The organism is Planktothrix tepida PCC 9214, from assembly GCF_900009145.1.
Classification (GTDB): domain Bacteria; phylum Cyanobacteriota; class Cyanobacteriia; order Cyanobacteriales; family Microcoleaceae; genus Planktothrix; species Planktothrix tepida.
In genome coordinates, this window is record NZ_LN889782.1 from 14,770 (window position 1) to 72,440 (window position 57,671).

Genomic DNA, 57,671 nt, shown 5'->3' on the forward strand with positions numbered 1-57,671 from the left:
CAGTAGTGATAGCAAATATACAACTTTACCTCCCGATACCTTAGATTTCATTAACCAAGATAACGATAGTATTGGGATTAACCTTACCACCTCTGATACCCTAACATCAGAAGCCGGAGACACCGGAAATTTCAGCATCGCCTTAACCTCCCAACCCACATCAGACGTTCTGATTACTCTCAGCAACAGTAACCCCCAAGAAGCCAGTTTATCAACCCCTAGCGTGACCTTTAATTCCCAAAATTGGAGTACCCCTCAAGTTGTTACAGTTACCGGAGTTGATGATAATATTCGAGATGGAGATATTGGCTATTCTATTATTAGCAGTGTTGACCCCAGTAGTGATAGCAAATATACAACTTTACCTCCCGATACCTTAGATTTCATTAACCAAGATAACGATAGTATTGGGATTAATCTCACCACATCAGATACCCTAACATCAGAAGCCGGAGACACCGGAAATTTCAGCATCGTCTTAAATTCCCAACCCACATCAGACGTTCTGATTACTCTCAGCAACAGTAACCCCCAAGAAGGAAGTTTATTAACCCCCAGCGTGACCTTTAATTCCCAAAATTGGAGTACCCCTCAAGTTGTTACAGTTACCGGAGTCGATGATAATATTCAAGATGGAGATATTGGCTATTCTATTATTAGCAGTGTTGACCCCAGTAGTGATAGCAAATATACAACTTTACCTCCCGATACCTTNATTTATGACCCCCCTACAACAAAACCTAAACCCCACATTCATCGAACGTCCCCAAACCGAAACTGAACAATTTCAATGGACAAAACAATGGTATCCCGTCGCTGCGGTGGAATTCATTGACCCCACTCGTCCCCATCCCGTGCAATTGTTAGGAAAAGATGTTGTTTTATGGCGGGATGCTTCGGGTCAATGGCGCTGTTTTGCGGATGCTTGTCCCCATCGCCTGGTTCCCTTGTCTGAAGGTCGGGTAGAGTCCGATGGCACACTTCTGTGCGCTTATCATGCTTGGCGGTTCGATGGCGAGGGAAATTGTGTTAGCATTCCCCAATCTCAAGATAGCGAAACGGAAGCGAAACATTGTTCTAACCCGAAATCCTGCGCTGTGGTTTATCCCACCCAAGAACGTCAGGGTTTATTATGGGTTTGGGGAGAATCCGGTTCCGAAGCCCAACAAGAAAGCTTGTTAAAATCCCCTCGTCTGATTCCTGAATTAGAAGAAAATTCAGATCAAATTGTTAAGTTACCTTGGAGTTTTCGGGATATTCCCTACGGTTGGGATTTCTTTATGGAGAATATTTCTGACCCCGCCCATGTTCCGGTTTCCCATCATGGAATTATCGGCAATCGCTACAAAGATGCTAAATATTATGACATGATTTCCTTGCGAAAAATATCGACTCAAGAGGGATTTGCCTTTAAAATTATACCGACTCAACCCCACGTTGTAGAAGCGGTTCATGATTTTCAACCCCCCTGTCATCAGAAAATTTACGCGACTAATGTAGATGGGGGAAAAATGATTTTAGCGTTGTATGCAACTCCCACTCGTCCGGGGTGGTGTCGGACTTTTGGCCGTCAGATTTTAATTAAAAGTAAGCAAGGTAAAACACCGGGCGGGATAGGCTTTTTTGCCCTACCAATGCCCATTTGGTTAAATCATGTTTTAGCTCCCTTATTTATGCACCAAGATTTAGTGTTTTTACACTATCAAGAAAAAATATTAGCCAAACGGAAAAATAAACGCTGGTTAGAGGAAGTTTTTACACCGAATCCCCAGGATAAAATGGTTATTACCTTCCGTCAATGGATTGAAAAACGGGCAGGCGGTGGTATTCCTTGGTCTGAAGAATGTGACCCCCATCTTCCCCTTCCTGAGTTAAATAAACAACAATTATTTGATGTTTGGTCAACCCACACCCAACATTGTCAAGTCTGTCAAAATGCCCTAAAAAATATTAACCGATTAACGGTATTTTCCTATATTATGGCTATCGTTTGTTTTGGGTTGGGTGTTATGGTTGATGCCCGAACCGTTGGGCAATTAACTGCATTTCCGCCGATAGGTTTTTGGGTTTTATTGGGATGTGCGATCGCCTTTGCAACGGCTGGATATTACTTAAAAAAATTCAGTCGTTTATTCTATATTTATGAGTTTGAACATACTCATAATGATTAATTGAATCCGCGATTATAATTTCAAAAACCCTTTAAAATTGTCATCCTGAACGTAGCGAGATTTTTCGCAAACTCAGAATGACAATAAGAAACTGTCATCCTGAATGTAGCGCAGCGAAATGAAGGATCTTTGATAATTTAGCTAGAAAATAGTAAGATTCTTCCCAAGCTCAGAATGACAATAAAAAACTGTCATCGTTCCCTGTTAAGCTGTTCCCTGTTCCCTTTCGATTAATAATAAAGTTTGTAACAATACATTTGCCCCTTGGCTGCATTGTTCAGGGGAAGTATATTCCGCTTCGGAATGACTTACTCCCGCTTGGGAAGGAACAAAAATCATCCCCATATTGGTAATTCTTCCCATTTCTAACGCATCATGTCCCGCACGACTAGGAAGGGATAAATAACTTAATTCTAACTGTTGACAAACGGATTCAATGGTGTTTTGAATTTCCTGTGCTGCTAAAGTTGGTTTAACACTCAATAACGGCGTGATGGAAATTTGGGTATTTGTTGAATTAGCGATCGCTATAATTTTATTTTGCAATTGTGTTAACATTTCTTGTAAACAATTCTGGGATAAATCCCGCATATCAACGGATAATTCAACTTGTCCGGGTATAATATTAACAGCATTCGGGAATACATTAAGATATCCCACCGTTGCAACAGGTTCAGAAGGCATTTTTAACGCAATTTCTTGCACCGCTAAAATTAATTCTGCCGCCGCGACTAACGCATCCTGTCGCATTTCCATCGGTGTTGTTCCAGCGTGATTCGCTTGTCCAAGAATGGTGATTTTTTGGCGTTCCATTCCCACCACTCCCTGAACAATTCCAATCGAAACCTTATTCCGTTCTAAAATTGCTCCTTGTTCAACGTGAAGTTCTAAAAATGCTGCCATATCCTGCCGTGAACGTCTTGCGCTGGCTAACTGTTCCCAATTTCCCCCCACCCGTTTTAAACAGGATTGAATCGACTCTCCGGTTTGAGAACAATAACGCTCTGGGTTATCCAGTAACACCGTTCCCGCCATCGCCTGAGCGCCAATCATGGTACTTTCTTCATCGGTAAACACAATGACTTCTAAAGGATGATGCAGTTTTAGATGATTTTCCTTCAAGGTTTGTGCGACTTCAATACCTGCTAATACCCCTAAAACGCCATCATAGCGTCCTCCTGTTGGCACAGTATCGAGGTGAGAACCCGTTGCTAAAGCGGGAGCCATCTGATTTTGACCCGGATAACGACCGATGAGATTTCCCGCCGCATCGGTTCTCACACTCATTCCCGCTTCTAGCATCCATTGTTTGACAACTTCACGAGCCTGCAAATCTTCCGGGGTAAACGCCAAACGGCGAATACTTCCTGACGGTTGTTGACCCATCTTAGCTAAATCATAAATTCGATGGTGTAGGCGCTCATGATTAATTCTCAGTTCTGTGATCACAGCCATAATTTTTAATTACGAATTACGAATTACGAATTACGAATTGCGAATTGGGAGAAAAAAGTTCATAACTCTTGATTTTTTCAATAGTCTATATTAATAATCGAAATACTGACGGTCAGATAGAAGCTAAAGTTATTGGCCTATTCCCTGTTCCCTGTTCCCTCCTATTATTTATGACTAACAACACGAAACGCCTATTTATTTGTGGTTCTGCTCTCCGGGGCCAACCGGATCATGGTAATTTAGGAAATGCAACATTTGTTAAACCTGCGAAAACCCGTCCTTTGTATCGGTTACACGCGGCGGGAAACGGTTGGCATCCGGCGATTTATGAAGTAGTAGAAGGCGGAATTTCTATTCCGGGGGAAGTGTATGAGATCTCCTTAGAACAATATGAACATCTCCTCTCAACTGAACCCCCAAATCTCTATCCTGGGGATGTGATCTTAGAAGATGGGGAAGTCTTAACAGCAATGCTCTATTCCCGTGAATTAGTCGAACAATATCAATGGCCTGATATTTCTGAGTTGGGCGGTTGGGCGGCTTATAAAAATCTATAGCATTAAGGAACAGTAAGCTGTGAAAGACTTATATTCCATCCTTTAATGTTTGCTACAGATAGTTGATCAGATCAGTAATCACTTTTGTCTATTTCCTTTTCCCTTCTGTTCCCTGTTCCCTGTTCCCTATATGTTGAATTCTTAACCGTAATAGTCGGCTAGTTTAGCGACTTTATGGATTAACGTCATCGGTTCAACGGGTTTCGGGATATGATCGGAAAACCCAGCCCGTAGTGCTTGGTTTCGATTCATTTCCCCCGCATAACTGGTTAATGCCAGCGCTGGAATATTCCCCCCTCGTTCTGGAGGAAGGGTGCGAATTTGACGCAGAAGACTATAACCATCCATTTCCGGCATCCCAATATCACTAATAATCATATCTAGGGGTAAATGCAGGAACACTTGTAATGCTTCATGGGCCGAGGAAACCGTCGTCACCCTCATTCCTTGCTGTTCGAGAATAAACGAAACCATCTCCAAAGAATCCGATTCATCATCAATCACCAAAACCCGTAACCCATGTAAACAAATCGATTCATCACTACCCGAAGGAGAAACTTTAAGTTCAGGATTTACCATCAAAGGCAACCGAACGGTAAAGGTTGCTCCCAGTCCCTCCCCAGCACTTTCTACTGTAATTGTTCCGCCATGGGCTTCAATTAATTGTCGCGCGATCGCTAATCCTAATCCTAACCCCCCAAATTGTCGAGTTGTAGATGTATCTTGCTGACTAAATAACTCAAATAGATAAGGTAAAAAGATCGGGCTAATTCCTTTTCCGGTGTCTTTCACTTGCAGAGTAGCCCAACCTTCCACTTGTTGTAATGTTAGGGTGACTTGTCCTCCTTCCGGGGTAAATTTAATGGCATTAGAGAGCAAATTCCAAATCACTTGTTGTAACCGACTGCTATCTCCTAAAATGGGAGGGATGTCAGTTTCTAAGTGGGTTTCTATCTGAATTAACTTAACTGTTGCGGCTAACTGAACCGTTTCCAACGCCGCCCGAATCGGTTCAATTAAAAAAACAGGCTCTAATTCCAGACTCAACTTTCCTCGCATAATTCGAGAAATATCTAACAAATCATCAATCAATTGCACCTGAAGTTTGGCATTACGTTCAATCGCGGTTAATGCTTTTTGAGTTTGTTCAGGACTATGGGAACGACTTTGTAACAGTTTAGCCCAACCTAAAATTGGATTTAAAGGAGTTCTCAGTTCGTGGGATAAAATAGCCAAGAATTCATCTTTAACTCGATTCGCCGCTTCAGCTTGTTCACGGGCGATTCGTTGACGTTCCAAGGCTTGATCCCGTTCTTCTAAAGCTTGTTTTTGATCATGAATATCTGTTGACGAACCAAACCATTTAATAATCTGTCCTTGGGAGTCTCGCAAAGGGAAAGCTCGTCCTAAATGCCAACGATATTCTCCATCCGCTGCCCGTTTAAAACGATACTCAATCTCATATTTCCCCCCGGTTTGCACCGCTTGCTTCCAAAGTTCTACACAAGGCTGTTGATCATCAGGATGCAGAATCGATTTCCACCCCCAAGCCTGAGACTGTTCAAAGGTCATCCCTGTATAATCGTACCAACGTTGATTATAGTAATCTACAGATCCATCGGGTTGGGCTGTCCAAAAGATTTGAGGCATCGAGTCCGCCAACGTCCGAAAGTTTAACTCACTTTGTTGTAACGCTTCTTCCGCTTGTTTACGCTCTGTGATATCTGTTGAAATACCAATTAAACCAATAATTTCTCCGTTTTCATCTCGATAGGGGGATTTGGTGGAGAGGTGGATGCGCCGACCTTCAGGAAAATCAGCGACTTCTTCAAAACTCTCCACGACTCCAGTTTCAATCACGAGACGATCATTGGCCATAATCCTTTGCGCTTCTGCCAGATTCAGCAGCACCTCAGCATCGGTTTTTCCCACCACCTCCGATTCGGATTTTCTTAACAGCCGTAGGACAGCAGAATTTGCCATCAGAAATTTTCCCTGACGATCTTTCACAAAAATCAACGTTGGGGTCGATTCGTTAATCGCATTGAGAATGGCGGTACTCTCGCGTAATGCGGCGGCAGCTTGCTCCCGTTCGGTGACATCAGCCGTCATCCCCAATAACCTAAGTAGATTTCCCTGATCATCAAAAAAGGCACGACCACTTTCTTCTAAAATCACATTCATACCATCGGGTCGCAAAATCCGATATTGGGTTTTATAAGTGTGATTTTCCGGTGTTAAGGATTTAAGCAAACTTAGAAAAACCCCTCTATCTTCGAGAAAAAGTCTCTGAAAAAACTGTTGTCCGGTGTCTTGTTTGGCTTCCGATACAGGCAGTCCTAATAAGGGTGCACAATGGATAGAACGCTGCACTTGATCGGTTACGGCATCCCATTCAAAAGCAAACATCCGGGCAACTTCCATCCCCAATTGATTCCGTTCCTCGCTTTCCCGTAGGGCTTGCTCCGTCAAATGACGTTCCGTTACATCGGTAATCATCCCCAACGCCCCGATCACGTTTCCTTGGCTATCAATCAAAGGATTTGTGGAGATAATCACCCAGAGAATAGAGCCATCTCGACGGCGAAAGGCAAAATCGTGTTGTTCACTAAGTCCCTTCATCCGTCGGCTAAAGTTCCGCTTCGCTTGCAACGCGGCCGTTTCATCCATGAAGTCATACATACTAGAACCCAGCATTTCGGCTTCGGTATAACCGAGCATATGAGCCATTTTCTGATTCACAAAGGTGGTTTTGGCATCGGTATTGAGAATCCAAATCCCTTCATTAGCTGTTTCTACAATCAGCCGATATAGAGCTTCCCGCTCTGCTAAATCGCTGTAGGCTTTTTCCAGTTGAGCCGTTCGTTCTGCGACTCGTTGTTCCAACTGTTGATTTGCCCGTTGTAAAAAATCTTCGAGTTGTTTCCGTTCAGTAATATCCTTATGGGAACCCGCCATCCGAATCACAGTTCCCGTTTCATCTCGACGGGCTTTTCCCCGATCCAAAATCCATTTATAGGAGCCATCTTTGCACAGAACTCGATGTTCACTGATATAAAATGGAGTTTTTCCTTGAAAATGATCTTGCAAAAGTTGAGTTACCGAGGGCAAATCTTCTGGATGGACTCGATTTGCCCATTCATTAATATGATTGCTAATCTCATCTTCGGCATAACCTAACATCGTTTTCCATCGGGTTGAGAAAAACACTTCATTGGTGAGTACATCCCAATCCCACACCCCATCATTTGTGCCTTCTAAAGCTAACTTTAACCGCTCTTCACTTTGTCGTAAAGCAGCTTCTAACCCTCGATGTTCCTGTTCTATGCGTTTGTGTTCACTAATATCTCGTCCCACACCATAAATTAACTGGGTTTCCACAATGGGAAATGCTGTCCAAGCCAGCCATTTATAAGACCCATCTTGACAACGGTAGCGATTTTCAAAATAAGTCGTTGCTGTTCCTTGCCGAAGTTTCTCAACCTGAAGTTGAGTTGAAGGGTGGTCATCGGGGTGGATAAATTCGATGAAAGGACGAGTAAGTAACTCCTCAGTATATCCTAGGGTGGTTTTGAATGCCGGGTTGATCCGTTTAAAATAACCATCTAATCCGAGAATACAGAGTAAATCGAGGGAGAGATTAAAAAAATCCGTTGCTTCATCTGGTGTAATAAACTCTGAATAGGCCGGGGATACGGGGGTGTCTGGAGCCTCAGATGTTTCTGAAACGTTCATAGGATCAGTTTGTTTGGACACTTAGGATCAAGTCAGGAATCGTTATCGGATTGAGATTGTTATTTGATTTTAACTCCGGTTTCGAGAGTTGGTTGTGAGTTTTCAACGGTTAGCACCTCTGACAACCCTTGAAATCATCAGGGCTAAGGCCAACGGATCAACGGGTTTCGGAAGATGCTGCTCAAAACCAACAGCCAGAGCTTGTTTGCGATCTTCGGCACTCGCATAGGCGGTTAAAGCGATCGCCCGAATCTGTCCCCCAGCCTCTGGCGGTAGGGTTCTCACCGTTTCAATTAAGGCATAACCATTGATTTCCGGCATTCCCAAATCACTCACTAACACATCAAAGGAAAATTTCTGGAGGCATTCTAAAGCCTCTAAAGCCGTTTCCACCACCGTTACCGTTGCCCCATATTCTTGTAAGGTGACTTGAATTAACTTTCTTGTGTCTGCTTCATCTTCCACCACTAACACTCGCAAACCTGATAACAAAACTTGAGATGTTGTTAATTCAACCTGAGAAACCTGATCTCCAGACGTCGGAACTTTCAAGGATTCGGGTTCTAGTAACGGTAACTTCACCGTAAAAGTTGCCCCTTGTCCTAAACCCGGACTTTCAGCTTGTACCTGACCTCCGTGCATTTCCACCAAATGACGAACAATGGCTAATCCTAATCCTAATCCCCCATGAAGTCGGGTGGTGGAACCATCGGCTTGCCGAAAACGCTCAAACACAAAAGGTAGAAACTCAGGACTAATGCCACACCCGTTATCAATGACTTGAATCTGAACCCAGGACATCGAAGTTGTGTCTTCTAAATTCTCCTCAACTCTCGACACCTTCACGGTGATCTGTCCTTCCGACGGGGTAAATTTAACCGCGTTGGAGAGTAAATTCCAGACAATTTGCTGCAAACGATTGATATCTCCAAAAACCGATGCTGTGGTTGCCGTTTCCCAAACCGTGATAATCTCAACCCCTTTAGCAATGGCAGTGGAACGCACCATTTCAAGGGCTTCTTCAACCATCGGCATGATTTTAATGGAATAACAATTCAGGCAAAGTTTACCCTGAATAATCCGCGACACATCTAAAATATCTTCAATCAGTTGATTGAGTAATTTTGTATTCCGTTCAATGGTTTCTAAGGCACGGGTGATCACAGCCGAGTCTAACCGACGGGTGCGGAGTAAATTGGCCCATCCTATAATGGCATTCATCGGTGTCCGCAATTCATGGGAGAGGGTCGCTAAAAAATCATCCTTAATTTGATTGGCGGTTTCAGCTTCGGCCCTAGCTGCCTGTTCCCGCGCTAAGAGTTTTTCTCGTTCGGCGGTGGCTAACTTCTGTTCATGAATATCCGTTGCGGTTCCATACCATTTAACAATATTTCCCTGTTGATCTCGTACCGGGACACCTCGACTTAAATACCAGCGAAATTCTCCATCAAACCGCATCAGGCGGTGTTCACATTCATAGATTTGTCCAGTTTGCACCGATTGTTGCCAAACGTCTACGGTGCGTTGCTGATCTTCTGGATGAAGAACCGGTTGCCATCCCCATCCTTGACCGTCAGTTTGAGTGATGCCACTAAATTCTGCCCATCGTTGATTATAGTAATCGACGGAACCATCAGCATTCGCACTCCAGACAATTTGGGGCATAGATTCTGCTAAATTTCGGAAGCGTTCTTCACTTTCGCGTAAGGCGGCTTCTGTTTGTTTACGTTCGGTAATATCCAGGAAATAAACAGATAATCCCTGAGTTGAAGGATATAAACGCACTGCAAACCAGCGACCAAATAAGGAATAAAACTCTTCATATTCGATGGGAATTTGTTCGGTTAAAGCTTGATGGAAATAAGTATAAGTGGGAGATACAATTAACTCAGGAAATACCTCCCAGAGGTTGTGACCAATTAGCTCCGCCGCCGATTTGCCTAAAAGTTCCTCTGCCTTAGCGTTAACAAAGGTATAACACCAACGATGATCAAGACTGACAAAACCATCGGTAATACTTTTAAAAATATTAGTAATTTGACGATTTTTGGCTTCTAAAAATTCTTCAAACCGTTTGCGATCGGTAATATCGTAAGTAATCCCCAAAACTTGATCCACTTCCCCTTCAGCATTGAGAACGGGAACATAATTAACAATTGTGGTGTAGCTTCCTAAGTCAGAAGCAGTTTTAGTCACCTCTAACTTTTGAATCCTGCGAGTTGCGATCGCTTTTTTGAGAGTAGGTACATAGGTTTGAGTGAGTTCTACCGGAAATACATCCTCATCTTGATAACCGATCAGTTCTTCCCAGGACTTCCCACTGCGACGAATTCCTTCTGCATTCACAAACTGAAATCGTCGTTGAGCATCATAAATCACTAAGGTATTGGGAATACTATCGAGTGCCATCCGAAATTGTTCTTCATGATCCCGAAGGGTTTGTAACGCCGGATTTTGCTTATTGGTTTCTTGGGGGTGTACCCGTTCGGTAAAGGTTGTAACCACCGCCGATGGAGACCTTTCCCCCCCTTGAAACAAAGGTTGAGTGTTGAGCAACAACTCAATCAACTCGCCATCGGGTTTACGACAATAGACAATCACATTCAAACAAGGTCGTCCGGTTGCCAATGTGAGGTAAACTGGGCAAGACTCTACTGGAATCGGAGATCCAGCTTGATCTAGGAATATCCAGGGAGATTCAATCGGGTTGATCATCCTTTGAATGGGATATCCGAGAATCTTTTCCGCCGTTAGATTACAGCTTTGAATCTGACCCTGAGCATTTTGAAGGATCATCCCCATGTCACCCTCAGTTCGGGAATGAGGTTCGGGTTTTAAATAGGGTTCTTGTTGTAACGGTGTATAGCTCAATCGGGATTCAGACTGTTTGGAATTCTGCATTATAACAATCCGATTGGAAGTTTTAAGTAATCATTCCTTTCGTCGAAATGAAATTTCTGACGAGAGCAAATTTCCTGTCTTAGGGGGGATGTCATTCAAAAATTATAATATGAGCAATGGCTTTTTGGGATTCACCGTACTGTATTCTTGATAGGTTAAGATTCCTCACAGGCTGACTCTGGTTTTATAGGATTAATTTAGAGCCCCCATGATAAAAACATCCCCTTTGCCTTTATTCTTTGTATGTTTAGGGACTCCCTTAATTCTTTTAATGGAATCTTCTACTGTTGGGGCACAATCAGTGATTTCGGCTGCTGATGGTACAGGAACTCTGGTGACACCAATAACCCATCCCGGCGGTTCCCCCATGCAAATGAATATTACAGGCGGAAAAGTTTCTGGGGATGGAGTTAATTTATTTCATAGTTTTCAACAATTTAATATCCCTCAAAATCAAGTTGTTAATTTTATTACCACTCCCAACATTCACAATATTTTAGGACGAATTAACGGGGGAAGTCCTTCTTTTATTGATGGGTTAATTCAAGTTAGCGGAGGAAATGCTAATTTATTCTTAATGAATCCGTCGGGAATGATTTTTGGTTCCCAGGCGCGTTTAGATGTTCCTGCTGCTTTTTTAGCAACAACCGCCGATGGAATTGGTTTTAATTCAGGAAGTTGGTTTAATGCGATTGGAGATGCAGATTGGAGTCAATTAGTCGGAAATCCTAACGCTTTTCAATTTAACGCTTCTCAACCCGGAAGTATCATTAATTTAGGTCAATTAGAAGTTAAGCCTGGGCAAGATTTAACCTTACTTGCGGGAACAATTGTCAATACAGGTTCCCTGGAAGGCGGCACAATTTTACTACAAACTGTACCTGGAGAACATTTAGTTCGTTTGAGTCAAACGGGTTATTTACTGAGTTTAGAAATTAGTCCCAACAGTGATATTAACTCATTAGCGATCGCTCCTTTATCTCTTCCCCAACTATTAACAGGTTCAGGTATAAAAGAAGCAACAAACTTAAGTATTAATCAAGCTGGAGATATTGTTTTAACACAAGGGAAACAGGTACAACCGGGTGATATTGTCCTATTAAATACAATAGCAACCGCAGAAAATACCATCCTCAACGCTCATCAAAATTTAACCTTAATTGAAAGCCAACTGTTCACAACAGCCGACTTAAATCTATTAGCTGGAAATATAGTCACCATTCGGGATGGTCAAACCCCCTTTCAAGCCTTATCTGGGGGAAATCTAACGATTCAAGGAAATCAAACTATTGATATATTAGCTTTAAATTTTCCTCAAATTCCCCTACAAGCGGGAGGAAATTTAACCTTAATCAGTGATGGCATCATTTCAGGAGATGCTCATTTTGCAGCCGGAGGGAACTTTCAAATCTTGAATTTATCGGGAACGGTCGGAACCTTTTTTAGTCTTTATGACCCGATTATTTATGCGGATGGAAACGTCATTTTTGGAGATTATAGCGGAGCGTCCTTAAAGATAGAAGCTCAAGGTTCAATTCAGGGCGGAGATATTAATATTACCCAAGGGGATACTGAGGTCAATACCAGTGATGTTGATGCCGAAATTTTAAGGAGTAGTCCCAGTTTAATCTTACGTTCAGGACAAACCTTAACAACTTCCCCCACTCTCCAGGAAAATACCACCATTAACGATACCTTTTTTATTAATTCTACTCAAAACTTAGGCAATAATATCTCAGTCGGAAATATTACCACCGCCGGAGGGCCTGTTATTCTAAAATCCCCTGGACAAATTGCTGTTGATTCCATTTTTACGTCCGGTGGAGATATTACCTTAGAAAGTATTGGAAATATTGCCTCATCGGGAACATTATTTTCTAGTGGCGGTAATATTTTGATCAGCACAGATAATTTATTTCGAGTGCAAGAAACGGTTACGGACTCCACCGGAACAAACGTGAGTATTTCCTCTGCGGGAGAGAATCGGGATGGTAATATTACGATTCAACATGGAGGGGGTATAGAGACACCTTTTATTATTGGAGATGCGAGTCAAAATGGAACGGCTGGAGCGATTAAAACCGGTTCAGAAACTTTACTATTAACCTTTCCATTGGTTTTGAGTTTTCAGAATAATGTCTATATTAGTAGTTAAGTTATTTCGGTTCAATCATTAAAAAATTTATGACCNTTATAATATCGATAATCCTGGGGATATTGTAACAGAATTAGCAGGTGAAGGAATCGACTTAGTTCAATCTTCTATTAGCTATACTTTACCTACGGAAGTAGAAAATCTCACCTTAACCGGAACAGCAACCCTTAACGGTACAGGTAATAGTTTAGATAATAGTATTATCGGGAATATTGCTAATAATATTCTCGATGGAAGTAGCGGAGCCGACCTACTCCAAGGTCAGGCAGGAAACGATACTTATAATGTCGATAATCCTGGGGATATTGTCACAGAATTAGCAGGTGAAGGGACAGATGTAGTTCAATCTTCGATTACCTATACGTTACCTACAGAAGTAGAAAACCTCACCTTAACAGGAACAGCCACCATTGATGGTACAGGAAATAGTTTAGCTAATAGTATTATCGGAAATACCGCTAATAATCTTCTCGATGGTAGTAGCGGAGCCGACCTACTGCAAGGGCAGCTAGGAAACGATACATACATTGTTGATAATTCTGGGGATATTGTCACAGAATTAGCGGGAGAAGGAACGGATTTAGTTCAATCTTCTGTTACCTCTACTTTACCCGCCAATGTAGAGAATCTCACCTTGACAGGAACAGCAGCTATTAATGGTATAGGAAATAATTTACCTAATATTATTACAGGCAATATTGCTAATAATATTCTCGATGGGAAAGCAGGAAATGACACTTATGTTGTGGATACTTCTGATGATATTGTTATAGAATCAGCAGGAGAAGGAACGGATTTAGTTCAATCTTCTGTGACTTATACCTTACCTGATCATGTAGAAAACCTCACCTTAACAGGAACAGCAGAGCTTAATGGTACAGGAAATAGTTTAGCGAATAGTATTATCGGAAATAGTGCTAATAATATTCTCGATGGGAGTAGCGGAGTCGATCAACTCCAAGGCAAGGCAGGAAACGATACATACATTGTCGATAATTCTGATGATATTATTACAGAATCAGCTTCAGAAGGAACAGATTTAGTTCAATCTTCTGTGACTTATACCTTATCCGATAACGTGGAAAACCTGACCTTAACAGGAAGTGGTACAATTAACGGTACAGGAAATAGTTTAGCGAATAGTATTATCGGAAATACCGCTAATAATACTCTCGATGGCAGTAGCGGAGCCGACCAACTCCAAGGTCAGACAGGAAACGATACTTATGATGTTGATAATACTGGGGATATTGTAACAGAATTAGCGGGAGAAGGAATCGACTTAGTGCAATCTTCTGTTACCTATACTTTACCAGCCAACGTAGAAAACCTCACCTTAACAGGCACAGCCGCCATTGATGGTACAGGTAATAGTTTAAATAATATTATTATCGGAAATATTGCTAATAATATCCTCGATGGCGGTAGCGGAGCCGACCCACTCCAAGGGAAGACAGGAAACGATACATACATTGTCGATAATCCTGGGGATATTGTCACAGAATTAGCAGGTGAAGGAATCGACTTAGTGCAATCTTCGATTACCTATACCTTACCCGATCACGTCGAAAACCTCACCTTAACAGGAACAGCAGTGCTTAATGGTACGGGTAATAGTTTAGGGAATAGTATTATCGGAAATACTGCTAATAATATTCTCAATGGCAGTAGCGGAGCCGACTCATTGCAAGGGAAAGCCGGAAACGATACATATATTGTCGATAATTCTGATGATATTATTACCGAATTAGCGAGTGAAGGAACGGATTTAGTTAAATCTTCTACGACTTACACCTTATCGGATAACGTAGAAAACCTCACCTTAACAGGAACAGCAGCACTTAATGGTACAGGAAATAGTTTAGCCAATAGTATTATCGGAAATCCTGCTAATAATATTCTCGATGGCAGTAGCGGAGCCGACCTACTCCAAGGTCAGACGGGAGACGATACTTATAATGTCGATAATACTGGAGATATTGTCACAGAATTAGCGGGAGAAGGAAACGACTTAGTACAATCTTCGATTACCTATACCTTACCTGATAACGTAGAAAACCTTACCTTAACAGGAACAGCAGCCATTAATGGGATAGGAAATAGTTTAGCCAATAGTATTATCGGAAATAGCGGTAATAATATTCTCGATGGCGGTAGCGGAGCCGACCCACTCCAAGGCAAGACAGGAAACGATACATACATTATCGATAATCCTGATGATATTGTAACAGAATTAGCAGGAGAAGGAACAGATTTAGTACAATCTTCAATTACCTATACCTTACCCGATCATGTAGAAAACCTCACCTTAACAGGAACAGCAGCCCTGAATGGTACAGGTAATAGTTTAAATAATATTATTACCGGAAATACTGCTAATAATCTCCTTTATGGGGAGACAGGAAATGATACATACATTGTCGATAATCCTGGGGATATTGTAACAGAATTAGTGGCAGAAGGCACAGATTTAGTTAAATCTTCTGTTACCTATACCTTACCCGATAACGTAGAAAACCTCACCTTAACAGGAACAGCAGCCCTGAATGGTACAGGTAATAGTTTAAATAATAGTATTATCGGAAATAGTGCTAATAATATTCTCAATGGAAATACCGGAGCCGACGCACTGCAAGGGAAAGCAGGAAACGATATATACATTGTCGATAATATTGGAGATATTGTCACAGAATCAACGGGAGAAGGAACAGATTTAGTTCAATCTTCTGTTACCTATACTTTACCTACGGAAGTAGAAAACCTCACCTTAACAGGCACAGCAGCGCTTAATGGAATAGGAAATAGTTTAAATAATAGTATTATCGGAAATAGTGCTAATAATATTCTTGATGGTAGTAGCGGCGCAGACCCCCTCCAAGGAAAGGCTGGAAACGATACTTATATTGTCGATAATATTGGGGATATTGTCACAGAATCAGCTTCCGAAGGAACGGATTTAGTTAAATCTTCTGTGACTTATACTTTACCCACCAACGTAGAGAATCTCACCTTAACAGGAACAGCATCTGTTAATGGCATAGGAAATGGTTTAAATAATATTATTACCGGAAATATTGCTAATAATATTCTCGATGGGAAAGCCGGAAACGATACTTATATTGTCGATAACCCTGGGGATACTGTTACAGAATTAGCTTCAGAAGGAACAGATTTAGTTCAATCTTCTGTGACTTATACCTTACCTGCGGAAGTAGAAAACCTCACCTTAACAGGAACAGCAGCCCTTAACGGTACAGGGAATAGTTTAAATAATATTATTATCGGAAATACTGCTAATAATATTCTCAATGGAAATACCGGAGCCGACCCACTGCAAGGAAAGGCAGGAAATGATACTTATATTGTCGATAATATTGGGGATACTGTCACAGAATTAGCTTCAGAAGGCACTGATATTGTTCAATCTTCTGTTACCTATACTTTACCCGCCAACGTAGAAAACCTCACCTTAACAGGCACAGCAGCCATTAACGGAACAGGAAATAGTTTAGCGAATAGTATTATCGGAAATACCGCTAATAATATTCTCAATGGAAATACCGGAGCCGACCCACTGCAAGGGAAAGCAGGAAACGATACATACATTGTCGATAATATTGGAGATATTGTAACAGAATTAACAGGAGAAGGAACAGATTTAGTTCAATCTTCGATTACCTATACTTTACCCGCCAATGTAGAAAACCTCACCTTAACAGGAAGTGCTGCAATTAATGGAACAGGGAATAGTTTAGCGAATAGTATTATCGGAAATACCGCTAATAATATTCTCAATGGAAATACCGGAGCCGACTCATTTCAAGGGAAAGCAGGAAACGATACATACATTGTCGATAATACTGGGGATATTGTAACAGAATTAGCGGGTGAAGGAACAGATTTAGTTCAATCTTCTGTGACTTATACCTTACCTGACAACGTGGAAAACCTCACCTTAACAGGAAGTGCTGCGAACGGTACAGGGAATAGTTTAGTGAATAACATTATAGGCAATAGTATTAATAATATTCTCAATGGCAGTAGTGGAGCCGACCTACTGGAAGGGAAAGCAGGAAACGATACATATATTGTCGATAATACTGGGGATACTGTGACAGAATTAGCAGGTGAAGGAGACGACTTAGTTCAATCTTCTGTTAGCTATACTTTACCGACAAATGTAGAAAACTTAACCTTAACAGGAAGTGCTGCGATTAACGGTACAGGCAATAATTTAGCTAATATTATTACAGGAAATAGTGTTAATAATATTCTCGATGGGAATGCAGGAAATGATACATACATTGTCGATAATCCTGGGGATATTGTAACAGAATTAGCAGGTGAAGGAACGGATTTAGTTCAATCTTCGATTACTTATACTTTACCCGATAACGTAGAAAACCTCACCTTAACAGGAACAGCAGCCATTAACGGTACAGGGAATAGTTTAGTGAATAGTATTATCGGAAATACCGCTAATAATATTCTCAATGGCAGTAGCGGAGCCGACCCACTCCAAGGAAAGGCAGGAAATGATACATACATTGTTGATAATATTGGAGATATTGTAACAGAATTAGCTTCAGAAGGAACGGATTTAGTTCAATCTTCGATTACTTACACTTTACCGACAAATGTGGAAAATCTCACCTTAACAGGCACATCAGCCATTAATGGCACAGGAAATAATTTAGATAATATTATTACAGGTAATAGTGTTAATAACATTCTCAATGGCCAGGCAGGAAATGATACATACATTATTAATAATACTGGGGATACTGTAACAGAATTAGCAAATGAAGGAACGGATATTGTTCAATCTTCTGCTACTTATATTTTACCTGCCAATGTAGAAAATCTCACCTTAACTGGAACAGCAACAATTAATGGCACAGGAAATACTTTACCGAATACGATTATCGGTAATAGTGCTAATAATATCCTCAAAGGAAGTAGCGGAGCCGACCAACTGCAAGGGAAAGCCGGAAACGATACTTATATTATCGATAACGCAGGGGATATTGTGACAGAATTAGCAGGTGAAGGCACGGATATCGTTCAATCTTTGGTCAATTATACTTTACCCGCACAAGTCGAAACCCTAATCTTAGTTGAAACAGCTACAAATGGAACAGGAAATACTTTAGGAAATACAATTACAGGAAATGCGATTAGTAATACCCTTCAGGGTCAGGAGGGAAATGATACTCTTAATGGTGGGGGTGGAAATGATACTCTGACAGGAGGTACGGGTGCTGATCAATTTGTTTATGATACTAATATTGCTTTTTCAAGTTCTGGGGTGGGTATTGATACAATTACGGATTTTAATATCTCCCAAACTGATCAAATTGTTTTAGATAAAAACACCTTTAACACNATTGACCTCAGTAGTGATAGCAAATATACAACTTTACCTCCCGATACCTTAGATTTCATTAACCAAGATAACGATAGTATTGGGATTAATCTCACCACATCAGATACCCTAACATCAGAAGCCGGAGACACCGGAAATTTCAGCATCGTCTTAAATTCCCAACCCACATCAGACGTTCTGATTACTCTCAGCAACAGTAACCCCCAAGAAGGAAGTTTATCAACCCCCAGCGTGACCTTTAATTCCCAAAATTGGAGTACCCCTCAACTCGTTACCGTTACCGGAGTCGATGATAATATTCAAGATGGAGATATTAACTATTCTATTATTAGCAGTATTGACCCCAGTAGCGATCGCCAATATATTAATTTACCCCCCGACACCCTCAATTTCATTAACCAAGATAACGATAGTATTGGGATTAATATTAATCCGATTAGTGGTTTAACTACAACAGAAGCAGGAGGGATAGCTACCTTTGATGTGGTGTTGAATTCTCAACCTACTGCGGATGTGATTCTAAATTTAAATAGTAGTAACCCCAAGGAAGGAACCCTATCAACTTCTTTATTAACCTTTAATTCGAGTAACTGGAATCTTCCTCAAACTTTTACCCTAACCGGGATAGATGACTTAGGAGTTGATGGGGATATTATTTATCAGATTATTACCGCAGCTATCCAGAGTAATGATATTAATTATAATAATCTCAATCCCGATGATATTACTGTTACAAATCTCGATAATGATACCCCCTTAACCTATAATTTTAGTGCAGCTAGTTATACTGTCCCGGAAGGGAATAGTTCTACTATTTCTGAAGTAATTAAAATTAACCGTAGCGGGAATATTAATCAAGCAGAAACCGTTACCCTCAGCATTACAGGGGGAACTGCTACCCCAGAAAATGATTATTTAATTGAAAGTTTAACCGTTAACTTTGCTGCGGGTCAAACCCAAGCATTTTTACCCGTCGAAATCTTAGGCGATACCACCCCCGAACCCGATGAAACCATTAATTTGCAACTCTCTAGTTTTAGTGCTGGCGGTATAACCGGAACCCAACCCACCACAACCTTAACGCTGCAAAATGATGATAATTCTCCGGAAACAATTGAGTTTTATCAAGGGAATTATCAAGTGAATGAAGATAGCACAATTATTAATAATCAAATTACCTTAAATCGTACCGGAAACCTCTCTCAAGCATCCTCCCTAGAAGTACAACTTAACACGGGAACTGCTGTCGCTGGAGAAGACTTTATTGCTACACCCATTTCCGTTAATTTTGTGGCGAATGAATCCTCAAAAACAATTCTAATTCCGATTACCGATGATAACCTCATTGAAGACTCAGAAAACCTAACCTTAACTTTAAATAACCCTAGTGAGGGAACCCTTCTTGGAAGCCAAACCACCGCCACTTTAGAAATTATTGATAACGACCAACAAGCGCAACCCACGATTCTTATTAACCCTACCCAAATTTCAGCAACTGAAGGCGGAGTCACCGGAAATTATACCCTTGTTCTCAATAGTATTCCCACAGAACCTGTTACCCTAAAATTTAATACCGATAATCAAATTAATCCACTCGAACCTATAACGTTTAATAAAACTAACTGGAATATCCCCCAAACCATTACCATAACCGCAACAGATGATAACTTACTAGAAGGGAATCACCTCAGTTTAATTCGTCATAGTATTGAAACGACAGATGAACAATATTCTAATGTATCCGTTCCCGATGTCAATGTTAATATTACCGATAATGATTCCGCCGGAATTTCTATTTCTCCCTTAGTGATTACCGCTACAGAAGGCGGTGTACCAGGAACTTTTCAAGTAGTATTAACAACACAACCCACCTCACCTGTTACCCTAAAATTTAACTCAGGAGAGCAACTGCAACCTTTATCAGAAATTACTTTTAATTCTAATAACTGGAATCAACCCCAAATCGTTACCGTCCAAGCCAGCGATGATAACTTAATTGAAAATCTGCATCAAGCAACCATTACTTCTACCGTTACCAGTTCCGATACTAGCTATAACGAGTTAGAAACCAATCCAATTACAGTTGAAATCACTGATAATGATACGGCTGGAGTCTCAATTAATCCCAATAATTTAGACCTTATAGAAGGTGAGAAAAACCAAACCTATAATATTGTATTAACAACACAACCCACCTCAACTGTCACCCTAAAATTTAACTCAGGAGAGCAACTTCAACCTTTATCAGAAATCACCTTTAATCCTGAAAATTGGAATCAACCCCAAACGATTACAGTAGAAGCCATTGATGATCAAGAATTTAAGGGAAATCGTATCGCTACAGTTACACACACAGCAACCAGTTCAGATCTCAACTATAATGGGTTAAATATTAGTAATATTAACGTTAAAATCACCGATAATGATTCACTTCCTGCGATAAAAATAAGTCCCAAAACACTCGTCGTAACAGAAGAAGGAAATAACAGTACCTACCAAATTAGTTTAACCGCAGAACCTATCGCACCAGTTACGATTAATATTGAAACCCAAGACCAACTCCAACCGATTTCATCCATTACTTTTGATAGTAATAATTGGACAATTCCCCAAACCATTGAAGTCGCCGCCGTTGATGATGAGATTACGGAATCTGAGTTGATTACCACAATTCGTCATCGCATCACCACGACCGATCCAGAGTATGCTAAGGTAGCACCTACTGAAGTCTCCACCATTGTTAAGGATAATGACTCCGCCTCTGTCCAAATTACCCAAACCGATAAGAGTACCGATGTCAGCGAAGACGGACTTACAGATACCTATACCCTCGTTCTCAATAGTGAACCGACGGCTAATGTCACCGTTACCATTACCCCCGATAGCCAAACCAACTTAGGTAACGGAGAAGATAACCCAATCAAACTCACTTTCACTTCACAAAACTGGAATTTACCCCAAAAGGTGACGGTCAGTGCGGTGAATGATGAAGACATAGAAGATAAAATTCATACGAGTACCCTAGTTCATACAGTTAATAGTTCCGATAACAATTATCAAAACGCAGTTCCGATTATTATTAATGGTGTTAATAGTCAATTTCTCACCGTTAATATTACTGAAAATGATAATCCTTTACCTCCAGATATACCGGGAATTAAGATTCTTCAACCTTTAAGAAAGACTGAACTTTGGGAAAGGCTTGGTTCAGCTAATTATAAAGTTGTGTTAGCCAGTGAACCTACCGATAATGTCGAAGTTAATCTCTCTTCAAATGGACAAGTAAACCCAGATCAATCTATCTTATTTTTTACGCCTAAAAATTGGAATATTCCTCAACTTGTTACGATTAATTCCATCGATGATACCTTAAATGAAGGTGAGCATACAGGAATTATAACCCATGAAGCCATCAGTGCTGATAGTCGTTATCAAGGATTATCAACAGGGAATGAAATTGTTATTCATGATAACGATAATATTGGGGATATTCTGAATTTAATAGAACCCGATTCTGTGGGAGTCAGTGGTAGAGATGATCAAGTGCAAGGTTCACCCTTAGATGATGTTATCTATGGACGAGGCGGAAATGATGACTTAGCGGGAAAAGAGGGGAATGATGTTATTTTAGGCCAAAAAAATATTGATATTTTATTTGGAGACGAAGGAAATGATGTTTTATTGGGGGGTGAAGGAAATGATTTTATCTTTGGAGGAATTGGAGATGATATTCTATTTGGGGGGTCAGGAGATGACCGTTTAGAAGGAGAAGAAGGGAATGATCAACTGTTGGGAGACTTTGGAAATGATCGCTTAGATGGAGGTAAAGGGATTGATAGTTTAACCGGTTTTTCGGGAAATGATGTTTTTGTTATTGACGAAGATAGCAGCAATGATAATCTCAATTTTGTGGATATTATTACTGATTTTAAACCAACGGAAGATAAAATTGAATTACCGTCTGGTTTAACTTTTGAACAGTTAAAAATTACTCAAGGAACAAATGAATGGAATCAAGATACGGTCATCCAACTTAAGTCTAATGGAAACTATCTCCTAATTTTACAAAAAATTGCAGCTACGAATTTGGATAGTGGAGATTTTATTTAAACGATTTGAATGATACAGTATAGGGTGTCAGCGATCGCACGCACACCTGCTAATATTTTTTAGATTATCCTAAACTTTTGAATGTTACCCCTCACCTAAATTGTCAGGAAATGTTAAACTGTTGAACTAACCCCAAAAAGGGGATACAAGATGAAGTGGGGAAATTTCCTGACGAAATCTCGATCATTAGGTGTGAGGAAACATGACGAAAAGAATCAGTTCAGAACAGGATACTGTTCAAAAGCAACCTGTGGAGGGGAGCATTTTCTCAAATCAGGAACAACTTCTACATCACACAGTTTCTCAACAAAATGGGAAAAAAAACTATCAGTTTGCTTTAGCAACGGGTTCTTTACTGCTATTCACCTTATCTCTGATTACATTTAATCAAGCAAGTTCAACAGATTTTTTATTAAAAAAAGGAAGTCAAGGAACAGAAGTTAGTCATCTACAACAGCGTTTAAAAGCAGCAGGATATTGGTCAGGAAAGATTACTGAAAATTATGATCAAGCAACGGAAAACGCCGTTAAAACCTTTCAAAAATATCAAGGAATTGAAGCAAATGGCAAAGTAGATGAAAACACAAATTCTCTATTAATAAATACGGTAAAAAACAAAAGTTTATCTTCTCGTTATTTAGATCATAAAGTTGAAAATTTAAACCCTAGAGATGAACGTCTCCATCCTGAATTGAAACTTCAGAAAAGAATTAAAGGAGATTTAGCACCCAAATCTGTTGCTTATTCAGGAAATGGGTTATTTTTTGTCCAGAATATGATGTATGAACATTCGATTAATGTTTATGATCGGGAGTTTAATTTAATTAAAAAAATTAAGGATGAAGTCAAATTAAGGGATTATGGCTATCCCAATTTTAAAGATAATCAATATAAAGGTTCTCCGGTAGAAGCAGCGTTTTCCCCCGATGGAAAATCAGCTTATGTTAGTAATTATGAGATGTTTGGTTCGGAATTTACGAATCCAGGTTATGATACCTGTGAACCTTCTGATCAATTTGACTCTAGTTTTATTTATCAAATTAATATCCCTAATTTAGAAATTAAAAATGTAATTAAAGTAGGTTCTGTCCCTAAATATGTCGCGGTTTCTCCGAATAATCGTTGGGTTTTAGTTAGTAATTGGTGTTCGGGAGATTTAAGTATTATTGATAGTCAATCTAACCAAGAAATTAAACGAATTCCTTTAGGTCAATTTCCCCGTGGAATTGCGATTGATCCAAGCTCAAAAATTGCTTATATTGCGGTGATGGGAACATCAGATATCGCCGTTGTTAATTTAGAAAATTATACCGTGAATTGGATATATGATGTAGGGTTATATCCCCGCCATTTAGTGTTAGATAGTACAGGAAAATATCTCTATGTCACCCTAAATGGGGATGATCATGTTGCTAAAATTGAGACAAAAACTGGAGAAATAATTAGCAAAATCTTTACCGGAAGTGCACCTCGCAGTATGGTATTATCGCCCGATAATCAGTATTTATATATTGTCAATTACTATTCTAATACGGTGAGTAAAGTTCGCACTGAAACAATGGAACTTATCGACAATATTACCGTAGATTTAAACCCCATTGGAATTACTTTTGATCCCCAAACCCATCAAATTTGGGTGGCGTGTTACACCGGAAGTCTTATCATTTTACAGGATAAATTTTAATGATAGTGGTAGGGAACAGGGAATAGTAAGCATTAAAAAGGTTTTAGGATTTAGAGAGGACGGGTTTAACGAAATTGGGTTGATTTTTAATCAATTTCAATAAACCCATCCTTATAAAATTTGTATCCTTCTGTTTTAAACTAGAAATTAGCTATCGATGAGTTAATTTTCCTCCCGTAACTTCTACTAAACTTCCGGTCATAAAACTACTATCAGAAGACGCTAAAAACACATAAGCGGGAGCGATTTCTTCCGGTTGAGCCGCACGTCGCATCAGGCTTGTCTTATCAAATTCACTCACTTCTTCAATGGGTAAACTAGCGGGAATACTTGGAGTCCAGACCGCACCCGGAACAACAGCATTAACTCGAATATTACGACTGCTTAAATTGGCTGCTAAAGACTTCGTAAAAGCGTGTACTGCGCCCTTACTGGTTGCATAATCTACCAGAATATCTCGACCAATTTGTCCTGAAATACTGCCTGTATTAATAATAGTGTCTGCTTCTTTGAGATGATTTAATGATGCTTTCACCATATAGAAATATCCAAAAACATTAGTTTCCATCGTTTCACGAAACTGTTCTAAACTCAGATCTTCAAGGTTACTCTGAGCCATTTGATAAGCCGCATTATTCACTAAAATATTCAGTTTTCCTAACTTTTGAACCGTTTCTTGTACCGCTTGTTCACAGGAGGCAAAATCGCGCACATCTGCTTTGATTTGTAAACATTTTCTACCCTGTTTTTGTACTTCTTGGCAGGTGACTTCTGCATCCTGTTCATTGTGGTGATAAATAATTGCCACATCAGCCCCTTCCATAGCATAAGCGATCGCAATAGCTCGACCAATTCCCGAATCACCTCCGGTAATTAAAGCGACTTTTCCTTGCAATTTACCTGCGGGTTTATACTCAGATAAATCGGTTTGAGGCTGGGGGATCATATCCTCTTGAGAAGCTGGATAGTCCAGTTTCTGTGCTGGAATTTCAGCCGGAGTAAAATGATGTTTATCAGTTTGCATAACTAAACCTCTACTCTTATGTTTATCAATGTATTTCACTTCAATTAAACTACACTCTTTCATCCGAAATAAATTCTCTATTTTCATCAAAATTTATGTCTAAAGAGATAGAAGACGGGAACGTTATTTTCTCCCATCTCCTATTTCAACAGTCCAGAAATAGCCCTTATTATTTATTCTTTCCAGACAAAAACCTTCGCCTCATATTCGGGTAAATCGATGAGAATGTTGTCATCCCCCGACTCGATATCATAATTATTTGTCCACTCATGCCAAGTGCCATTTGCAGGGAAATGGGGAACTTGATAACCTGCTAAATATTGATCAGAGAAATTAACCACAACTACAACACGAGATCCTTGATCATTCCATCGGGTATAAGCAAAAACTTTAGCCTCTGCATCTTCATGGAAAAAATCAATATTTTCAGTATACAAAGCATGATTCGATTTTCGTAAAAAAATTAAGCCTTTGTAATATTGAAATAAACCTTGATTACTCTCATGTCCTAATAATGTCCAATCAATTTTTGCCGAATCAATGGTTTTTGGTTTATATTCCCCAAATTCTTCCCCCATCCAAATTAGAGGAATGCCTACAGCCGTCATTAATAATGCTACTCCTAATTTCACTCGTTTAAAGGCATATTCGTCAAAAATCTCTCGATTTCCTAACTCCACCATTAAACGATTTTGATCATGGTTGCCCAAATAATTAACCATATTTGTAGCTCCCATAAAGCCTTGACGTTTGCCATCTAAAATGTCTTTGAGTTGTTCTAAATCAAAGGTATCTCCACATAAATGATCCGTTAGAATATGATAAAAACTATCATGCCAACAGCCATCCATCGGCCCATCAGCATTGGTAATACTGGGGCTTTCTGGCACATATTCAGCAACATTGTAAAAGGGTTTTACCCCAGCTTCGTGTTTGGCTTCCTGGACTATCCAACCCATAAAATCATAGTTACCAATTTGTCGGGCTGCATCATAACGAATGCCATCAGTATGATATTCTCGAATCCAAAATCTCACCGTATCCCCAATAAATTTTCGAGCCGGATAGGTGTCTAAATTTTCGTCATAGAATTCATAATTAAATTCCGGCCCCCAGTTAAATTCAGCATCTTTTGGATCATGATGATACCAATAATCATGATCAATTTGAGTTAAAGGACAGGAAGATTCGGAATGGTTATAAACCCCATCCATTAACACTCGAATTCCTCGCCCATGACATTCATCAATCAGATGTTTTAATTGTTCCGTTGTGCCATAACTGGACTCCGTAGCAAAGAAATAACGAGGATTATATCCCCAACTATGATCGCCTGGATATTCTTTAACAGGCATTAATTCAATGGCATTTACCCCTAAATCACACAAATAATCTAACTTTTCGATAACGTGCTGATATTTACCCCGTGCATAAGGGTCATCTTCTCCCCCGGAAAAATCTCCAATGTGCATTTCATAAATAACTAATTCATGGTCGGGGGGTAAGGGTTTGTCATCATGTTTCCAAACATAAGTATCAATAATTTTTTCCCCTTCTTTAATCCGAATAATGCCATTTTGAGTCGGATCATCAATGTCTGTAGCGTAGGGATCTACAATTTCGACCCATTCATCGGGTTCTACAAACCAACTTTTGGAACGAACTCGAAATTTATATTGATACGTTCCATCTTCTAACTCTACTTGCGTCCGAAAATAACCATCTTTACCCTTTTCCATCGAAATATCTTTCCAGTCAGAAAAACTCCCGATTAGTGCTGCTTCTTTATTATAAGGAGCAAACAAAGAAAATTCAATTAAATTAGCCATGTTTTTAAGTCCTTAATGTTTAATGAGAAATCATGTCTAGTTCAATTCATTCAATCAAAAAGTATTGCTTTTTTAATAGATTTAGGTCAATTTACTAGACATGATCTTGAATTTTGCCTGTTAACGAATAACCGCTAACGCCCCTGCACCTGCGGCTGCGATCGCAGAAAGACTAGCAGTAAAAAATAACCACCAGGCGGCTGCGGCTGCGGCTTTTCGGGTTTCTTCGAGTTGATGTTGGGCTTCTCGTTTGACTTGTTCCACACGCATTTGAGCATCCATTTGTAGACGTTCAGCCCGTTGCAAAACCCGGTTACGACTCCGTTCAATTTGATCAATAATTCGATTCGCATCCGCTTCGGAAATATCTTCGCGTGAACTGAGAATTGCGACTAACGTATTACGATCAAATTGGGAAAGACGACTCCGTAATGCCTCAAAACCCGCTTGTGGATCATCAAATAAGGTGCGAATATCATCCCGAATTCCCTCATAATTTAATTCCGGTCGTTCTAAACTATTCAAATAGTTACGAATTCGATCTAAAATTCCATCTATAACCGATTGAATTCGCTGTTGAATACTTCTAATTTGCTCCAACAATTGTTCCCGGACTTGGAAAATTTGATCAGCAATTCGATTGGCTTCTGCTTCTGTCATATCCTCTCGTTGAACCAGCAAAGCCACTAAGGTTTCCCGATCAAAATGAGATAACCGTTCTCGTAAACTTTCCACACCTACCCGTGGATCATGAAGGAGTAATTTTAAATCTCGTTGAATTCCCGCCGGATTTAATTCCTCTCGATCCGTTGAGCGCAAATAATTGGCTAAAGCACTTTGGAAATCCTGAACTTTATGTTGAGTTCTCCGAGCTAACCGTTGGGGAGTTTTAGCAATACCTTGTAACGTCGATAAGGTACTATCAATGGTTTGATTAATTTGTTCCTCGCTTAAATCATTACGTTGGTTTAATAACTGAACTAATGTATCTCGATCAACTTTAGAAAGCCGTCGGCGAATCGCTCGAAGTCCCAGCTTAGGATCTTCTAATAATAAATTGAGATCTCGTTGAATGCCTTCGGGATTTAATTCTTCTTTTCCTGTATTTCGGAGATAATCAGCGATTGTATTCATCGCCTGATCATACTGCTTTTGAGCTTTTCCGATTAAGCGTTCTGGGGTATAACGAACTTGCAACCAAGTTGATTCAATTTGATCTAAAATTCGCTCAACGTCCGCTTCACTTAAATCATTTCGAGTGGTGAGTAACTGCACTAAAGTATCTCGATCAAATTGAGAAACACGCTCCCGAATTGCTGCCATTCCGACTTTAGGATGCTCAAATAAAGTTCTCAAGTTTGTTTCAATCCCATCGGGGTTTAATTCGGCTTTTCCGGTATCCCTGAGATAAGATTTTACTTGCAACCATTGTTGAGTTACATTAGCTTTAATTTGAGCTTGACGATGTTCTGATTCTTCCAAAACAGATGCTTTTGCTCTATCTAAATTCGCCGCCACAATTAAAACATCGTCGGAGGATAAATCCCCACGTTTTGGTAGGACAAGTTCAAACCAACGTTGTGTTAAAGGAGCTAAACGTTGACTTAACTGCTCAAAACTGACATGGTTATCTTCCAACAAGGGTTTCAAATTCAAGAGAATTTTTTCAGAGGTTAATTCATTAGCAGGGGTGGTGATAATATAATGTTCCACATCTCCTAAAACTGTTAATTGCATTTCCTGCTCAATCGCTTCTTCGGTAACTCGTAAAACCTCTACACGAATTGTTTCCAATAAATTCGCTAACTCTTGAATTCTAGCTTGGGTAAAAACGCCCCGTTGCCTTAATAAATTTACAAAATCAGCACGTTTTAATTGATGTAATTGTTCTGCTGTTAATTCAGGATCGGCATTGGGATCATAAATCACATCTCGAAAATCCTGTTCAACTTGTTCGGGTTTCATGTCCCAAAAATAAGTATTCAGGAGATAGTTTTCAACATCGGCTTTAATGGGGCTATAAGACTCCTTAGCCGTCAATTGATGAGCAATTTTCTGGGTTTGTTCACCCACTTGACCTTTGAGACGATTTAACTGATTCAGGATTTTTTCGACATCAAAATCCGAGAGATCACTGCGTCCGAGTACCAGTCCAATTAAACTATTCAGGCTCATCGTTAAGCCTTGGGACATAATAGTTGCAGGTTGATTGGGATTGTTTTGTTTTTGTTGAGCAATTAAGTCATCTATTTTTTTGTTTAAATCTGTTCCTAATAATTGCTGAGAAGTCGCCGTTTTAAGATAATTAACGAACTCTCCCATCATATCTTGACGTTGAGGCATTTTGCCAACGGTTTGACGCCAAACACTTTCTAATTGATCGGCAATTCGTTCCACATCCCGACGGGATAAATCCGTGCGACTTTTGGCTAAATCAATAAAAGTTTGACGATTAAAATTCGGTAAAGAAGCTTGACCTCCCATTTCTTTTAAATTCGGATCATTGAGAATAGTTTCAAACTCTCGACGAATTTCGGGAAGATTTAATTGCGGGGGACGTAATTTTTCTAAATATTCTTCGACTTGTTCACGCATGGTAATCGGATCAATTCCAGCCGTCAGTTCCCGACGCACAGCACTGGCTGCGGCTTCGGCGGTGGCGACAACTTGCTTACTAGCTGCTGCTCCTGTAAAGGCTGCACTTGCCATTCCAAATAAGCTTTGAATCCCCGATGAAGTGGTTTGAAAAGCAGAACCAATCATCGAACCAACGGTACTCGAACTCATCCAAACTAAGAGGGAAAAATAGGTAGCCCAAATGACTAAACCCACAATTGCTCCCAAGGTTGGCGACGTTAATAGACTCAGTTTAACGGCTAATAAAGACGCTACAAATAAAGCCAAGGTAACAGTAATAACCGTGGCAATTCCTAGGGTTTTTCCTACTTTTTTGAGCGTTCCTCCTAGGGAGGAAGATTTATGATCATCGGAATCAGAACTGGAAGAATTGCCTAGGTTTGAAATTCCAGCAGCCACTCCCAAGTTTGTTAATAAAAGTTGGATACCGAAAGCTAAGACGACCCCGGAGATTAAAGCCGTAAAAAATTGAGGGCCACTAAATACTAAAGCAGCTTCTTCAACGGTATCGACATTAGTATTATTCGTAGAAAATTGAGCAATCAATCCAGTTGTTAGATGGATTAGCTCTAAAGTTTTAACCATAATGGCTTCCTTGTTGATTCATGATTTTTATTAAACAAAATATTAGGCTGAAAGTTGTTTTAGCAACCCCTCCCATTAAGCTCTTCAGCTACAATCTTGAGTGTGTAGGAAAAACAGTTGATAAATCATCTACCCCAAGGATGAAACAAAATAAATTCGTAAGTTTAATAAAAAAAAATGAAATATCATCTACCTAGGGAAAGACTTAAAATTAAGAAATAAAGTTTATAATAAAATTCTACTCAAGTTTTCATCTCAATCTCATTGTTTAGATTTAAGATAGGAATTATGATCTTACAGGTGACAGGTGTAAGGACGAGACTTATCCGTTGGGATTAACAATCGTGTGAGCAAAAGTAGGGGTGAGATTTCCTCACCCTGAACAGGACTAATCAACATCCCCCTAAAATTGCTATAGCAATCCGCGCCTTCGAGACGGAGGTTGTAATCATTTATAACTGACATGAAACAGCCAGAAGTATTATCTTTGTTCCCTGTTCCCTGTTCCCTTTTGAACCAAGATTTTGGATACAACTTAAATAGGATTGCTATATGAATCGTTCCTTACAACACGCTCAAAAATTAAAAGAAGAAATCGTTGATTTTGTCTACGATGCAGAAGGAGAATTAGCGATCGCTTTAGAAACTTATGCGGCTCAACACTCCGGTCGAGAACGTCATGATATTAAAGCTCAAAATTTAATGATTGATACCTTTGTTTTGCAGGGGAAAGTGGGTCAACAAACCCCTTTAGAAATTTTTTTAGCCGAACATCCTCAATTAACTCCCGAAGAACGAGTCTTATTAAGCGGTTGGTCTAAGAGTTTTCTCGGCTTATTTGAAGTCTTAGATTGTGTCGGAGAACAATTTAAGTTAATGAACTGGTTAACAGCTAAATGTTATCCAGTGGTTTGGGATCAAGTATCTGGTGATCCTGAACTCAGCCGTTTAAAACCGGGTGAAATTATTTTAGCTCGAATTGCGCCTTTAAATGAAAATCAGTGGATATTTTTAGGGTCGGGAATTTTAAAAGGAAAATTGGGTAAACCTAAATTAGCCGTTGTGATTGGTGAGTTTAAGAAAAATTACAAAGAATTTTTATATAGTGATGCACCGGAACTCTTAGAAGAGTCTTGGGAGTCAGTGGCTGAATATCATCATGAATTTATTAATTTTTTTGGTCAAGATAGCATTAGTTTATCCGGCTATCAACTGAATAAAAAACTGAACGAACTTTATGAACAATTTAATCAAAAACGGTTAGCAGCAGCCGGAATTGATCAATCGAAATCGTTACGCGAATTAGCAGAAGAAGCAGGAAATGATGCTGAAGACCTAAAAACAGCCGCCCTAGAATCGGGTGCAACTGAGCAAGAAATTGCTAAAGTTTTGGAGTCTAAAACCTTAATGGTTATGCCTAAAGTTGAGTTACCCGATGAGATTAAAAAAGCGGAAGAAGTAACCGTATTTTCCCATCCTCGCTGGGGACAACTATTTTTACCGAACTATACTGCTTTTATCGAGCTTTTAAAAGTTCCTACACCTGAAAATACTCCTCAGTTAGAAACTAAAGTGCGAAAATATTTGAAAGAACCTCAATTTAACTATTATGTTTGGCAACAGTTAAAACAGGAAGCTTCTCTAGGCCTAGAACAAATCTTAAAACAGATTTTAGACCAGCCGGATTTTTCCTTAGAACAAGATTTAGATAAAATTTTATTACAATATGATAAACGTTCTGAACCTGATTTACCGGAAATTGCCAGTGTTCCTCGCCATTTAGATGATTTATTTAAGGAAGCTTTAACTCAAATTCAGAAATCTAAATCAAAAAGTAAAACGGCTACTAAAAAAAGCAAAGGGTTTCAATAAATCGGTCAAGTATTTTTATTTCTCTTCCCTATTCCTTGTTCCCTCCTCTCAAAAAAATAGAGTAGGGTTATCCTACTCCTTTGATCTTTGATGCTGTTAACTGTGAAAAGACTAATGGAACTCCAACGCTTGAAGTTTACAGGCTTCATTTAAGCAACTGTTCTCCGAGTAATTAATCCCCACAGGAAAATTAAGATGATAGCACCTAATACAGCAAAGAAAATACTAGGAATGGTTAAAGCTCCGGCTGAAGCAGCAGCAGCCCCCCCACTTCCAAAGAAGACTTGACCTAAATAACCACCGAGTAAAGCTCCTAAAATTCCTAAACCAATGGTGGCAAAAATACCGCCGCCTTGATGTCCAGGATAAATAGCTTTAGCAATAGCACCTGCAATTAATCCTAAAAGTATCCAAGCTAAAATACCCATGATTTTTCCTCCCGTAAGTCCTTTTTTATTAAGGCTTTGATTTAACACTTTAATCTTAACAATTGCCTGTTAAACAACTCATCTAGCCAAAGGAATAACTTACATCTTGCTTCAGAGAGAAGCTAAACTCTAGCCATGATTCCTTCCGTTGAGTAAACTAGAGATTAATCAAGTTAATTCAAGGGTAAAGCGATGTCAGAAGGTTTTTTACTCAGTCGTCTTCTTGTCCGTTTTGATGCTCCCGATGATGTATTATTAACGAATTTATCAGCCGTTGCCTTAACACCCGATGGAAGTTTATGGTTAGGAGCCGATGAAGGAACAGGTCTTGAGCGACTTTCTCCCATTGAATCTCATGTTTATGGTCATCATCAACATTTTGAATTAAGCAATTTTATTCCTTTAAATAATCCAGAAGAAGAAATTGATATTGAAGGCTTAGATTATTTTGATTCCTATCTTTGGTTGGTGGGTTCCCATAGTCTGAAACGCAAAAAGCCCAAGGGAAAAGATGTAAATTCAGATATCAAACGTTTAACCGAAATCAAAGCGGAAAAAAATCGTTATCTTTTAGCTCGAATTCCGGTTAAAAATGGACAATTATTGCCATCGTTTTCAACTGCTGAACCGAACAATCAAGAGTTCAGAGCCGCTGTGCTTGAAACTTCTCCAGACGGAAATCAACTGATCGAAGCTTTAAAAACAGATGAACATTTAGGTCTATTTATATCAACCCCTCTCCCGTCTAAAGAAAATGGGTTAGATATTGAAGGATTGGCTGTTTATGAAAATAAAATTTTCCTAGGTTTACGAGGGCCTGTTTTAAGAGGATTTGCCATTATTTTAGAATTAGAAGTTGAAGAGAAAGAACCCGGAGTTTTAATCCTCAAGAACATTGGGGAAAATGGCAAACCCTATCGTAAGCACTTTTTAGAATTAAAAGGGTTAGGAATTCGAGAGTTATGTGTACAGGGTGAAGATTTAATTATTTTAGCAGGGCCAACGATGGATTTAGATGGAATTATGAAAGTCTATCGCTGGAAAAATGCTTTAGCTCAATCCAGTAATACGATCTCTTATTTTAATTCCGAAGCGTTAGAGTTTTTATTTGATCTGCCATTTTGTCTTGATAGTGATCACGCCGAAGGTTTAGAACTGTTTAATAGTTTAGGACAGCCCGGTTTATTAGTAGTTTATGATTCCCCCAATTCTAAGCGAATTGTATCGGAACGGGAAATCTTGACAGATATTTTCCGATTGTCTAATTTTTCTAAATAGGGAATAAAATACAAAAAAACCCAGTTTACAGGATTTAAAACTGGGTTTTTATTTTACGGAACAATAGGCTTTAAGGAGTGATTAACCCTAATTCATTTGGCTAGGAAAACCGGGTTGTGAATCTGTAGGAGAATGGGGTTCAATTAAACCGGGTCTTGAGTTATCGTCAGAGTTTTGTTGGTTCATCTGATTGGAAGAGGGATTAGAATTCATCGGACTGTTGGTAGAATCATTCCGTTGATTCGTAGAGGGATTAGAATTCATCGGACGGTTGATGGAATTATTGCGCCAAGGTTGTTGTTGGGGATTAACTCGTTCAGATTGAGAATCAACATCTCGCAAATCTGAGGGAGAGTCTACATCAAATATTTCTTGATTGGTGCTATTGCGATCATTGGTATTCATCCGATCATTAGTATTCATCCGATCATTGGTATTCATCCGATCCATTGAAGAGTTATTGCGTTGTTGAGGAGTAACTCGTTCAGATTGAGAATCAACATCTCGCGCATCGGAAGGAGAATCTAAGTCTTGGGTATTCGAGGGTTGGCTATTATCAAATTGACTGATTTGTTGGGGGTTTTGAGAATTTTGACTTAAACTATTTTGAAGATTCGTTGGCATTAAAACCCGATTAATCCCATGAATTATACCATTGGTCGCTTCCATATCCGGTTGAACAACGCTGGCATTATTAACAATAACCCGATCCGGTGCTACACGAACTGCAAGTCCACCTGCGAGACTATCAATGCCTCCATCAGCCATTTGATTAGAAGGAACTTCACCTTCAATGACATGATAAGATAAAACCTGTTTTAATACTTCTTTATTTTCAGGCTGCATTAACATTTCTAAGGTTCCAGCCGGTAGTGATGCAAAGGCTTCATCTGTTGGAGCAAAGACAGTATAGGAACCGTCACCTGTCAATATATTTTCTAGTCCGGCTGCTCTAACAGCTTGAATAAAAGTATTATATTGACCGTTAGAATTAGCAACAGAAAGAATATTCTGGGATGACCCCATATTCTGCTGCATTTGGGGACTATTCTGTGTTCCTGAGTCAGGAGATTGCATCTGCGCTCTAGCGGGAACCTGGGCTAAAAAGCCTAAGCTGGCAATACCTAAAACAGCAATACTGTGGGTATAAAAACGATTGAATGCCATGATTTTAAACTCCGCCAAAATTTGTTTCTTTCCTTACTGTATAAAGGGGAGTTTAATTCGCCATCCAGCCGAGGACATATCACTCTTGAAATAGGCTTTTTGATGTGGAATTTAGAGTTTTTTGAGGAATAATATTCTTAAGGTTTTCCATTGCGATTCCGTTTTTTAGCGATCGCATCTAAAATAGCTTGTTCTGCGGGGGTCATTTCACCGTCTATTTGAGCAATTCGCTCACATTGAACTAATAGAGGCGTGACAAAATCAGGATGCAGTTGTTCTAATAAATTCTCTAAGGAAATCGGTGTTTCTAAATAAGTCGAGATCGCTTTTATCGCTTCAGGACTCAGATGAGCTTGTTCTAATTCAGGAATCAGATCAGACTTTGATTTATCGGGATAAGACGCTAAAATCATCTGAGCTAAAATTTGATCCATTACCTGTTGTTGATGACTGGCAAATTTCCAATAATCTTGACTTTCCTGTTGAAAGCTCTGAACCGTTAATTCTGTTGTCTGAGGATGCAGTTTGGTTTCATAAAATCGACAAGCAATATAACCTAAACCATAAAGCAAAATTGCATTAGAAGAAGCTCCAATAACCGCCCCTAAACCGGGAATAATTTCGACCCATTCTAAACCCGTTTGGATCGCTACAGAACTCCCCAAGGATAAGCCAAAAATAGCTAAAACTTCCCCTCGGCGGATGGGATCATTGAGATCTAAACCATAGGCTGCTGCAATTTCATAGGTCATTTCAGCTTGTAGCCGTGTTGTGGTGACTAAATCAATGGCAAATAAAGCTACAGCCAGGGGAGGTAAAAAATTTGTTGCTAACCCAATTCCCGCCGCTTGAATTGATTTCTGCACCATTAAACGGTGAGCAATTTCGCTGGAAGTTTCTTGAGGATACTGTTTTTGCAGATCTTGGACGGTTTTTTGTACCTGTTCAATATTAACGCCACCGAGGAGAATTTCTAACCAACTTGTTCCTAAATTATTGCTGAGAATCTTGACAATTGGATTTTTAGCGATCGCATCTATAATGGCTCCGGTACTTGCTGTTACATTGGCTAAATAGTGTTGAGTTTGTAGTGTAGTTTGTTCAAAGAATTTTGTTGTTACCGCAATCAGTTCGACGAACCATTGTTCTGTTGAGTTTGCCGTTGAGGGGTTCGTTTTTTGGACTGAGTTTGCTTCAGCTTGTAAGTTGTTTTGGTCTTCCTGCACCCTGTTCTCGTTTCCCATTGTTGAGCCTATTAAGGATGAAAAAATAATGGTTTATTTGTCCCTGTGGGTATTGTATACTCAAAAAAGCCCCAAAAAAATAATAGAGAGTCACAACCGATAAATCGATTGATTTGACTCTCCGTTTCCACCAGACTAACCAGAGGGAATAAAGGATTGCACCCAGTACGCTTACCAATATAGGGTACTTTCCTCGAATCGTGCCTCTATCTATAGATAGAGATTACCAGAAAAACGCTGCGAGAGCAACAGCCAAAAACATCTAGTTGCTCGCAAGGCCCAAAATCAACTTTTTCCGCCCCAGTTCACGGGATGGCAGAGAAGGGGACAGGGGGACAGGGGACAGGGGGACAAGGGGACAAGGGGACAGGGGGACAAGGGGACAGGAGGATGGGGGGACAGGGGGATGGGGGGACAAGGGGACAGGGGGACAGGGGGACAAGGGGACAGGGGACAGGGGAATAGGGGATGAGTTTGCTGGATTTAGACCTGTCAAACACTGAAACCCTTTCACTTCTTACTGCGAAGCACTGAGCGTGTCGAAGTGTTCCCTGTTCCCTGTTCCCTGTTCCCTGTTCCCTGTTCCCTGTTCCCTGTTCCCTTTGAACCCTATATGGGCGTGTTCAGGAGTAATAAACTGAAGTAGATCTTGTCACCCCTTATCCTTGTTTGCTAATTTGTGTCTTTGATATCACGATTAGATTTGAAAAAAATATAAATTTTTAATAGTTTATCAGTAAGTAACAATAAATTTTCGATGGCGTTGAGTTTGATCTTAATAATTTATTTCTTAAGACAGATGTACTTTTAATCAATTTTTTTTCATATTAGTAAAGATAGAATCATAGACAAAGTTATACAAAACCAATCAGTTCATTCATTAAGTGTTGCAAAAAAAACTGTTTTTTAAAAGGTTTTTAATTTTAGTTTAAATCATTTTAATTTTAAAAAAACGTTTTAATGTATGGATACTTTTTACTGGGGGAATTCTGAAATCATAGGACTGCTAAAGTTGGCAGATCATTTGCTCAATGCCTTTCAAGTCATTCTTTCCCTTATGGTTGTCAATTTAATCAGGAATCGCCAAAATTTTCCTTTTCGAGGAACTTTTTTTTTGTTGGGAACATTCCTAGTTTTAAACGGACTTATTAATATTATTGATTATCAAACTATCAGTGAGAATTTCCCTCTATTTTTATTGGGAATTAAAGTTTTTATCTTGGGAATGGCAACCTATGATTTTGTTTTGTTGTGTAAAATTTTTCCCCTGGCTTTAAAAATTCCTGATTTTCTGGAATTACAAGATATTAATCGACAATTAAATAATTGCCTTTTAGAACGTCAAAATGCAAAAGATAAATTACAACAAGAAAAAGACTTTCTCAGTGCTTTACTAGATCAGTTATGTGAAGGAATTGTGGTTTGTGATAACTCTGGAAAACTGATTCTCTTTAACCAAGCCAGTCAGAATTTTCATGGACTTCCAGAAACCGATATAAATCTGGAAAATTGGGCAGAATATTATAGTTTATATCAATCCGATGGACAAACCTTAATGCCTGTGGATGAAATTCCTTTATTTCGAGCCTTACAAGGGGAAAGGGTTGAAAATGCCGAAATGGTCATTCATCCAGAAAACAAACAACCTCGAATTATTTTAGCGAATGGACAGGCTTTTTTTAATCCCCAAGGAAAAAAGTTAGGGGCTGTTGTTGCTATGTATGATATTACAGCGCAAAAGCAAGCTCAAATCGCCCTAGAAAAGGAAAAATCAACATTGGAAAAACGGGTCGAGGAACGCACAAGCGAGTTACAAAAGACCATTGAACAATTACAAATTGTCGTCCAGGAATATAACCAAATTGAAATGGCATTACGCCACAGTCAAACGCAGTTACAATTAATTTTAGAAAATACCCCAACCGTGATTTATGCCAAGGATAATCAAGGACGTTTTACCCTTGTTAATCGCAAATTCGAAACCTTATTTAACTGTTGCAGTAGTCACGTTTTAAACCAAACTAATTTTGATGTATTTACCCCGGAAGCAGCCCAACAGTTAAACGTCATTGAACAACAGGTTTTAACGGAAGGAAAAGCGATTAAATTAGAAGAAAAAATTCCCTGTGTCCATCAATATCGTACCTTTTTATCAATTAAATTTCCTTTATTAGGAAGCGATGGAAATCCCGATGGGTTATGTAGTATTTCCACCGATATTACCGACCGAAAACGAATTGAAGAAAAACTGAGGTTATTTGAATCGGCGGTTAATCGGGCTAATGATGCTATTGTGATCACAGAAGCCGATCCTTTGACCCGACCAGGGCCTAAAATTATTTATGTTAATGAAGCCTTCACCCGTTTAACCGGATATAGTGCCGAAGAAATGATTGGTCAGAGTCCACGCTGTTTACAAGGGCCTGAAACCGATCGCGATCAATTGGCTCAAATTCGGGCAAGTTTAAAGAAATTAAACCCGGTACAAACAGAACTGATTAACTATCATAAAGATGGGTCAAAATATTGGGTGGAAATGAGTATTTCTCCGGTGACTAATTCCGAGAAAGAAATTACCCATTTTGTTTCGGTACAACGGGATGTTACCCATAAACGTTTATATGCCAATTCCTTACTTACAGAACGCAAACAAATGCAGCAAATTATTACCGACGCACCCTTTGCTGTTGCTATGTTAGATCGGGAATTTAGGTATATTGCCCATAGCCAACAATGGTTAAAAGATTATCATTTATCAGAAGAATCTTTAATTGGCTTAAGCCATCTCAATATCTTTCCCAATTTACCAGACTATTGGTTAAATATTTATCATCGAGCCTTCGCCGGGGAAGTGCTATCTTGTGCAGAAGATAAAATGAACTATCCCGATGGAACAGAAGGATATGTACGTTGGGCGATTCATCCTTGGCATATTAATGAAACAGAAATTGGTGGGATTTTTATTGCCACTTACCCGATTGATGAGTTAGTTAAAGGCAGAGAATCTGCTTTAGAAACCGTTCGTCTGAAATCTCAATTTATTGCGAATATGAGTCATGAAATTCGCACGCCGATGAATGGGGTAATGGGGATGGCAGGATTGTTAATGAAAAGTGATCTAAGCCCAAAACAAAAGGATTTTGTCCGGGCAATTCGTACCAGTGCCAATCATCTGTTAACTATTATTAACGATATTTTGGATTTTTCTAAATTAGAAGCCAATGAAATGGTTTTAGAAGAATTAGATTTTAATTTAGAAGAGTGTATAGAAACGATCTTAGATTTATTAGCAACCCAAGCAGAAGAAAAAAGCTTAGAATTAGCGGTTTTAATTGAACCCGATGTCTGTCGTCACCTCTGCGGAGATCCCAGCCGATTAAAACAAGTGTTGCTCAATTTAATCGGAAATGCCATCAAATTTACCTTAGAAGGAGAAGTGGTTTTACAAGTTAAAGAAATTCCGACTTCTGATGATAAAATCAAATTGTACTTTAGCGTCAAAGACACCGGAATTGGCATTCCCCCAGACGGTCAGATGAGATTATTTGAAGCCTTTTCTCAAGTCGATGCCTCAACAACGCGACAGTTTGGAGGGACGGGTTTAGGTTTAGTGATTTGTAAACAATTGGTGCAATTAATGGGAGGTGAAATTGGAGTAGAAAGTCAACCCGGACAAGGCTCAACCTTCTGGTTTACCGTTCAATTTAAACCCCCAGTTATTCGAGAGAAATCGGATTTACCCAAAACCCTTTCCCATTTAAAATTATTAGTTGTAGACCCCAGTGCAACGGTGTGTCAATCGGTGCGAACGTTCGCCTGTTCCTGGGGAATGCACGCTGATGAAGCCTACCATCCTGATCAAGCATTAGTGCGGTTACGGTCGGCGGCACGATGTCGTCAACCCTATGATTTTGCTGTGTTTGATCAACAGTTAATTCTGAGTCGAGGAGAACGGTTTATAGAAGTGATTCAAAATGACCCTCGTTTGTTGACAACTAAGTTAATTTTAATGACTTCGATGAATCAATTGGCTGAGACGGAGGAATTATTAGAATGGGGTTTCTCTAGTTATGTGATGAAACCGTTGCGGGCTTCTCGGTTATTTGATGCCTTATTAACGGCGCTGGCTACGGAAATTGCTTGTCTGTTAGAAGAACGTCGATCTCAACCTTCCCCAGAGGAGTCATCTTTAGATGCAACACCCCAATTTAATCTCAAAATTTTATTAGTTGAAGATCATCCGATTAATCAACAAGTGATTTTGAATCAGTTAAGTTTGTTAGGGTGTGAAGCTGATGTTGCAGATAATGGCGAACAAGCTTTAAAACGCTTAGAATCGACTCATTATGATGTTGTCTTTATGGACTGTCAAATGCCAATCTTAGATGGCTATGCCACAACTCAAGAACTCCGACGCCGAGAACGAGAAACACCGAACAAACATACGATTGTGATTGCGTTAACGGCCCATGCCTTACCCGTTGACCGCCAGAAATGTTTAGCGGTGGGTATGGATGACTATATTAGCAAACCCGTTGAACAGGAGGAATTAGAGGCGGTATTGCGCCATTGGGCCACTCAACAGCAATGGGTTTGGCGGGAAGTGACAACACCCCAACCCCCAAAATCTCAAGTAGCTGTGGTTCAACCCCCTGAAGAGCAACCCTTGGTATCCGAGAATAATCAAACTGAAGATCAAAGTTTAATTCCTTTTGATTTAAAACGATTACAAACTATTTCACGGGGTAAACTTGAGTTTCAACAAAAACTTTTACAACTGTTTATTGATAATGCCAAAATTGATTTAAAAATGCTTCGAGAAGCCCTCCTCATCGAAGATTATGAAACCTTGGTCACTTGTGCCCATCGTTTAAAAGGTTCGAGTGGAAATGTAGGAATGCGAAATTTTCCGGCTTTAGCTTCTAATTTAGAACAAAAAGCCCGTCAAAAGACCTTAGAAGGTTGCCGTGAATTAGTTAATACAATGGAAGCCCAATTAACAGAGGCGATCGCCTTTATCCAAACCCATCTTTCCTAAAGTCTCCCCTTGTTGAACGCCTGAGATTGCCTTTAAAACGATTGCGGTTTGCCTTTCTTCCTTACCGAAATAAATTGAAACGCTCTATCCCATTTTTACTTCTGATTTATGGCACAGATTTTGGTCGCAGATGATGATATTACTACACAATTGATTCTGCAACACGCCCTAGAAGAACAAGGACATCAAGTGTATACGGCTGAGGATGGAGAAATGGCCCTGGGTTTAGCTCAGAAATACCATCCGAATTTAGTGATTTGTGATTGGATGATGCCTAAAGTTGATGGGTTAGAAGTGTGCAAAACGTTGAAAGCTGATCCGGATCTGAGTTCTGCATTTTTTATTTTATTGACGGCTAAAGAAAATAGTATTGATCGCATTACGGGGTTAGATTCAGGGGCTGATGATTTTATTTCTAAACCCATTGAAATTGACGAAATTTTAGCACGAGTTCGATCAGGATTAAGAATTCAAAATTTGAATCAAGCGTTGTTAAAAACCAATCAACAGTTAAGTCAAGCGTTATCGAATTTACAACAAGCTCAAGTTCAATTAGTTCAGCATGAAAAAATGTTGAGTTTAGTACAGTTTGTGGCGGGAATTGCCCATGAAATTAATAATCCGGTCACGTTTATTCGGGGAAATCTGGATTATGTAGCCGAATATACTCACAATTTGTTAGAGGTAGTTCATCTGTATCAAAAAGTTTATCCTCAACCTCAACCGGAAATTAAGACGAAATTGAAAGAGATGGAGGTTGAGTATATTATGGATGATTTACCTCAAGTTCTGAAGTCGATGGAACAGGGAACTGAACGAATTAGTAATATTATTCAATCTTTGAGAAACTTTTCCCGGTTGGATGAATCGGAGAAAAAATTAGCTAATATTCATGAAGGAATTGATAATACTTTATTAATTTTGCAAAGTCGTCTGAATCAAAACTCCAAGCATCCGATTCAAGTGATTAAATTATATGGAAAAATACCCCCGATTATTTGTTATCCAAGTCACTTAAATCAGGTGTTTATGAATTTATTAAATAATGCTATTGATGCGATCGCCCTACACCAAAAACAACATCCTATTCTGGAACCGAAAATTTGGATTAAAACTGAAACCTGTGTCTCTTCTAATCCTCATCAAAGTTTAACCCAGGCGATTAGAATTCGGATTCACGATAATGGAATCGGGATTCCCAAAGAAATTCGTCCCCAAATTGTTGATCCCTTTTTTACAACAAAACCCGTCGGTTCTGGAACCGGATTAGGTCTGAGTATTGCTTATCAAATTGTAGTTGAAAAACACGGAGGAACCTTTAAATTTCATTCGGAAGTAGGGAAAGGAACAGAGTTTATTGTGGAAATTCCGGTTCTTCCATCTTGAACATTGACTCAATTCCTATTCCCCTGTTTTTAGCGATCATAAAATTCCGGTTTTAAATCCCGTTCCATTAAGGCTTCAACCGCTTTTTGAGGAGTTATTTGATGATTTAAAAGCTGATAAACTTGCCAGGAAATCGGGACTGGAATCCGTTCTCGATGGGCAATTTCAATTAAAACATTGGTCGTATTGACTCCTTCTGCGGTACTTCCTAATTCAGTTAAGACTTGTTCTAAAGATTTACCTTCTGCTAATCCATAGCCTACGCGATAATTACGGCTTAAAGCACTATTACAAGTGGTTAACATATCTCCTAAACCGGATAACCCAAAAAACGTTTCTGTTTTTCCGCCTAAATGGGTTCCAATTCTAATAATTTCGGTTAAAGCACGAGTTAGTAAGGCGGATTTAGCATTTGTTCCTAATTGTAATCCATCACAAACTCCCGCCGCGATCGCAATTACATTTTTTAAGGTTCCTCCTAATTCTGTTCCCATGGGATCGGAACTGGTATACACCCGAAATCGATTAGAGGCAAACACCGTTTGGACAATCTTTGCGGCTTCTAAATTTTCACTGGCTACCACCGTGGCGGCGGGTAAACCTTGTTCAATTTCTGCGGATAAATTCGGCCCCGATAAAACAACAATGGGATGTTGAGGAAACCAGTTTCCCCACAGTTGAGAAGGAGTCCGAGTGCTATCAGGATCTAAGCCTTTTGTAGCGGTAACAATGGGAATTTTTTCCGGTAATTTTAAGGTTTGAAGCTGTTGGGCTGTTACGGCTACTCCTCTCATGGAAATAGCAGAAACTAAGACATCAACGGCGTTAATACTTTCTTCTAAGGAATTCCCAAAACGGCGTGACCAAAGGTTAACTGTATGGCCATTATAACGCGCTAATTGTGCTAAGGCTGAACCCCAAGCCCCCGCACCTAAAATGGCTAATGTTAAGGGCTGATGAGGCACTGGGGGTTGAGACAAGGAAGTAGAATCTTGGGTCATATAATCTCAGGAAATCGGAAACATTAAGGTTGAAAGACTGATTCACTTAAACTCAATCAAAGTTTAGAAGGTTTTTCCGTAATATTGAATTCCATCCCAAATTCCAGCGACTCCTGGAAATTCACTGTAATAAACATTCTTTAAACTTTTAATTTTTTCGACTAATTTTAATTCTGAGTTCCCCACAGCAATACTTTTCAGTCCGGTTTCAAATAAGGGTAAATCGTTCAAGGAATCTCCTGATGTAATCACTTGTTGGGGATGTATCTTTAACATATCCATTAATTTAAGCAAGGTTGAACCTTTGGCAACACCGGGGGGTAAAATATCTAAATATTTATCCGCAGAGGTAATACATTGAAATCCCGCATCGTGAATTTTTTTAACAATTCGTTCTTGATTTTCATCAGGTTTATAATAATAAGAAACTCGATATTCGGCAAAAATCGGTTGTAAGGTTAATCCAGGTTCATCTGTTAAAAGTTGGTGAGCAAATTCGCTGGCATTTCCCCAAAGATTCGCAATCCAATTTTGCACTTCTGCTACAGGAGTTAAGCTTTTTCCTTCATAAACCGTTGTTCCCACATCTCCAATTAGATAATCGGGTCGGGGCATCTTTATGTTTTTTTCATCATATAAACGTAGGGTGAATTCTAAACTTCGACCCGTGACAAAGATTAATAATAAGCGATGGCGGTTTTCCTCTAAATAGTCATAAAATTTTTGTCTTTCCTCTGGAGAACCACCTAAAAATGTACCATCTAAATCCGTTGCTAAAACTAAAGTGTTATTCTGAATCATGGTTTGGTTTTGAGTGACTTTTAACTTCCCTATTTCATCATAAAACATGGAGACAACAGTAAGCCCTAAAATGCTTAAAAGCTTAGTACACCCTTAAGGGCTGCACACCTTCCTACAGTGGTAGGCTTTAAAAGGTTATTACAGTTTTGGAATTAATTATGGATATTCGGTTTTTAGTTAAGGGTTTAATCATTGGTTTTTCCATTGCGGCTCCTGTGGGGCCCATTGGGATTTTATGTATTCGTCGTTCCTTATCTGATGGGCATTGGGTGGGATTTTTTACGGGGTTAGGTGCCGCTAGTGCAGATGCTTTCTATGGGTTTATTGCGGGATTTGGATTAACCATCATCTCTAATATTTTAGTCAGTCAACAAATAATTTTAAAATTAATAGGGGGCTTATTTTTATGTTATTTAGGCTTAAAAACAGCCTTGGCAAAACCAGCCCAAGATGCCGCAAATCCATCAGGAAAAGTGGTGAGTGCCTATGCTTCCACCTTTTTTCTAACGGTGACAAATCCTATGACAATTTTATCTTTTGTTGCTATTTTTGCCGGATTAGGATTGGGAAGCAGCAATAATTATGGAGATGCTGGGATCTTGGTTTTAGGAGTGTTTTTAGGGTCAGCATTGTGGTGGTTGATCTTAGTCAGTGGGGTCAGTTTATTCCGTGATAAAATCAGTTCGGATACCCTGCACTGGGTAAACCGGATGTCAGGAATTCTGATTTTTGGGTTCGGGTTAGGGGCATTATTCAGCTTAGTAATAGGGGATTAAAGTTTATGAATTCCAACGTTCATTTTGTTAAAAGAATAAATATTGAGCGAAACTTAGTTATTCCCTTGAATTGAGATTGAAAATTAATTATTCAACCTTCAACTCTAAACTGGGTAAAAACTTTTTTAGATTTTGCAAAGATTTATCTTGCCATGCCACTTCTTTAGAGCCTAAAATAATTAATTGAATTTGAGGTTTTTTCCGCAATCCCATGACAAATTTTGATAACAAACTAATTCCAGAACTATTTAAAAACGATAAATTTCTTAAATCTAAGGTCATCAATGGAGGTTCCGTTGCCATAACTTGTTCTAATAATTTTTTAATCGGTTCATATTCCACCGGCCCCCCTAAACTCAATTCTCCTTGAAAACAAATCATCACAGATTCAGGATCATATTGAACAATATGGTCTTCACCTTTAATTTCCTGTACTGTCATTGTTGCTACCTCTCTCTAGCTGTAAAAATAACTCAATTTTACACGGTTACTTGAGCCATCGTTGTTACTAAAATAATTTTTGGTTGTTCGGAAATCTGTTCAAATTTCCAACCCAGTTGAGCTTGATAATCATTGATCATCGTTAATAAGCCTAAACCTGAAGCATTATTATTTTCATCCTCTACACTTTGTTCAACTTGACGAATATACAACTCATTGGGATCTTCAGTCAGTAATTCTTGAATAAAGGATTGAAACTTTTCCATTCCTTCTGTGGTAATTGAATTTGTCGCAAAAATAGCAGCCGTTACCGTTTGGCTTTCTTCAATAAAATGGATGCCAAATTTAATTTTAGATTTTACCTTCTCATTATTAAATTTCATGGCATTTTCTAACAATTCATTTGCCACATAACTAACGGCTCCTTTCCCCTGTTTAATCCGTTTTTCTCGGCTGGGGTTATCAGCATCTAAGGGTAAAAAAGTTGAAAAATAATCTGCTACAAAATGAGCCGATAAAAGATTATTTCGCCAGCGTTGTTTAATCGGTCGGGATGTTGGCGTGAATGTCAACTCCAAAGAATCATGATCAGGGGGAAATTGATGTAAAAACTCTCCAAAAATTTGCGCCATAATCACTTGACCTGGGGGAAAATCACTGGGTTATTCAATAATAGCCTTTATATTTTAGGCTAATTCTGTTCAAAAACCACAAAATTAATAAAATCTTAACTCAAGGGGACAAAATTATCAAATTTTTTTTGATCCAAGCTCTGATTTATTTTGTTCGGATCAATCTGAATCTCCCTCCTCTAGCGTTGTTTTAAAATTAATAGGGTAATATCATCAAACTGTTTTTGATGTCCCCTGAATGTCTTAATATCGGAAATCACTGCTTCCTTAATTTCCTCAGCTTGATAATGCCAATTTTCACTGATAACGTTACACAGTCTTTCCAAGCTATATTGGGATTTTTGCATATTTCTAGCTTCTGTAATTCCATCAGTATAAAGCACAATAAAATCTCCTCGTTTTAACTCCACCTCGATTTGATTAATAAATTCCGAAATATCTTCATCTAAACCTATGGGTAAACCTAAATCAATGGTATCAATTCGCTCAACGTTCCCTCCTTGACGAACGATTAAGATTTCCTCATGTTGACCACTAATATTTAAATGACCATTCTGATAATTTAAAATCGCTAAGGTCAGATTTTTATCAGAATTCATTCGTTGAACATTACGATAAATGGCTCGATTCAAAATATTTAAAAACTGAACTGGATCAGATTCTTGAACTTCCTTAAGAATCCGAACAGCAGCTTGAGTCATCACCATTAAAATACCGCTTTCTAAGCCATGACCCGTCACATCTCCAATGCCAATCGTGACAACGCCATCGGTATATAAAATATCATAATAATCTCCTCCCACTTCATGGGCAGGTTCCATATATACTGCAATGTCTAGCCCTTCAATTAAAGCTAATTCTTCTGGGTTGGGGAGAATCAATTGCTGCATTTGTCGCAACAAATCTAACTCTCCACTCATCCGAGAGTTATCGGCTTTTAATTGTTGATTTAATGCTAAAATTTTAGCATGAGCATCTGCTAATTCTGCCGTTCTTTCTATCACTTTTTGTTCTAAAGTTTCAAAAGAATCTTGGATTTGATTTGCCATTTGATTAAAAGATTTACCCAATTCTGCGAGTTCAATAATGCGAGTAACTTTAACAGTTTGATCTAAATCTCCGGTTGTGATTCTCTGAGAAGCTCGATTTAATCGTAGAATGGGTTCAGTAATCCAACGAGCAATTAAAATCCCCATTGTTGTTGCGATCGCTAAAGCAATGATACATAATAAAATTGTTTTCTGAGTATTCGCATCAATTTCTCCCATAAAATCTGACTCAGGAATGGTAATCACAATCAGCCAATTTAAACCGAATTGATCTTGCCAAGGAGTAACCCATAGAAAAATTTTTTCACCGTTTAATTTAAAACTTAAGGCTTGTTTTTTATTAATTTCAGTGAGATTATTAAACCGTTGCATGAGATATTGACTCGACGCACGAATTAACGGATCACGACTTTGAAAAGCACTTAATCGTTGAGAAGATCCATCAACATTTAAATAGGGTTTTTCAGAACTGGAACTAGCAACAATCAAACCATTCCGTTCCACAATAAAAATTTTACTAGAGGAACTAATATATAAATGCTTTAAAAAATTACTAATTTGAGTTAAAATTAAATCAATTCCAATTACACCCACTAATTTATTTTGTTGATTATAGATCGGATAACTAGAAGCAATAGAAATCACGTCCGGGCGATCATCCCATTGATAAATTTCAGTCCAAATCGGTTTACCTGCTGCCACCGCATTACTATACCATTCATCATCTTGATAAGGATATTTTTCATGGGCTAGAAGCGTTGTGGGATCACCATGATCATCTAAAGCATAACGTTTATAATAACCTTTATCCGTTGGGTTCATTAATTCTAAATAGAGTGTGCCATCATCTTCGCGACCCACACCTAAAAATAATCCATCCACAGTTCCCAAATTAAAATAACTGAGATAAGGATACACTTTCATCTGCTTCCAAAAATGGCGACGGATGCTGTCTAAATCTTGAAAATTTAGTAAACCCAACTGAACTAAATTAAAATTAACTTCATTAACTTGAGTCGGTGCTGTTAAATAATAATTTAACTGTTGAATAATCCTTTGACTGACCTCATTTTGAAGTTTATTAGCTAAATTATTAACAGATTTTTGTCCATTTTCAAAGGATAACCATCCCACTAATCCAACGGCGGTAAAAATTTGCAAGACAAAAGGAAAAATCAGAAGATTTCTCAGAGAAATCTTTTTAAAGCTAGAATAAATCCAGGGATTAAAAAATTGATTTGACATGGGCTTGATCCTCAAAGAGGAATGATAAGTAATCCGTTGTTGTGCTTTAGCACCCTTTCTTGCCCTGAAATACAACAACAGGTCTTTAACCAATATCTTATTCTTGACCGATATCCCGGACAGAATATTTAACTTAACAATTTCTTATCCCCTTTCTCCCCTTATTATTTTTTTTTAATCACTAATAATGTCATATCATCAAATTGTTTTTCTTGACCCATAAATGACTGTACATCATTAATTACAGCATTTTTTATGACTTCTGCGGTCTGATGCCAGTTTTGACTAATAATGCTACAAAGCTGTTCCACTCCATAGAATTTTTTCCGGTTATTTTGGGCTTCGGTAATCCCATCAGTATACAAAACAACTCCATCCCCAGAATTTAAGACAATTAAAGTATGGCTAATAAATTGAGTAATATCTTCATCTAAGCCAATGGGTAGCCCTAAATCCATTGTATTAACTCGTTCAACATTACCGCTTTGACGAACGATTAAAATTTCCTCATGTTGCCCACTGATACTTAATAAACCTTCAGAATAATTTAAAATAGCTAAAGTTAGATTTTTATCTGAATTCATCCGTTGAACATTATAATAAATCATTCGATTTAAAGTATTTAAAAAGATAACAGTATCATGCTCCTGTACTTCTTTTAAGGTACGAACGGCTGCTTGAATCATCACCATTAAAATTCCGCTTTCTAACCCATGACCTGTAACATCTCCAATGCCAATCGTAACAATTCCATTCGTATATAAAATATCATAATAATCACCCCCCACTTCATCGGCAGGTTTCATATATCCGACGATTTCTAAGTCTTGAATTTCGGCTAATTCTTGGGGTTTGGGAAGAATTAATTGTTGCATTTCTCTGAGAATATCAAGTTCTGCACTCATGCGTAAATTTTCGGCTTTGAGTCGCACATTTAAGGAACTAATTTCTTGATTAGCTTCTGCCAATTGTTGGGTACGCTCTTCGACTTTTTCTTCTAAGTTATCAAAGGATTCTTTCAATTGAACTGCCATCGAATTAAAAGAATTTGCCAAGGTTTCTAATTCTTGAATTCCTGTGATTTCCAGATTTTGAGTTAATTCTCCTTCTGCTAGTTTATGGGAAGCTTGATTAATTGTCAAAATGGGTTTTGTAATCCAACGGGCTGTTAAAAGTCCCATTCCTGTAGCGACTCCCAAAGCGATTAAACATAACCCAATCGTCATACGATTATTTTGTTGAATTCGTGCCATAAAATCGGCTTCAGGAACAACCACCACCACTAACCAATCGATGCCTTTTCCATCTCGAATGGGTAAAATTTGAGCATAATACCACCCATCATTTTGCAAAAATTTAACTTGTTCATTATTTTGAATTGCCTTAAAACTACCAAACCGTTTTAAAAAGGCATTAGCCGTATTCCGAATGGTAGAATTTGTACTATGATTGGCAAGCATTCGTTCAATGATAGCCTCTTCTCCTTTCCATTGGAGTTTAAAAGGCTTTTCAATTTTAGAACTAACAACTAACTCCCCCGAACGTTCAATAATAAAACTTTGTCCACGAGGACTAATATAAAGCTTTTCTAAAAATTCTGTAATTCTTAATAAGGTAATATTAATACATAAAACGCCCTGTAAGTTTTGCTGTAGATCAAACACGGGCCAAACCACCGACATTCCTAAAGCCGTGTCTGTATTTCGGCGAGAAAAGAAAGGGTAAATGGAAGTCCAAATCGGTTTTTGAGCTTGTTTTGCTTGTTGATACCAAGGACGTTGACGAGGATCATATTCGGCTTTTTTTAACAATTTAACCCGGTTTCCCTGTTGATCTAAAAGGTAAACGTCACGGATGGGTTCAGTGTCAATGGTGCGAATTTTGAGTTGAATTTCACTATTTTCTAAATGTTCAACGCCGACAAATTCTCCCTGTTCATTTCCATATAAAAAATAACTTTCTAAATCTCCTTCTAAGACGACTTGAAAAAAATATTGCTTTAATCCTTCAATATCATTCAAATTTAACGTTCCGGCTTCTACACTATCATGGGTAACTCGCAAAATTTGAAAGGATTTATCAAAATAGTTTAAAACATGATTTTCAATCCGAACACTAACGCTTTGTATTAACTGTTGTGCTAGATTTTCAACCGCTTGTTGACCATTTTTAAAGGAGAAATAACCCACTAATCCAACAGCGGCCGTAATTTGCAAGATAAAGGGAAAAACCAAAGCGGTTTTTAATCGAATTCTCCGTAAAGGTTGAAACCCCGAACGGATTTTTAAGAAAGAGTTCATACCCTGTGTCTAATGTCAGGTGTCGAGGGTTGGGTTTTAGATTGGGGAAAAAAGAAGCCAATCGTTAACAGTAAACTATCAAAAAATAGCCGTTAACATTTCTGATTTTAATAACAGAGGTCAAATAAGTCAAGGACTTGAGGCAAGGCGGTGAGGGATAAAATTCAGATAAACCCTATATTAATTTTTTTTAAAAAGAATAATTTAATATAAGATATGAAACTTATTAATTGTTATTGATTGATCCCAAAAACCGATAAATTCGTTGCGTTTTGAGATCAAACCGGGAACAGCTTAACAGGGATCTACATATTTCCCGTTTAATTCCTGTATTCCGAGAGGAAAACTGGGGTATACTAAAAAAGTGAAACAGTTGTTAATGATTTCTGCGTGGAACTCTCCTGTAAAAGTCAGTATGCCCTTCTCGCCCTGATCGAATTGGCAACTCACTATGATGATCCTGAACCCAGGCAGGTTCGCCAAATTGCAGCCCAGCATAATATTCCTGATCGCTATCTCGAACAATTGCTGGCAACCTTGCGGCGCTGTGGCATCGTTCGCAGTCAACGAGGCTCCAAAGGAGGCTATTATCTGGCCAAGGAACCGGGGAAAATTACTCTATTTGATGTGGTCAACTGCTTAGAAGGAACAGATCCCGAAGCAGCCCCTCAAAATTCTTGCCTCAATACCGTTGAAAGTGCAATCATTTGGGAATTTTGGCAAGAAGCAGAGCAAATGGCTAACTCTGTGTTACAGAAATACACCTTAAAAGACTTGTGTGAACAAAGAGATGCCCGACAACAGAAGGATATTATGTATTACATCTGAATGGTTAGGTATGAGTTCCTCAGACTGCTTGTATCATTGTTCTTTATTCGAGTCTCAATATGCGTATCGCTCATAACATTACTGAATTAGTGGGTCACACTCCTTTAGTCCAACTGAACCGAATTCCCAAGGCGGAAGGATGTGTGGCTCAAATTGTTGTGAAATTAGAAGGGATGAACCCCGCCTCTTCCGTCAAAGATCGAATTGGGGTGAATATGATTAATGTCGCGGAAAAAGAAGGGCTGATCACCCCCGGTAAAACTGTATTAGTGGAACCCACCTCCGGGAATACTGGAATTGCCCTGGCTATGGTCGCCGCAGCTAGAGGCTATCGTTTAATTTTAACGATGCCAGAAACCATGAGTTCAGAACGACGGGCGATGTTAAAGGCTTATGGGGCAGAACTAGAACTCACTCCCGGTATTGAAGGGATGAGTGGTTGTATTAGAAGGGCTCAGGAAATTGTGGATACCCTGCCCGATGCCTATATGTTACAACAATTCCGCAACCCGGCTAACCCCCAAATTCACCGCAAAACAACGGCTGAGGAAATTTGGACGGATACCGATGGTTGTGTCGATATTCTCATTTCTGGGGTGGGAACCGGAGGTACATTAACCGGAGTAGCCGAAGTCCTCAAACAACGTAAACCGAATTTTCAAGCTATTGCAGTAGAACCTGCCAATAGTCCAATTTTATCCGGGGGTAAACCAGGGCCCCATAAAATTCAAGGCATTGGGGCTGGCTTTATTCCTCCCGTTTTGAATGTTGATCTCATTGATGAAGTGATTCAAGTTCGGGATGAGGATGCCATGATTTTTGGCCGTCGCATGGCGCGAGAAGAAGGGATTTTATCAGGAATTTCCTCCGGTGCGGCATTGTATGCTGCCATTGAAGTTGGTAAACGCCCTGAAAATAAAGGCAAACTGATTGTGATGATTCAACCGAGTTTCGGCGAACGTTACCTGAGTACACCTTTATTTCAAGAAGGTTGAGTGTTGTCAGTTATCAGTTATCAGTTATCAGTTGTTAGACGTGCTGGGGACTTACGGCATCAACTCCCCCAGGTGCGTCTTTACAGATGTTAACCATTCCCCCTCTTCCCTCTTCTCCTCTCCCCCTACTTCCCCCTGTAGGGGACAGGGTTTCCCTACCCAAATTTAAACAGGTGAAAAGAGGGTTGGGAGGGACGCCACCCCGACAGGTTTTGATCACAAATCATTTTTATCTTATGTCTATCTTTGTTAAATATTTAAAACAATCGGGATATTTAGATCAGATTGACCTAACTTTATGTATTGTAGGTTCGCGTCAGGTTCAAGAATTTATTGATATTGATTATTCCCATCAAGGGTGGGAAATTTTTGCCCCTGGTTTAACCATTTATGGTTTTGATGCGGATGAAAAAGCTTGTCAAGACCGCAATCAACAATTAGCACAAAAAAAGATAAACTGGACAGAAACCCATATTCCTTTAGCGGTTTGGAATACGTCAGGAACTCAAACTTTATATCAAACCCAACATCCAGAATGTAGTTCCTTATATCCTCCCAATGAATTAGTGATTAATCGTTTAGATGAATATGCTGAACGTCATAAATTAATCTCTACAACTTCTGTAAAAACCACAACCCTAGATGAGTTTTTTCAAGATAAAACCACATCAATTGATTTTCTTCAGTTGGATGTCCAAGGCGGAGAATTAAACGTTTTAGAAGGGTGTTCTCAACTGTTAGAACATCAAATTTTAATGATATTAGTGGAAGTTTCATTTATAGAACTCTATAAAAATCAACCGTTATTTGCAGAAGTTGATATTTATCTTAGAAATCAAGGGTTTACCCTCCTCGACTTTGGAAAACGATGGAATGGTCGTCGTCAAGGAATTACATTGATGTCTCGTCAACACCCTGGACAATTAGTATGGACAGATGGGTTTTATGTTCGAGATTTAATTCGACCGGATCAAAATTTAGGTTTTAAAACCCCTGATAATATTCTAAAATTGGCTTGTATCGCTGATATTTTTATGTTCTATGATTATGCTTTAGAACTCTTAGGATATTTAACTTTAAATTATGGAGATAACCCTCAATATCATTTAACGGATGTAATCATTAACAGTATTCAAGAGCATCCAGAAATAAAAAATCTTAATATAGAATCTATTCCTTTTATTTCTAAATTACTGAAAAAGAGTCATCCCTCTTAATTAACTTGATTTCGCTAATAGGCGTATTTTTTTTAAAATAACGCTATTAAATTAATTTTAAGCTAAACTATATCTATCGTGAGTCGGTTAAACAGTCTATGTCTATTATTTATAACGAACCTTCCCTCTTTCTAGCGTCAGAACAAGAGGAATTTGATGATATTATATTTCCACCCGGTAATTTGTGGAGTGAGGAACCAGCATTGGAAAGTTACTTACATTTACAACAACTGATACTTTTATTAAAATGCCTTGACTGGTGGTGGCGTGAGCGCAATGATTATTTTTCAGCAGGTAATCTCACTGTTTATTTTAGCCCCAATCAAAAAAAATCAGAACATTTTAGAGGGCCAGATTTTTTAGTGGTTTTGAACACAGAACGCAAACCTCGCCGAAGTTGGGTTGTGTGGGAAGAAGGGAAATATCCTAATATTATTATTGAACTATTATCTCCCTCCACCGCAGAAATTGATAAAGGTTTCAAGAAACAACTGTATCAAGATACATTCCGAACTTTTGATTATTTTTGGTTTGATCCTGAAACTTTAGAGTTAGCAGGATTTCATTTAGTTGATGGACAATACCAACCCCTTGAACCCAACTCTCAAGGATGGTTATGGAGTCAACAATTAGAATTATTTTTAGGCGTTCATAACTCTCAATTGCGTTTTTTTACTTCTGAAGGTAAACTTCTCCCCACTCCTGAAGAAGTAGCAACAGAAGCCGAAGCTTTATTAGCAAAATATCGAGAACAATTTGGAGATTTACCCGAAAGTTAAGATAAGATTCAAGGATTTAAGCTCATATTAGGATTATAATTTAAGACAGTCGAGTTAAACAATAAACCTCCTCAACTTCTATGGTCTCTATTCGTCGTCGTCCACCTAATCCTGCTGTTGAAGTATTAAACTTACGCTATCAGGTTGCTGTCCCTGGTGCAGAACCTCAGAATATTTTAGAAGAAATTATTTGGTATAAAGAAAAAGAAATCACCGACTTAAGGGAACGTTTACCCTTAGAACAATTAAAACAAAAAGTCAATACAATTCCTGCACCCCGTAACTTTTTTGAAGCATTAAAATCTAGTCAAACTCAACCTGCGGTCATCGCTGAAGTTAAAAAAGCCTCCCCCAGTAAAGGCGTAATTCGAGAAGATTTTGACCCCGTTGCGATCGCAAAATCCTATCAGCAAGGAGGCGCAAGTTGTTTATCGGTTTTAACCGATCAAAAATTCTTTCAAGGGAGTTTTGAAAATCTAGCTAAAGTTCGGGCTGTTGTTGATTTACCCTTACTTTGTAAAGATTTTGTTATCTATCCTTATCAAATTTATTTAGCGCGATATCATGGAGCCGATGCGGTTTTATTAATTGCTGCGGTTCTATCCGATCAAGATTTACAATATTTTCTCAAAATCGCAAAAGTATTAGGAATGACCGCTTTAATTGAAGTCCATACCCTCGAAGAATTAGATCGAGTTTTAAGCTTAAATGGCGTTAATTTAATCGGCATTAATAATCGCAATTTACAAGATTTTACCGTTGATTTACAAACTACTTGCCAATTGTTACAAACCCGACAATCGCAATTCCAATCCCGTGATATTTTAGTGGTGAGTGAATCAGGACTTCATACCCGTGAGGATCTCAATTTAGTCACCCAAGCCGGGGCGAGAGCCGTTTTGATTGGGGAATCTTTCATGAAGCAACCCGATCCAGGTGTTGCCTTAAATCAACTGATTACCTCTTAGTGTATTATAGGGAAACGACAGTGAAATCCTGTTTCCTGAGTTGAATATTCTCATCCTGAGATAATTTTTAACCCCATTGAAGCCCTCGATCTTTCAATTGATCATGCAGTCTGGTTTACTGGAGATTTAGTTAAAGTTGATGGAACCGATTCCTCTTCCTGCTTATGTTCATTATGAACTGCTCCTGCAATTTCTAGAACGAAAAACGAGGTTTGCAGTTAAACGGAACTCTCCTCAATACGAGAAGGTTGATCAATTGATTATTACCTTACGGAAAGCCGTCGCCCTACACAAGCAATTAGAGCAAAGCTGTATTCAAGCAAATCTCCCCGTTGACTATCGCTGGTCTTTGAATGAAATTAATCCCGAACAGATTAATTTACCAGAGGGATAAAGGGTGGAAAGAAGAATTCACCAATTGAGAATTAAGTTGCAATTTTGAGGGAAAATATTTCCTTCTGTGACTTACACAAAACAGCGAACCCATAAAGAGTAAAAACAGACAATGGACGATAAATTAATGTTGATGATTCCGGGGCCAACCCCCGTTCCTGAACAGGCTTTATTAGCACTGTCAAAACACCCCATCGGACATCGCAGTGGGGATTTTAGCAAAATCATGGAGGAAGTGACGGCGAACCTGAAATGGTTACACCAAACCCAAAATGATGTGCTGATTTTAANACCTCTTTGGGCGGTTTTGCCTTTTTTATGCTCGACGACTGATTTTGTAATAAAACTTGATATTGTTCTCAACATAGGTGAAAGCCTAACTCATCATTTCAGAATACTCCCGAATCCCTACACTGTATCGGCTCAATGGCTCACCATTTGGCTCAATATAAAAGGCTCTTTTGGCTCTTTTGGTTCATTTTTGCCACAAAAGCATGATATAATCGTTGCGATCGCACATTATCGGGCAGGTATCACAGATGACAGCCACCCTGATTCAGCCACCCCAAGAGAAACAAAGTCCCCTTGCGGATCATGTTCTTTTGAAAAATATTAGTTGGCAAACCTATCAATTGCTGTTAGAAGATTTAGCGGAACAGCCGGGGATTCGGTTGATTTATGACCAAGGTTTACTAGAAATTATGACCCCTTTAGATCCCCATGAAGGTAACAAAAAACTATTAGGCCGTTTGGTAGAAACTCTGACTGAAGAATTAAATATTGAAGTTAGGAGTTTGGGTTCGAGAACTTGCCAACGTCAAGATTTAAACAGAGGTTTTGAACCCGATCAATGTTACTACATTCAAAATGAACCTTTAGTCTGGGATAAAGAGCAAATTGACCTGCAACAAGACCCACCACCGGATTTAATTATTGAAATTGATATTACCAGTAGCTCTATTAATCAATTAGAACTGTATAAAGCTTTTCGTGTGCCGGAAGTTTGGCGGTATGATGGAAAAAATATAACATTCTATCAATTAGAAGGAGAAGCCTACCGAGAAACCAATAAATCTCCTACTTTTCCCTTTCTTTCTCAAAGTGACATTATGCACTTTTTGGAACTCAAGAAAACGACTAGGGAAAATGCTTGGATTGGCTTATTTCGTGAGTGGGTGAAAAGTCAAATTCCAACAGCAAATTGAATGAGTAAGAGGTTGCGTAATGGCGGGTTTACTCAGGGCGTCTGAAGAAGGGCTAAAAATCATGGACATGGTAAGACGCAATCTCGGATGGAATAAAACTGAAGATGCTTGGTGTCTCGCTGCTTTAGTTTCAACAGCTACCTTAAAGCGGTTTTGGGCTAGAATAGGAATTAGACGAGAGAACTTTATCAATATTTGCAAAGCAGTAGAAATAGAAAACTGGGAATACATAGCTGAAGGCTATAAAATTAAGAAAACAGAACCACTTTTAGCTGCCGCGATCGCAGATATCCCCCTAAACTCTGAAACTGATAAAAACTTCCCCCTCCCTGAAAATTTACCCCCCGTGAGAAATTGGGTAAATCGCACAAAAGAACTTGATATTTTAAAAGCTTCTAT

33 protein-coding genes and 1 pseudogene (1 of these 34 running past the window's edge) are annotated in these 57,671 nt (G+C 39.0%); 19 read left to right on the forward strand and 15 right to left on the reverse strand.

All coding sequences use genetic code 11. The features are described 5' to 3' along the window. Positions 1-719 precede the first annotated feature (719 nt). A complete protein-coding gene (locus PL9214_RS03290) occupies positions 720-2,171 on the forward strand; it encodes an aromatic ring-hydroxylating dioxygenase subunit alpha (RefSeq protein ID WP_072717419.1) in 1,452 nt (483 codons plus the stop codon). A 204-nt stretch (positions 2,172-2,375) separates the two neighbouring features. Here PL9214_RS03290 and PL9214_RS03295 read toward each other — a convergent pair whose 3' ends face one another. Further along, complete coding sequence (locus PL9214_RS03295; RefSeq protein WP_072717420.1) at positions 2,376-3,626, reverse strand: Zn-dependent hydrolase; 1,251 nt, start codon at positions 3,624-3,626, stop codon at positions 2,376-2,378. Between the two features lie 170 nt (positions 3,627-3,796). Here PL9214_RS03295 and PL9214_RS03300 point away from each other — a divergent pair, with 170 nt between their 5' ends. Further along, positions 3,797-4,183 carry an allophanate hydrolase-related protein gene (locus PL9214_RS03300; protein ID WP_072718631.1) on the forward strand — a complete coding sequence of 129 codons (387 nt, stop codon included), beginning with the start codon at positions 3,797-3,799 and terminating at the stop codon, positions 4,181-4,183. A gap of 141 nt (positions 4,184-4,324) precedes the next feature. On the opposite strand, the gene PL9214_RS03305 is transcribed toward PL9214_RS03300, so the two are convergent. Next, entirely contained in the window at positions 4,325-7,918 is a 3,594-nt protein-coding gene (locus PL9214_RS03305; protein WP_139294957.1) for a PAS domain S-box protein, read from the reverse strand. A gap of 102 nt (positions 7,919-8,020) precedes the next feature. Beyond that, a complete protein-coding gene (locus PL9214_RS03310) occupies positions 8,021-10,819 on the reverse strand; it encodes a PAS domain S-box protein (protein WP_072717422.1) in 2,799 nt (932 codons plus the stop codon). Positions 10,820-11,027: 208 nt separating this feature from the next. On the opposite strand from PL9214_RS03310, the gene PL9214_RS03315 reads away from it, so the two are divergent. The 3 genes from PL9214_RS03315 to PL9214_RS03325 all read left to right on the forward strand — a co-directional run bounded on the left by PL9214_RS03315 (position 11,028) and on the right by PL9214_RS03325 (position 24,154). After that, positions 11,028-12,974: a filamentous hemagglutinin N-terminal domain-containing protein gene (locus PL9214_RS03315; protein WP_072717423.1), complete on the forward strand. Its 1,947-nt coding sequence runs from the start codon at positions 11,028-11,030 to the stop codon at positions 12,972-12,974. A 109-nt stretch (positions 12,975-13,083) separates the two neighbouring features. Next, the gene (locus PL9214_RS03320) at positions 13,084-22,470 is read left to right on the forward strand and encodes a Calx-beta domain-containing protein (RefSeq protein WP_439331530.1); all 9,387 of its coding nucleotides are present in this window, start codon (positions 13,084-13,086) and stop codon (positions 22,468-22,470) included. Between the two features lie 202 nt (positions 22,471-22,672). Then, positions 22,673-24,154 carry a peptidoglycan-binding protein gene (locus tag PL9214_RS03325; protein WP_072717425.1) on the forward strand — a complete coding sequence of 494 codons (1,482 nt, stop codon included), beginning with the start codon at positions 22,673-22,675 and terminating at the stop codon, positions 24,152-24,154. A 151-nt stretch (positions 24,155-24,305) separates the two neighbouring features. On the opposite strand, the gene PL9214_RS03330 is transcribed toward PL9214_RS03325, so the two are convergent. The 3 genes from PL9214_RS03330 to PL9214_RS03340 all read right to left on the reverse strand — a co-directional run bounded on the left by PL9214_RS03330 (position 24,306) and on the right by PL9214_RS03340 (position 30,229). Then, positions 24,306-25,178 (reverse strand): SDR family oxidoreductase, encoded by an 873-nt coding sequence (locus PL9214_RS03330; protein ID WP_072718632.1) that lies wholly within the window; start codon positions 25,176-25,178, stop codon positions 24,306-24,308. A gap of 173 nt (positions 25,179-25,351) precedes the next feature. Beyond that, positions 25,352-27,007 (reverse strand): alpha-amylase family glycosyl hydrolase, encoded by a 1,656-nt coding sequence (locus tag PL9214_RS03335; RefSeq protein WP_072717426.1) that lies wholly within the window; start codon positions 27,005-27,007, stop codon positions 25,352-25,354. Positions 27,008-27,127: 120 nt separating this feature from the next. Beyond that, the gene (locus tag PL9214_RS03340) at positions 27,128-30,229 is read right to left on the reverse strand and encodes a coiled-coil domain-containing protein (protein WP_072717427.1); all 3,102 of its coding nucleotides are present in this window, start codon (positions 30,227-30,229) and stop codon (positions 27,128-27,130) included. 552 nt (positions 30,230-30,781) lie between these two features. Between PL9214_RS03340 and PL9214_RS03345 the strand changes: the two genes are divergently transcribed. Then, complete coding sequence (locus PL9214_RS03345; protein ID WP_072717428.1) at positions 30,782-32,101, forward strand: hypothetical protein; 1,320 nt, start codon at positions 30,782-30,784, stop codon at positions 32,099-32,101. 149 nt (positions 32,102-32,250) lie between these two features. On the opposite strand, the gene PL9214_RS03350 is transcribed toward PL9214_RS03345, so the two are convergent. Further along, complete coding sequence (locus tag PL9214_RS03350) at positions 32,251-32,529, reverse strand: GlsB/YeaQ/YmgE family stress response membrane protein (RefSeq protein WP_072718633.1); 279 nt, start codon at positions 32,527-32,529, stop codon at positions 32,251-32,253. 192 nt (positions 32,530-32,721) lie between these two features. Between PL9214_RS03350 and PL9214_RS03355 the strand changes: the two genes are divergently transcribed. Then, the gene (locus PL9214_RS03355) at positions 32,722-33,807 is read left to right on the forward strand and encodes a DUF3616 domain-containing protein (protein WP_072717429.1); all 1,086 of its coding nucleotides are present in this window, start codon (positions 32,722-32,724) and stop codon (positions 33,805-33,807) included. An 87-nt stretch (positions 33,808-33,894) separates the two neighbouring features. Here PL9214_RS03355 and PL9214_RS03360 read toward each other — a convergent pair whose 3' ends face one another. Both PL9214_RS03360 and PL9214_RS03365 read right to left on the reverse strand, forming a co-directional pair. Further along, entirely contained in the window at positions 33,895-34,974 is a 1,080-nt protein-coding gene (locus PL9214_RS03360; protein ID WP_072717430.1) for a fasciclin domain-containing protein, read from the reverse strand. Positions 34,975-35,111: 137 nt separating this feature from the next. Further along, complete coding sequence (locus PL9214_RS03365; RefSeq protein ID WP_072717431.1) at positions 35,112-36,218, reverse strand: TerB family tellurite resistance protein; 1,107 nt, start codon at positions 36,216-36,218, stop codon at positions 35,112-35,114. Positions 36,219-37,230: 1,012 nt separating this feature from the next. Here PL9214_RS03365 and PL9214_RS03375 point away from each other — a divergent pair. Next, positions 37,231-41,256, forward strand: a complete 4,026-nt coding sequence (locus PL9214_RS03375) for a PAS domain-containing hybrid sensor histidine kinase/response regulator (RefSeq protein ID WP_186440291.1) — start codon at positions 37,231-37,233, stop codon at positions 41,254-41,256. Positions 41,257-41,364: 108 nt separating this feature from the next. After that, positions 41,365-42,642 carry a sensor histidine kinase gene (locus PL9214_RS03380; protein WP_072717434.1) on the forward strand — a complete coding sequence of 426 codons (1,278 nt, stop codon included), beginning with the start codon at positions 41,365-41,367 and terminating at the stop codon, positions 42,640-42,642. A 29-nt stretch (positions 42,643-42,671) separates the two neighbouring features. Here the strand turns inward: PL9214_RS03380 and PL9214_RS03385 are convergent, their stop codons facing one another. Then, the gene (locus tag PL9214_RS03385) at positions 42,672-43,643 is read right to left on the reverse strand and encodes an NAD(P)H-dependent glycerol-3-phosphate dehydrogenase (RefSeq protein ID WP_072717435.1); all 972 of its coding nucleotides are present in this window, start codon (positions 43,641-43,643) and stop codon (positions 42,672-42,674) included. Positions 43,644-43,706: 63 nt separating this feature from the next. Further along, positions 43,707-44,444: an HAD-IIB family hydrolase gene (locus PL9214_RS03390; RefSeq protein WP_072718634.1), complete on the reverse strand. Its 738-nt coding sequence runs from the start codon at positions 44,442-44,444 to the stop codon at positions 43,707-43,709. 158 nt (positions 44,445-44,602) lie between these two features. Here PL9214_RS03390 and PL9214_RS03395 point away from each other — a divergent pair, with 158 nt between their 5' ends. Continuing rightward, positions 44,603-45,220 (forward strand): LysE family translocator, encoded by a 618-nt coding sequence (locus PL9214_RS03395; protein ID WP_072717436.1) that lies wholly within the window; start codon positions 44,603-44,605, stop codon positions 45,218-45,220. Positions 45,221-45,307: 87 nt separating this feature from the next. Here PL9214_RS03395 and PL9214_RS03400 read toward each other — a convergent pair whose 3' ends face one another. The 4 genes from PL9214_RS03400 to PL9214_RS03415 form a co-directional block, all read right to left on the reverse strand. After that, positions 45,308-45,661, reverse strand: coding sequence for a slr1659 superfamily regulator (locus PL9214_RS03400; protein WP_072717437.1), 354 nt, complete (start codon positions 45,659-45,661; stop codon positions 45,308-45,310). A 38-nt stretch (positions 45,662-45,699) separates the two neighbouring features. After that, positions 45,700-46,293 carry a slr1658 family protein gene (locus tag PL9214_RS03405; RefSeq protein WP_072717438.1) on the reverse strand — a complete coding sequence of 198 codons (594 nt, stop codon included), beginning with the start codon at positions 46,291-46,293 and terminating at the stop codon, positions 45,700-45,702. Between the two features lie 179 nt (positions 46,294-46,472). Continuing rightward, entirely contained in the window at positions 46,473-48,587 is a 2,115-nt protein-coding gene (locus PL9214_RS03410; RefSeq protein WP_072717439.1) for a SpoIIE family protein phosphatase, read from the reverse strand. 164 nt (positions 48,588-48,751) lie between these two features. Next, the gene (locus PL9214_RS03415; protein WP_072717440.1) at positions 48,752-50,887 is read right to left on the reverse strand and encodes a SpoIIE family protein phosphatase; all 2,136 of its coding nucleotides are present in this window, start codon (positions 50,885-50,887) and stop codon (positions 48,752-48,754) included. Between the two features lie 390 nt (positions 50,888-51,277). Here PL9214_RS03415 and PL9214_RS03420 point away from each other — a divergent pair, with 390 nt between their 5' ends. From PL9214_RS03420 to PL9214_RS03460, 9 genes and pseudogenes are all read left to right on the forward strand, one after another. After that, positions 51,278-51,715, forward strand: a complete 438-nt coding sequence (locus tag PL9214_RS03420) for an RrF2 family transcriptional regulator (protein ID WP_072717441.1) — start codon at positions 51,278-51,280, stop codon at positions 51,713-51,715. 59 nt (positions 51,716-51,774) lie between these two features. Further along, positions 51,775-52,710 carry a cysteine synthase A gene (gene cysK / locus PL9214_RS03425; RefSeq protein ID WP_072717442.1) on the forward strand — a complete coding sequence of 312 codons (936 nt, stop codon included), beginning with the start codon at positions 51,775-51,777 and terminating at the stop codon, positions 52,708-52,710. A 236-nt stretch (positions 52,711-52,946) separates the two neighbouring features. Then, positions 52,947-53,927, forward strand: coding sequence for an FkbM family methyltransferase (locus tag PL9214_RS03430; RefSeq protein WP_072718635.1), 981 nt, complete (start codon positions 52,947-52,949; stop codon positions 53,925-53,927). 98 nt (positions 53,928-54,025) lie between these two features. Beyond that, a complete protein-coding gene (locus tag PL9214_RS03435) occupies positions 54,026-54,706 on the forward strand; it encodes a Uma2 family endonuclease (RefSeq protein WP_072717443.1) in 681 nt (226 codons plus the stop codon). Positions 54,707-54,786: 80 nt separating this feature from the next. After that, positions 54,787-55,674, forward strand: coding sequence for an indole-3-glycerol phosphate synthase TrpC (gene trpC / locus PL9214_RS03440; protein WP_072717444.1), 888 nt, complete (start codon positions 54,787-54,789; stop codon positions 55,672-55,674). A gap of 139 nt (positions 55,675-55,813) precedes the next feature. After that, positions 55,814-56,068: a DUF5340 domain-containing protein gene (locus tag PL9214_RS03445; RefSeq protein WP_072717445.1), complete on the forward strand. Its 255-nt coding sequence runs from the start codon at positions 55,814-55,816 to the stop codon at positions 56,066-56,068. A 111-nt stretch (positions 56,069-56,179) separates the two neighbouring features. Then, positions 56,180-56,356: pseudogene (locus tag PL9214_RS30440) on the forward strand (alanine--glyoxylate aminotransferase family protein); the annotation flags it as partial. Between the two features lie 250 nt (positions 56,357-56,606). Next, positions 56,607-57,272: a Uma2 family endonuclease gene (locus PL9214_RS03455; protein ID WP_072717447.1), complete on the forward strand. Its 666-nt coding sequence runs from the start codon at positions 56,607-56,609 to the stop codon at positions 57,270-57,272. A gap of 19 nt (positions 57,273-57,291) precedes the next feature. Next, a protein-coding gene (locus PL9214_RS03460) for an NB-ARC domain-containing protein (RefSeq protein WP_245824164.1) crosses the window boundary here: on the forward strand, positions 57,292-57,671 show its 5' portion. It continues 1,333 nt past the right edge of the window; 380 of the gene's 1,713 nt are visible here — the first part of the coding sequence; its start codon is at positions 57,292-57,294; the stop codon falls past the right edge of the window.

What these genes read in the sequence shown, in the direction of transcription:
- PL9214_RS03310 (WP_072717422.1), bottom strand. Translation starts at nt 10,819, where the DNA reads ATGCAGAATTCCAAACAGTCTGAATCCCGATTGAGCTATACACCGTTA.
- PL9214_RS03390 (WP_072718634.1), bottom strand. Translation starts at nt 44,444, where the DNA reads ATGATTCAGAATAACACTTTAGTTTTAGCAACGGATTTAGATGGTACA.
- cysK (WP_072717442.1), top strand. Translation starts at nt 51,775, where the DNA reads ATGCGTATCGCTCATAACATTACTGAATTAGTGGGTCACACTCCTTTA.
- trpC (WP_072717444.1), top strand. Translation starts at nt 54,787, where the DNA reads ATGGTCTCTATTCGTCGTCGTCCACCTAATCCTGCTGTTGAAGTATTA.
- PL9214_RS03410 (WP_072717439.1), bottom strand. Translation starts at nt 48,587, where the DNA reads ATGTCAAATCAATTTTTTAATCCCTGGATTTATTCTAGCTTTAAAAAG.
- PL9214_RS03305 (WP_139294957.1), bottom strand. Translation starts at nt 7,918, where the DNA reads ATGAACGTTTCAGAAACATCTGAGGCTCCAGACACCCCCGTATCCCCG.
- PL9214_RS03385 (WP_072717435.1), bottom strand. Translation starts at nt 43,643, where the DNA reads ATGACCCAAGATTCTACTTCCTTGTCTCAACCCCCAGTGCCTCATCAG.
- PL9214_RS03400 (WP_072717437.1), bottom strand. Translation starts at nt 45,661, where the DNA reads ATGACAGTACAGGAAATTAAAGGTGAAGACCATATTGTTCAATATGAT.
- PL9214_RS03435 (WP_072717443.1), top strand. Translation starts at nt 54,026, where the DNA reads ATGTCTATTATTTATAACGAACCTTCCCTCTTTCTAGCGTCAGAACAA.
- PL9214_RS03325 (WP_072717425.1), top strand. Translation starts at nt 22,673, where the DNA reads ATGACGAAAAGAATCAGTTCAGAACAGGATACTGTTCAAAAGCAACCT.
- PL9214_RS03365 (WP_072717431.1), bottom strand. Translation starts at nt 36,218, where the DNA reads ATGGGAAACGAGAACAGGGTGCAGGAAGACCAAAACAACTTACAAGCT.
- PL9214_RS03295 (WP_072717420.1), bottom strand. Translation starts at nt 3,626, where the DNA reads ATGGCTGTGATCACAGAACTGAGAATTAATCATGAGCGCCTACACCAT.
- PL9214_RS03405 (WP_072717438.1), bottom strand. Translation starts at nt 46,293, where the DNA reads ATGGCGCAAATTTTTGGAGAGTTTTTACATCAATTTCCCCCTGATCAT.
- PL9214_RS03380 (WP_072717434.1), top strand. Translation starts at nt 41,365, where the DNA reads ATGGCACAGATTTTGGTCGCAGATGATGATATTACTACACAATTGATT.
- PL9214_RS03395 (WP_072717436.1), top strand. Translation starts at nt 44,603, where the DNA reads ATGGATATTCGGTTTTTAGTTAAGGGTTTAATCATTGGTTTTTCCATT.
- PL9214_RS03430 (WP_072718635.1), top strand. Translation starts at nt 52,947, where the DNA reads ATGTCTATCTTTGTTAAATATTTAAAACAATCGGGATATTTAGATCAG.
- PL9214_RS03360 (WP_072717430.1), bottom strand. Translation starts at nt 34,974, where the DNA reads ATGGCATTCAATCGTTTTTATACCCACAGTATTGCTGTTTTAGGTATT.
- PL9214_RS03290 (WP_072717419.1), top strand. Translation starts at nt 720, where the DNA reads ATGACCCCCCTACAACAAAACCTAAACCCCACATTCATCGAACGTCCC.
- PL9214_RS03335 (WP_072717426.1), bottom strand. Translation starts at nt 27,007, where the DNA reads ATGGCTAATTTAATTGAATTTTCTTTGTTTGCTCCTTATAATAAAGAA.
- PL9214_RS03345 (WP_072717428.1), top strand. Translation starts at nt 30,782, where the DNA reads ATGAATCGTTCCTTACAACACGCTCAAAAATTAAAAGAAGAAATCGTT.
- PL9214_RS03415 (WP_072717440.1), bottom strand. Translation starts at nt 50,887, where the DNA reads ATGAACTCTTTCTTAAAAATCCGTTCGGGGTTTCAACCTTTACGGAGA.
- PL9214_RS03455 (WP_072717447.1), top strand. Translation starts at nt 56,607, where the DNA reads ATGACAGCCACCCTGATTCAGCCACCCCAAGAGAAACAAAGTCCCCTT.
- PL9214_RS03300 (WP_072718631.1), top strand. Translation starts at nt 3,797, where the DNA reads ATGACTAACAACACGAAACGCCTATTTATTTGTGGTTCTGCTCTCCGG.
- PL9214_RS03340 (WP_072717427.1), bottom strand. Translation starts at nt 30,229, where the DNA reads ATGGTTAAAACTTTAGAGCTAATCCATCTAACAACTGGATTGATTGCT.
- PL9214_RS03350 (WP_072718633.1), bottom strand. Translation starts at nt 32,529, where the DNA reads ATGGGTATTTTAGCTTGGATACTTTTAGGATTAATTGCAGGTGCTATT.
- PL9214_RS03330 (WP_072718632.1), bottom strand. Translation starts at nt 25,178, where the DNA reads ATGCAAACTGATAAACATCATTTTACTCCGGCTGAAATTCCAGCACAG.
- PL9214_RS03445 (WP_072717445.1), top strand. Translation starts at nt 55,814, where the DNA reads ATGGAACCGATTCCTCTTCCTGCTTATGTTCATTATGAACTGCTCCTG.
- PL9214_RS03315 (WP_072717423.1), top strand. Translation starts at nt 11,028, where the DNA reads ATGATAAAAACATCCCCTTTGCCTTTATTCTTTGTATGTTTAGGGACT.
- PL9214_RS03355 (WP_072717429.1), top strand. Translation starts at nt 32,722, where the DNA reads ATGTCAGAAGGTTTTTTACTCAGTCGTCTTCTTGTCCGTTTTGATGCT.